We start from the raw sequence: 57550 nt of genomic DNA, 5'->3' as shown, positions 1-57550 counted from the left end.
CCACAGAGCGCGGAACTGACGTTTTTTCTGGCGACGGTCGCGGTAGGCGTATTGACCCGCCTTGATGACAGCCTGCTTGGCAACACGGAATACGCGCGAACGTGCACCGTAGTAGCCTTTAGCCAGTTTCAGGATTTTTTTGTGACGCTTGCGAGCGATGACGCCGCGCTTTACACGAGCCATGAGTAACTTCCTCTATCTTTAACCAGAATTAACGAACGCGCAGCATGCGCGCGACTTTTGCGACGTCAGACGGGTGCAGCATGCTGCTACCACGCAGTTGACGCTTACGCTTGGTCGACATTTTGGTCAGGATGTGGCTCTTGAAAGCGTGCTTGTGCTTGAAGCCGGTTGCCGTTTTCAGGAAACGCTTCGCAGCACCGCTCTTGGTTTTCATTTTTGGCATGTTGGAACTCCGCATTCGTTAAATTTACACATAATCATCAGGCCTGCCGTGCCCGGGAGATTACTTCTTTTTCTTGGGGGCGATGACCATCATAAGCTGGCGTCCTTCCATCTTAGGATGCTGCTCAACGGTGCCGTATTCGGCGAGGTCAGCTTCAACCCGCTTCAACAGCGCCATGCCCAGCTCCTGGTGGGCCATCTCACGACCACGGAATCTCAGAGAGATCTTGGCCTTGTCCCCGTCTTCAAGGAAACGTACCAGGTTGCGTAGTTTTACCTGGTAATCCCCATCCTCCGTCCCTGGACGAAACTTGATTTCTTTGATCTGGATGATCTTCTGGTTCTTCTTCGCCGCAGCCTGCTGCTTCTTCTTCTCGAACAGGCTTTTGCCGTAGTCCAAGACCTTGCACACAGGGGGTACAGCATCAGCAGAAATTTCTACCAGATCCAGCTTCGCTTCTTCAGCGATACGAAGCGCTTCGTGGATCGAGACGATGCCCAGCTGTTCACCATCAGCACCGATTAACCGAACCTCTTGAGCCGAGATATTCTCGTTGATCGGGGCCTTCGGTGCAGCACGTTTATCGTTTCTCATTTCACGCTTAATAGTCATTACTCCGATTCTTGGCGACCACGCCGGGAAACCGCTTGCGAGAGTAGCTCCATGAACTGCGCGACAGGCATAGAGCCCAGGTCAGCACCTTCACGAGTGCGTACGGCAACGGTTTGCGTTTCGACTTCGCGGTCCCCTATAACCAAAAGGTACGGGACCTTGAGCAAAGTATGCTCGCGGATTTTAAAGCCGATCTTCTCATTTCTCAAGTCGGACTTGGCACGAATCCCGCCAGAGGCCAACATTTTTTCAACATCGAGGGCGAAATCGGCCTGTTTGTCGGTGATATTCATGATCACCGCCTGGGTCGGCGCCAGCCACGCCGGGAACACGCCAGCGTAATGCTCGATGAGCATACCGATGAAGCGCTCGAACGAACCGAGGATGGCACGGTGCAGCATGACCGGGCGCTTGCGCGCGTTATCTTCGGCAATGTAGCTGGCGTCCAGCCGCTCTGGCAGGTTCGGATCGTACTGCAGCGTGCCGCACTGCCAGTTACGACCCAGACAATCGCGCAGGGTGAACTCGATCTTGGGACCATAGAATGCGCCCTCCCCTGGCTGGTATTCCCACTCCAGGCCCGACTCGTTCAACGCGTCGGCCAGCGCGGTCTCGGCGCGATCCCACAGCTCTTCGGAGCCGACACGCTTGGCCGGACGGGTGGAAAGCTTCATGGCGATGTCGGTGAAGCCGAAGTCCTTGTAGACATCCAGCGTCAAGCGAATGAAGTCGGCCGCTTCTTTCTTCACCTGCTCTTCGGTGCAGAAAATGTGCGCATCGTCTTGGGTGAAACCGCGCACGCGCATAATGCCGTGCAGCGCACCCGAAGGCTCGTTGCGGTGGCAGGCACCGAATTCAGCCAGGCGTAGCGGCAAGTCGCGGTACGATTTCAAGCCTTGATTGAACACCTGCACGTGGCACGGGCAGTTCATCGGCTTGACGGCATAGTCACGGCTTTCCGACGAGGTGGTGAACATGTTCTCAGCGTAGTTGGACCAATGCCCTGACCGCTCCCAGAGAATACGATCCACGACTTGCGGGGTCTTGATCTCGAGGTAGCCGTTGATGCGCTGCACGGTACGCATGTACTGCTCAAGCACCTGGTACACAGTCCAGCCGTCAGGGTGCCAGAACACCATCCCCGGCGCTTCTTCCTGCAAGTGGAAGAGGTCAAGCTGCTTGCCGATCTTGCGGTGATCGCGCTTCTCGGCCTCTTCAATACGCTGCATGTAGGCAGCCAACTGCTTCTTGTCAGCCCAGGCGGTGCCGTAGACGCGCTGCAGCTGCTCGTTCTTGGCATCGCCGCGCCAGTAGGCGCCCGACAGCTTGGTCAGCTTGAACGCCTTGAGAAAACGCGTGTTCGGCACGTGCGGGCCACGGCACATGTCGACGTATTCTTCGTGATAGTACAGGCCCATGGCCTGCTCATTCGGCATGTCTTCGACCAGGCGCAGCTTGTATTCCTCACCGCGAGCGGTGAAGACGTCGATCACTTCGGCACGCGGCGTCATCTTCTTGATGACGTCGTAGTCTTTCTCGATCAGCTGATGCATGCGCTTTTCGATGGCGGCCATGTCGTCTGGCGTAAAGGGCCGCTCGTAGGCGATGTCGTAATAGAAGCCCTCATCGATGACCGGGCCGATGACCATGCGCGCGGTGGGATAGAGCTGTTTCACTGCGTGGCCGATCAAGTGGGCACACGAGTGACGAATGATCTCCAGTCCCTCTTCATCTTTAGGGGTGATGATCTGCAGCGTGACGTCGCGATCGATGAGCTCACAGGCGTCGACCAGCTTGCCGTCGACTTTGCCAGCGAGCGTGGCCTTGGCCAGACCTGCGCCGATGGACGCAGCAACGTCAGCTACGGTAACGGCGCTGTCGAATGAACGTTGGCTGCCGTCGGGAAGAGTAATGGTGGGCATGGCGCCTCCTCTCCTAGTGGTGACCCCTACCAAAGGTCACGTGGGTTGGGATGAGCCAGTACAAGATCCGTTGCGCCCTTCACGAGGTGAAGCCTGCCTCACAGTGGCAGAAGCCTTTTCGGCTTGATCGCAGACGAACCAGAGTGACTGGAAGGTAATAAAGAAGAATCGCAGCACGCCGCTGACGCGTTGCGAGCCGAGCATGCTAGCACGCGGGTTTGCGGCGATGCAGAAATATTTGGATCGTCCACAGCACCACTGAACTCTTGAGGGTCATTGCCAATCAGACCCCCTGAAGCATTCAGTTCTCGATCAAACCTACCCAAGGAGTGTCAGGTTATGCGACTTCAGTCTCTTCTGGCTTTCGCTGCCATTGGTGCGCTTTCACTGCCCTTCACTGCGACTGCCGGTGAGTGGCCTGCTGGCACGCAAGACATGTACATGACCCAGTGCGAGCAGGTGGCAACTGGCCAAGGCCTGGATGCCAAGGCAGCCCAAGCCCACTGTAAATGTGGCGCCCAAGCCATTGAGAAAAATTTCAGCACCGAGGAAATAAAGGCGCTGGATAGCAAGCACGGCGTCGATCCCAAGCTTGCCGAACGCGCGCGCACCGCGGTGACCAAAGCCTGCGCAGCGAAGGGTTGAGCCCCATTTCCGGCATTTCCATGACCTTTCGTTGAGCTCAATCAACATCTATTAAAGGTAATTGGCGCTAGATGCCGAGAAATGCACTATGATGTCCCTCGTGCTCCGTCGCCTTGGCTACATTGCACTACTGAAAAATTAAATGTCTGGAGATCCACCCATGTCCAATCGCCAAACCGGCACCGTTAAATGGTTCAATGATGAGAAAGGCTTCGGCTTCATCACCCCACAAGGCGGCGGCGACGACCTGTTCGTTCACTTCAAAGCCATTGAATCTGACGGCTTCAAGAGCCTGAAAGAAGGCCAGACTGTTTCCTTCGTTGCCGAAAAAGGCCAGAAGGGTATGCAGGCTGCACAGGTACGTCCGGAGTAATTCGGCCCGTCCCACAAAGAACCCGCCTTCTGGCGGGTTTTTTGTGTCTGCCGAGTGGCCAGATCGAACATCGCTTCAACCGCAATTGATGCGACGGATCACGCCTTGATCGTCGACATTCACGTTCAGGCGCTCTGAACGATAGTCCAGTGTTGCCATATCGCCCGGCTTGAGCACGCGAAGCGTACGCGCGCCACTGGCCTGACGCGCTTGCTCGATCAGAGCCTGCGTTCCTTGCCTGCCGATGGCGAAACCAGCGTCGACCGCCTGGCACGCCCCGGCATCAGCGGCGACACCGGCAGCCGATGTCTCATCGACGGCACTGGACGAGACGCCGCGACTGCAGCCTGCCAATGTGGCGACCATCAGTGCTGCAACCAGCAAAGCCTGTGTACGAATCATGAATCCTCCTGAGCGCTAGACAGACCTACCTGTCGGGACAGTCGTAGATCATTTTTGTGGCAAAGGGCGCAATTCTGCAGGATTTCTTCTGCATAGCCCGAAAGGTAATCGTGACTGAATTTTGCGCCACGTGATAACTTTGCCGCCGGATCACCCTAGCACCCACAGCGTCACAAGGGGCCAGGGCCTTCTCTTTTCGCGCTGCAACGAGATACCTACATGAGCAACATCACCATCGACGCCGACATCAAGGTCAAAATGGCGGGCGGCCACCGCGCCTACAGCCCCGCTTCGCCAGAAGAACTCATGCTGATCGCCGTCGATCTGCTGGTACGCGAATTGGGCAGCGACGCTGCGCGCACCTTCATGGGCCAGGTTATCGAGCGACACGCACCCTCTTCGGGCGTATCGGCTGCCACCGCCAAGCAGTACTGAGCCCTGGACGGGACTGCATACTGCGCTGACTCACACCCTCTTTCTACCGGCTGACCTCTGCCCAGCCCGCGCCCGTGCGCCTGGGCGGGGATGGCTGTTGGCGGTCGTAATCACGCTCTCAGCATCACGCCTTCAGCCTGTTGCATCACCTTCAGCACGCTCCCGACCGATGCAGTGAACCGCTCACGCTCATCCGGAAAACCGAATGCCAGCGTGGCCATCGTTCGGATATCCGTCTGTTTTTTGATGCGCGAGTCATTCGCCAGCACCCCATTTCCCTCCTATCCTTCGCCGTTGCGGGAGAAACCGCTCGCACATGAAGACTGGTACGAAACCTGCCTGAGCTTCGACGCGACACAGCGACTAACTTCTCAACGGAAAAGAGAGAGACAACAATAATGACTGCTGCACTGAAAACGTTCGTTCCTAGCGCACTGGCGCTGTTCCTCCTTCTGCCGGTCGGCGTTTCGGCCGAAGAGGCCAAGACCCAACAGAAGCTCGCCAACGTCGTCATCCTGGCCACCGGCGGCACCATCGCCGGCGCGGGCGCCAGCGCTGCCAACAGCGCCACGTACCAGGCCGCCAAGGTCGGTGTCGACAAACTGATCGCCGGAGTTCCCGAGCTGAAGGATCTGGCGAACGTGCGCGGCGAGCAGGTGATGCAGATCGCCTCGGAAAGCATCAGCAACGATGACCTGCTCAAACTCGCCAAACGCGTCTCCGAGCTGGCCGACAGCGCAGATGTCGACGGCATCGTCATCACCCACGGCACCGACACCCTCGAAGAAACGGCCTACTTCCTGAACCTGGTGGAAAAGACCGAGAAGCCTATTGTGGTGGTCGGTTCGATGCGCCCCGGTACAGCCATGTCGGCTGACGGCATGCTGAACCTGTACAACGCTGTCGCCGTGGCCAGCGATCAGCAGTCGCGCGGTAAAGGCGTGCTGGTGACCATGAACGATGAAATCCAGTCGGGTCGCGATGTCAGCAAGTCGATCAACATCAAGACTGAGGCCTTCAAGAGCGCCTGGGGCCCGATGGGCATGGTCGTAGAAGGCAAATCGTACTGGTTCCGCCTGCCGGCCAAGCGTCACACGATCAACTCCGAGTTCGACATCAAGCAGATCAGCAGCCTGCCAGCCGTGGACATCGCCTACAGCTACGGCAACGTCACCGACACCGCCTACAAGGCACTGGCTCAAAATGGTGCGAAAGCGCTGATCCATGCTGGGACCGGCAACGGTTCGGTGTCTTCGCGTGTGGTCCCGGCACTGCAGGAACTGCGCAAGAATGGCGTGCAGATCATCCGCTCGTCCCACGTCAACCAGGGCGGTTTCGTTCTGCGCAACGCCGAACAGCCTGACGACAAGAACGACTGGGTTGTCGCCCATGACCTCAATCCGCAAAAAGCGCGAATCCTGGCCATGGTCGCAATGACCAAGACCCAGGACAGCAAAGAGCTGCAGCGGATCTTCTGGGAATACTGATAGGTCAGCAGCGACGACCTTGAAGCACCCCGCCCGACCGGCCCACGCGCCGGTTGGGCACTGCGTCTTGCCAAACGCCTGCGTTGAGCCTGTGTGCAGTCGTGCTGCCGGCAGAACCCGTTACCCCCCGACCAGCAGCTGGCGGCATTCAACCCAATACTCGACACGGCCACAGCGCGCGCCCGCACATCCTGTTGGAGCTGCTCGAAACGCCCTGCTATCTCTGCGCACAGACCTGGCGCAACCGTCTTCGATGCGGTGCTGTCGGGCGTCCCGAGGCCTGGCATGAGCGGTGTGGAGCGGGCCCAGGCACCACTCGACGCTGCCGGTGGTCTTGACGCCTGGCGACAGCAAGCCAGTTGCCCAAGGCGGCATGCAGGCTTCACCTTCCTGATAACGCTCTAGCCTGCACAGCAGGCGTGCACGCGTTGGCCACGGTCCTGCACCGCTGAGGTGCGCGCAGGCCGTGACGACAGGGCTCAGGCTCGGTGGGGAGGGTCATCGTGCAAGGAGATACGCGAGGTTTCCGGCAGCGCCAGCCCGCCAATCAACGCAAGCAGCGCGATGGCAACCAGGTAGAACGCCGGCGCCAAGCTGCTACCGCTCTGCGTGATCAACCACGTAGCCACCAGCGGCGCCGTTCCTCCAAACAGGGTGTAGGCCACGTTGTAGGTGATGGCCGAGGCCGTGTAGCGGGAGCGCGTGGGAAAACTTTCCGAGAGCAGCGCAGCGGTGACTACGCCACTGGTCAAGGCACCCACCGCCAGCAGGATCACGCCCACCAGGGCGTAGGACAACGAACCGGAGCTGGCCAGCCAGTAGGCCGGGAAGACAAACACAATGACCCATGCACAGGTAAACACTACGGTGCGCCGCCGACCGATGCGGTCGGACAGCGCACCGGCCAGAGGGCAACCCACTGCAGCGAAGAGCAAGGCCACCGTGGTCACCAGCAACGACTGCGCGCGAGACAGGTTGCCGACCAGTTGCAAGTAGGTCGCAAAGTAGGTGGTGAACATGTAGAACGACAGCGCCGTCAGCGAGATGAACGCGCCGAGGTTGAGAATCGCTCGCCCGTGGTGGCGCAAGGTGTCCTTGAGCGGCGAGTGCGCGTGCGGCGTGCCTTGGGCCATCGCCGCGCGGAAGGCCGGGGTCTCTTCCATGCGCCAGCGCAGGTAAAGCCCCACAAGGCCCAGTGGCGCGGCGATCAGAAACGGTACCCGCCAGCCCCAGCTGTTCATCGCTTCTGCTGACAGATTGGCCTCCAGCGCATAGGCCAGGACCGCAGCGCAGGCGAACGCCGAAAACGTCGAAACCGGCACGAAGCTGCCGTAGAACGCACGCTTTTCGCGCGGCGCATGCTCCATCAGATAGGCGCAGGCCCCAGCATATTCACCGCCGGCCGAAAAGCCCTGAACGCAGCGCGCCAGCGTCAACAGCACCGGCGCCATCAGGCCGATGCTGGCATAGGTGGGCAACAGACCGATCACCGTGGTGGAAGCAGCCATCATCAGGATGGTCATCGACAGCACGCGCTTGCGCCCGAGGCGGTCACCCAGCCCACCAAAGAACACCCCGCCCAACGGCCGCAGAGCAAAAGCCACGGCAAACACGGCGAAGGTCTTGAGCAGGCCGACACTGGGGTCGGAGCTGGCGAAGAACTGGCTGGCAATCAGCGTGGCGAGAAAACCGTAGACCGCAAAGTCGAACCATTCGACAAAATTACCGACGGCCGAGGCGGCGATCACCCGGCGAAGGGTAGCGGGGGGAACCTCATGGGTTGTGGACATGCACGTGCTCTCCGATTTCCATAGGCAGCCTGGGGAATGCGCTGCGAATGGCAGCGTTATTGTTGTTTTGCCTACAGTAGACCGTCGTTGAGCGCCGCGGACTGTGGCGGGAGCGACACTGAGATGCCTGTTTCGACCTGGCGCCGTCAGCCAATGAAACGTTTTTTCTCCACACTCGGACTTTTCAGAAAATTTCTTCTCCATTTCCCAGGCAACCGACGGGATATCGAAAAACCTGTATCCGGATGTACCGTTAGCATGGCCAACTGACTCACGAACCTGCCCATCCGCACGGAGCAATCACCGCGATGCCACCTGCCAGCCCGCTGTATTTCGACTACGCCGCCACTACACCTGTCGATGACCGCGTCATCGAGATGATGCTGACCTGCCTGGGGCGTCACAGCCACTTCGGCAACCCTGCTTCCAGCGGCCATGGTTTTGGCCAGGCTGCCCGAAGCGCGGTAGAAACGGCGCGTCAGCAAGTTGCGCAACGGGTCGGGGCGCAGGCCGAGCAGGTGATCTGGACCTCCGGGGCAACCGAGTCGAACAATCTGGCGCTCAAAGGCATTGCGCAAGGGTTTGCCGAGCCGGGGCATCTGCTCACCAGCGCCATCGAGCACAAGGCCGTGCTGGATACTGCCAGCGAGCTCGAACGCCTGGGCTGGGCCGTGACGCGACTGCAACCGGCACGCGATGGCGTGATACGCGCCGAGCAGGTAGCCGATGCGCTGCGAGCGCAGACTCGCCTGGTGTCGCTGATGGCGGTGAACAATGAGCTGGGCACCGTCACTGACTTTGCCGCGATCGGTGAGCAGGTTCGTGCGCATGGTGCGTTGTTCCACGTCGACGCAGCGCAGGCGGTGGGCAAGGTGAAGCTCGATCTGGCGCAGCAGGCGGTCGACCTGATGTCGTTTTCAGCGCACAAGGTCTACGGGCCCAAAGGTATCGGGGCGCTGTATGTCGGCCCGCGCGCACTGCCGGTGCTGCGCGCTCAGATGCATGGCGGCGGGCACGAGCGCGGCATGCGCTCGGGAACGCTGCCCAGCCATCAGATCGTCGGTATGGGCTGCGCCTTCGCTCTGGCCGGGCAGCCGGGGGATGCCGAGTACGTGCGCCTGCAACGCCTCAGCCAGCGACTGCAAGACGGCCTGCTGGCCCTGCCGGGCGTGCGCCTCAACGGCAGCGCGAGCGAGCGAGTGCCACACACCTTGAACCTCTGCGTCGAGGCCAGCGGCTTCAACAGTGCGGCATTGGCCAGCGAGCTGGCAGTGTCTTCCACCTCGGCGTGCAATTCGGCCAGCAACGCCCCTTCCCATGTGTTGCTGGCGCTCGGTCTCGAGCCGCACGCTGCGCGCAACAGCGTACGCATCAGCCTCGGTCGCTACAGCAACGACAGTGAAGTGGACGCCGCCATCGCCGTCTTCACGCGGGCCATCAACGCTGCATCGGTAGCGCTGTGGTAGGCGGCTGCGCAAGCAGGCCGGCCGCCCCCTGCGGCGGGCGGTGAAAACCCGGTAGACTGTCAGGCCCGCGCGAACAGAGGCGGGCCTGACAGTCCAGCTGGAGCCATTTCCCGTCATGTACATCCTCCGCCGCCTCGACGGCGTCCCGCCCGAATCCTTCCAGAACCAGATCCGCCAGTTGGTGATCGAGCACGTCGGCGAACTGAGCAGCGTGGCGATCAGCCCAGACAATCCGCTGTATCCGCTGTATCAGTACGGCGTGGGCCTGGAGGTGCATCGGTACCTGGAGGCCCTCGACGGCAGTCGGGGCCTGGCCGTGGAGCTGACCCTGGCTCTGGACGCCGACGCGCCCGACCAACTGCTTGGCTTCGCGCTGGCGCTGCCGGCTCAGGACGATGCGCACGCCTGCGCACTGGCGTATCTGGCGGTCGTTGCCAGCCATCGCCGTCAAGGGGTGGCGCGCGGCCTGTTCAATGACCTGCATGGCCGTTACGCCTGCGTCGAGCTCAATGCCCTTCCCCATCAAGTTCCATGGTTTGAAGCGCTGGGCCTGCAGGTGGTCGCGGCCAGTGGCCCGCAGGTCGTGATGACCACCACCGGCGCGCCCAGTGACGCCTTGATCGGGCGGCTGGACATCGCGCCTATCTACCAGACCCTGGAAGTCGGCCAGATCCACACGTACCTGCTCAATCAGCAGGGCGAGGATGCGATGATCGATGCCGAAGCCCAGCGTGACGAGCGTATCGATGCGCTCACCGAAGCGGCAGCCGATTGCGTACGGGTACGCCGCCAACTGCATTGATGCAGGCCGAAGGGCCGCTAGTCGTAGAAATATTGAATGTCGCGCCGCGCTGCAGGCGGCACCTGGCCGAGCAGGTAGTCACGCAGCTTGTGCATCTGCTTGGCCTTGGGGCTGGCCTTGAGCCAGGTCATGTAATAGCCGTCGCCCGTGGCCACTGCCTGCTTGAAGGGCGTGACCAGGCGGCCGGCGTTGAGGTCGGCACTCACCAGCACCAGGTCGACCACGGAAATGCCCAAGCCTTGCTGAGCGGCTGAGATGCCCTGATCGAGGGTGTCGAATACCTGCCCCTGACCGACGCCGATGTGCAGCGCGCCCAGCCGCGCCAGCCAGCGTCGCCAGTCGCGCCGGTCGGGTGAAGGGTGCAACAGTTCGCAGCGGGTCAGCATGGCCAGCTCAGGCGAAGCGGTGTTCAGGTAGTCGGGATGGCACACCGGAATCAGCCACTCGTCGAACAGCTTGAGGCTCTCGACCTCGGCCGAGAAGCGGCCATTGCTCAGCAGGATGGCGCAGTCGAACGGCTCGGAGTAGAAGTCGACCGAATCGATGTCCATCCACACGCTGGAGAGCTGCACGCTGGCGCTGTCATCGATTTTCTTGAAACCGTCCAATGCGCGCAGCAGCCAGCGCACCGTCAGTGTGGACGGGGCCTTGAGGCGCAACGCATAGCGGTCGTTGCGCAGCAGCGCGCAGGCGTTTTCGATGATCTTGAACCCGACCTTCAGCTCCTGCGCCAGCAGGCGGCCGTGCTCGGTAAGCAGCAATTTCGGCCCGCGGCGCTCGAACAGGCTGCAGTCGAACAGGTCTTCGAGTGTTTTCACATGGTGGCTCACCGCACCCTGGGTCAAGGCCAGCTCTTTCGCTGCACGGGTGAAGGAGCCGTAGCGCGAGGCCACTTCAAAGGCACGCAAGGCGTGCAGTGCTTGAATCCGTTCAGACATCGCCGCAACCCTGAAGTATGAGTGAGACTAATAGTAGGTCACAGTTCCACCCGTTTTACAACGCACTAGGGTTTGCAGAAAATGCAGTAGTTGTCCACCACACCTCTGCTTTACGTCGCGTATTGACGCTTATGAACGTCTAGGGTTTGCACGAACTGTGTCCGCGCATCGGTCATGCTGCGTTGAAAACCGACTCGAACGAAAAACCGGTCGCTGCCGTCGCCCTCTTCGGGGTGATATGCGTGCGACGCTGTTGCTGTACTCGCGTCGTCGAATCGCCAAGCCCATGTGCGCCGTGCACACCCTAGCAACACCTGGGGAATTCATGTTTACGGGTTATGGAATCTGCTACCGCCTGGATGCGCTGGAGCTGGCCGCTGAACATGCCGATGACCACACGCAGTGGACCTGGACCGCGCTCGACCACTTCCGCGCACTCGTCTCCCACGCCGACTTCCCGTGCCTGTTCGGGCGCAAGGCAGTCGCCGCGCAAACCTGCCAACTGTTGTTTGCCCGCGCCGAGCATGGCGCAACCGATATTGCCCAGGGTCTGGCTGACTATGTCGATCAGTTACGTCCGATTGCCCGCAAGCAGCGCATTGGCAGCCCCTTGGTGGTGTTCCTGCAAACCGATGCCGGCACCACGCTTGCCGAGCAGCAGGCGCGCGCCTGGGCGGTGCTGCAGCGGGTCCACGCGCTGGACCCTCACCCCTGGCCGCAAGCGATGCCCCAGGATCCACACGATCCAGACTGGGCATTCTGCTTCAATGGCATGCCGCTGTTCATCAACATGAGCTTTCCGGGCCATCAACGCATGAAGAGCCGTCGCCTGGGCCCGCACACGGTGTTCGTCATCAATCCTCGGGAGAGCTTTGACGAGGTCGCCAGCGCGGCCACCGAGAGCGGGCAGCGCATTCGCGCCAGGATTCGTCAGCGCGTCGCCCACTACAACGATGGCGTGATGCCTGAAACGCTGGGCTTTTTCGGCCAGCCCGACAACTTCGAGTGGCAGCAGTATCAGCTTCAGGAGCCTGGCTCGCTCGATCCGCGCCGTTGCCCGTTCCACCCTGTTGCTGCCGCATCCTCAGACACCTTGAACGAGAACGAACCGTGAACACCGCGCTTACTGCCACTTACGCCCTCACCGTCCTGCTGCTGATCGCAACGCCTGGGCCGGTCGTGGCCCTGGTCGTCAACACCGCTGCCGCCTCAGGCTGGCGCAAGGCACTGTTTACCGCCCTGGGCACCAACTGGGCATCACTGGTTCTGATCGCGGCAGCGGCCTGGGTGATCATGACCAGCGCCGCCATCGACAAGGCCTGGCTCAGTGGCATGAGCCTGGTGGGGTGCCTGTTCATCGCTTACATCGCTTACGGCACGCTCAAGGATGCGCTGCACACGCCCGCCTCCAGCGACCCGGCCAGCGTGCCGATGCGCCGGGATCGTGGCGGCTTGTGGCAAGGCTTCATGGTCGGCATCTCCAACCCCAAGGACATCATCTTCTTCATCTCGTTCTTCCCCCAGTTCATCCAGATCACCGAGTCATTCGAGAAAAGCATGGTGGTGCTGTCACTGCTATGGATCGCCATCGATTTCGCCGTGCTCAGCTTGTACATCTTCGCCATCGGCAAGATCGCCTCGACGCGCAGCAATCGGATCATCACGCTGGTGTCGGGTGTGATGCTGTTGCTCATTGCCGTGGTCGGCATGGCCTACAACGTGCGCGGTTTGATGGCATGAACGCTTGAAGTGACACGCGTGCTGGGGGCGCCCGAGCCTGAGCGAAGGCGCCACAGGGCGTGAACGGGCCAGTGGTGTGAGTCAGCGACAGGCAAGCTCGTCCGATTCCGTCGCCTCGACCTATCGGCAAAGCGAAAAGCGTGACTAGAATACGCCGCAGATCCCGTACGGCTCGAGGCAACCGTTTGTCATCCATGAACTTCCCCACCGACGACGCTTCACCGCTCCAGCACGCCCTGCCACGCGCGCTCGGGGCGAGCCTGTGAGTCGCTGGCTGGCCGCCTCAACGCTGCTGATGATGTGTACCCCCTTTGCCGCCCAGGCGCAGGAGGTCACGATCGATCCGCATGCCGACCTGCTTTATCGTCAGGCCTTGCCGTTTCTCGAGCAGGCCGATGCCCGGGCCGATAACACCCCGATGCGCGCTGTGGCCAACAGCGACCCTGAGCTGAGCCGCCAGGGCCAGGCACTGGCGCACACCTTGCCCAGCGCAGTGGCCCTGCTGAAGAAGTCAGTTGCGCTCGGCCATCCGGTGGCCAAGTACCGCCTGGCGCTCTACTACATGACCTACCTGCCGGCCGCGCAGATTCCCGATGCGGCCTGCCCGCTGCTTGAAGAGAGCCTCAGCCAAGGCTTTGCGCCACCGGCGTCGGCCATTGCCACCTGGTGCCCGCCATACAACGCAAGCCCCGCCTACCGCGAAGCGCTTGACGCCCTGCCCAGCATGGCCACCCTGTACGCCGCCTATTATCCGCAACCCGCGGCGGTGCTGGCCTGCAGCCGCAGCCGCCCGCAAGGTCTGGAAATGCAGTGGGGCCGGCAGCGCGATTTCCAGGCCGAGGTGTACCGCCTGCTCGGCGACCTCGACCCCGAGCGGCGCCAGGCCTTGCTGCAAAAAGCCGTCGAGATCAATGGGTGCGCCAGCGCCCAGCAACGGCTGACCAGCCACCGTTGACCCACCGCTTGAGCAAGATCGTTCAAGCCACGGCATCGCCCATCGGGCATGCTGGGGCTCTTTGTCGACGGGTTGCCCTGATGTCCACCCTCCCCGCTGCACGCCATGCCTTTTTCCAGGGCGCTATCGCTATCGTGCCGCTGTCGTTGGCCGTTGCACCGTGGGGGCTGCTGGCCGGCTCCATGGCCATCGAAGCCCAGCTCAGCCCCTGGCAGAGCCAGGGTTTGTCGGCCATCGTGTTCGCCGGGGCTGCGCAACTGGTTGCGATCGGCATGCTCAAAGCCGGTGCAAGCCTGTTGTCGATTCTGCTCACGTGCCTGCTGCTGACCTCTCAGCACCTGCTCTATGGCCTGTCGATGCGCCCGCTGCTGGCCCCGCAACCGCTGCGCTGGCGGCTGGGACTGGGCTTTCTGCTGACCGACGAATTCTTCGCCCTGACCAGCCACCAGGACCTGCACAGCTTCAACCGCTGGTACGCCCTGGGCGTAGGGCTGACCTTCTACGTGGCATGGAACCTGTTCACCCTGGCCGGCATCGTGCTTGGCCAGAACATTCCACACCTTGATCAGCTAGGCCTGGATTTCTCCATTGTCGCCACCTTCGTGGCCCTGATTGCACCGCGGGTACGCACTGTGGCAACTGCCGTGTGCGTGGCCGTGTCGCTGTTCTGCTCGGTACTGTTCAGCGCCTGGCAGTGGGAAACCGCGCTGATTCTCGCGGGCCTTGCGGGGATGAGCGCAGGCTTTGTCTGGCAGAAACTGCAAGGTGGTTGCGCATGATCTGGCTGTTGATCGTGGCCATGGGCGTGGTGGTGTTCATCAATCGTTATGCCTTTCTCGAACCGCGGCTGCCGCTGCGCCTGAGCGCTAATGCGCGGCAGTTTCTTGGCTTTGCCGTGCCGGGCATGCTCACCGCGATTTGCGGGCCGATCATCTTCCTGCCCGAGCGTGAGCTGGACCTGAGCCTGCTCAACCCTTATCTGCTCGGCGCGCTGGCTGCTGTGGTGCTGATGCTGTGGACCCGGCGAGTGCTGCTGAGCATGCTGCTCAGCCTGGCGATCTTCTTCCTCCTGCGCAGCCTGCTGGCATGAACATGCCGCTGCGCGAGCAGACCCACCTGTGGCAGGCCCCAGCCCTGGGCGATGTTGAGATGCTGCACGCGCGCTATCTCCAGCAGCGCTTTGCGCCGCATGTGCACGAGGGCTACGTGTTCACGGTCATCGAGTCGGGCGCGCAGCGCTTCAATCATCGCGGCAGCGAGCACTTGGCGCCAGTGGGCAGCATGGTACTGATCAACCCGAATGAACTGCATACCGGCGCGACCGCCACCGAAGCGGGTTGGCGCTACCGAGGTTTCTACCCGGACAGCGCCGGCATCACCGGCGTGCTTGAAGAGCTGGAGCTGGGCCAGGGCATGCCGCTGTTCAAGGACAGCGTGATCCACGACTCCACCCTGGCAGGCGCCATGCGCTGCGTGCATCGGCTGTGCGAATCGGGCGCCAGCGCCCTGCAGCAACAGACAGCCTGGCGCGAGGCGGTGCTGATGCTGGTACAGCGCCACGGCAACGGCGCCACCCCCGCAGCCCCAGGCCGTGAGCCACTGGCGGTAGCGCGGGCGCGCGAGTTGCTGGACAGCCAACTGGCCGATCCGCCTTCGCTGGAGGCCTTGGCAGCGGCGGTGAACCTGTCGCCGTTCCACTTTGCCCGCGTATTTCGTCACTCAACCGGCCTGCCGCCCCATGCCTGGCTCAAGCAACGCCGTCTGGCCCGGGCGCGGGACCTGCTCAGGCAGGGGCTGGCGGCGCTGGACGTGGCCTGCATGCTTGGGTTTGCCGATCAGAGCCATTTGACGCGGCAGTTCAAGCAGGCGTATGGGATTACGCCAGGGGTGTATCGGCAGGCGTGTGGCACAGCCCTACCACTGCTCTGCAGGTGATAGCACCGCGCGGCTCGCCCGTCGGCGACAGCTGCGCTCTGGCCGCATCAGCAGGTGGTTCAACTACACAGGTCGGGGCCCGGCGCAGGGCTCGGCATGCCTGCCAGGGAAACCACCCGCTGCGCACTGTTCAATGCATGTGCGCGTGGTCATGCTCTGGCGCTTCGGCTGTCAGTGCCCTCACTGGCACCTCGACCTGTAGCGTCTGGGTCTGGCCTGCCGCAGTCTTGATCGTCAGCGTCAGAGGCACCTTCTCACCTTCCTTGACCTGCTGCTTCAAGCCCATCAGCATCACGTGGTAACCGTTCGGATCGAGTGCAACCGACTTGCCGGCGGGCAAGGCCAGATCCTTGACCTGCTTCATGCCCATCACATCGCCGTCCATGGTCATGGCATGGATCTGGACGGTCTTGGCAATGGGCGAGGCCACGTCGATCAGGGCGCTGTCGGTATCGGCGGTCAGGACCATGAAGGCGCCGGTGGATTGTTGCTGCGCGACGCTGGCGCGAGCCCAGGGTTCAGTGACCGTGGTCTGGGCCAGGGCCGAGGCGGACAGGCCAAGCAGCGCCAGGGCGGCCAGGCTGCGGGTGATCGAGTGCGGCATTGCCATTAGCAGATCTCCATCAGGGTGAGCAGGTCTTCGGTACACTCCTTGGCATTGAGCGAATGGCCCAGGCTCAGGCGCAGCGTGCCGCGGGAATCGTAGACATAGCTGGTGGACGTGTGGGAAATGGTGTACGTGTCGCCGGTCGGAACCTTCTCGTAAAACACCTTGAATTCGCGGGCCACCTGGTCGATTTCTTCCGGGGTGCCGGTGAGCGCGGTGAACGAGGGATCGAACGCCTTGACGTAGGCGTCGAGCACTTCGGGCGTATCGCGTTCGGGGTCCAGCGTGATGAACACCACTTGCAGGAACCCGGCATCGCGGCCCATCAGCTTCTTGATCTGCGCCGCGCGGGCAAGCGCCGTGGGGCACACCGCGGGGCACTGAGTAAAGCCGAAGAAGATCATCGGCATCGTGCCGTAGAAGCTCGACAAGGTGCGTACGTTGCCTTGCGGGTCTTTCAGGCGGAAGGAGCGACCGAGAATCTCGTTGCTCATGTTCTTGCCGTACTTGAATTCAAGCCCGCGCGCGGGGTTGCAGCCAGCCAGCAGGCCCAGCCCCAATACGCCCATCCCGGCCACGACGGCGCGCCGGGTCAACAGATCAGTCATGGAACCATCCTTTACAGGGAAGGTGCCGACCCCTTAGCGGGCCGGCCAGAAAACCGGGGCATTCTTGCATGACGCCTGGGAGACGACCACCCAGAGCGCACTTTGCGGGGCGCAAAGCCCGTGGATTCGGGCCGCGACCTGATGTCGCAGGGCTTGAAACAGTTACAGTTTGTTGCTAAGGCCAGGCAAAAAAAGACCGAAGCGGATGGTGGCCACCGGCTTCGGTCTTTTTCAAGCGGTCAGTAGTATGCGTTTTCTTTCTGCGTGTGGTCAGTCACATCGCGCACGCCCTTCAGCTCCGGGACGCGTTCGAGCAAGGTGCGCTCGATGCCGTCCTTGAGCGTGACGTCGGCTTGGCCACAGCCCTGGCAACCACCGCCAAACTGCAGCACGGCGATGCCGTCTTCGACCACATCGATCAGGCTCACCTGACCGCCATGGCTGGCAAGGCCTGGGTTGATCTCGGTCTGCAGGTAATAGTTGATGCGCTCGTTGAGCGGACTGTCGTCGTTGACCGTCGGCACCTTGGCGTTCGGCGCCTTGATGGTCAGCTGGCCGCCCATGCGGTCGGTGGCGTAATCGACCAGCGCGTCATCGAGGAAAGGCTCGCTCACGGCGTCGATGTACGCAGTGAAGCTCTTCAGGCCCAGGGCAGTGTCCTCGGGCTTCTCTTCACCCGGCTTGCAGTAGGCAATGCACGTCTCTGCGTACTGGGTGCCTGGCTGGGTAATGAAAACGCGGATGCCAATGCCGGGCGTGTTCTGCTTGGAGAGCAGATCGGCCAGGTAGTCATGGGCGGCGTCGGTAATGGTTATAGCGCTCATGTAAGTTCCTCACAGACTTGTCGGCAAGTGTACGCCAACCCGCTCGGCGAACAAAGTCCTAGCATTTAAGTCAGGAAAGTAAGGGCCACTCAGGAAAGGGCCGGGGCTTGCTCATGCTGGGACCGCGCCTCCAGCCAAGCCCTGCCGCGCCGGTACAGGCCACGCTCAAGCCACTGATAGCTGCCCCACGAAGCCAGTGCAATCACCGGCACGCACACTGCAAACACCGCATAGGCATTGAGCTGCAAGCGCTGGGTCAGCAGCCAGCCCGCCCACAACACCAGCACGTGAATGAGGTACACCGAATAGGAGCAGTCACCGAGCATCTTCAGCACCCGATTGCCACTGAAGTACGGCTCCAGGGCAATGAACGACAGCACGATCAACGCGCTGGGCAAGCCCCAGTGCAGCAGGCGGCTGGAGGCATCCATCTGATAGATGGCATAGCCCGCCGCCGCCAGCACCGCCAGCGGCAGCCACAGGCCTTCGCGCACCAGGCCGCGGCGGTACAACACGCCAATGCCAATGCCCAGGAGGAATTCATAGATGATGTCGTTGTTGTAGAAATGGCTGAGCACCCCCAGGCGACCCAACACTTCACTGGCCAGCAGCAACGCCAGCGTGATCAGCACCAGCTGGTGCCGTTGGCGGACGAAGAACGCCAGGGCGAACAAGGCATAGAAAAACATTTCGAAATTCAGCGTCCAGCCCACGCTCAAGGTCGGGTACAGGCCAAATCCGCCCGGATTTTCTGCCGGCACGAACACCAGCGATAACAGCATGTGCCGCCACTCGAACTCCTGGTGCGGCATCCAGCGGCTGGCCACGAGCAGCAACAGCGCCATGAGCAGCGTGTAGAACCAGTAAGCCGGAACGATGCGCAGCAAGCGCTGCAGGAGGAACTGCCGTGGAGCGATGGCCTTGTCGCGGGTGGAGAGGTAGATCACCAGCCCGCTGATGACGAAGAAGATGTCCACGCCCACCGCGCCGCGGTCGGTGAACAGATGGCCCAAGGGGCTGGAGGCATGGAAATCGAAAAAGATCTGCATGAAGTGGTGGCAGACCACCACCCAGGCGGCGAACGCCCGCAGTGCTTGAAGTGAATACAGCATGCGTGTTCCTGCATCGTTGGTGCATTTCAGCCCTGGCCGGGCGGCTGCAACAGCCAACCCGGCAGAACGATTCATGCGTACGACCGCAGTGAACCCGGAAAGGTCATCGCACCTTTGTGGTGCGTGCTCAGAGGTTCTCGTAGCGATTCATGTCCAGCACGCCCGCCTCGACCGGCTGCGTTTCTTCGATATAGCGGCTCAGATCATGGAAATAGTCCCAGAATTGCGGGTGCGAACGACGGATGCCCCAACGCTGGACGATCCGCTCGAACGCGTCCTTGTCGTCGCGCGCCGCTTGCAGAGCATCGACGAACTCCGGCACTTCGCCGGCCGCGACGTTGAACATGAAGTTCGGGTAGCTGGTGAGCACCCCCGGATACAGCGTCAGGGTGTCCAGCCCCGGCTGATAGCGGTAGGCCTCGCCGAGCAGGAAGGCCACGTTGCTGTGCGCGCGGTTGCGCAACAGGCTGTAGACCTCGCGATGGCCGTCGGGCGCCTGGATGCGCAGCAGGGTCGCTTCGGGTAACTGGTTGATCACCTTCAGCCCTGCGGCCGGGCGCGACACCAGGCGGCTCAAGGACTGCTCGGCATTGCGCAATGCCTCGGGATGGTCCGCACGTGAGCAGAACGCGCCGGTGCAGCGGTTGATCGGATCGGGCGCGGCATTCAGGCGGGCCGTGCGCTGCACCAGTTGCAGGCCGAAGTCACGGGTGGCGTGGTGCTCATCGAGCTTCACAGCGCTCGGGGTGCTGGTGTCGATGTCGTCGTAGTCCAGCCACATCTTGATCTTGCCGCCGTCCTGGTACCAGTCGCTGAGGATGGCGCCGCGCGTGTCGGCCGGCATCAGGCGCAGGAAGTTGACCTCCGCGCCATTGCGGATCAGGTCGAAGTACAGGCGGGTCTGCAACTGGTGCGACACGTTGCCGAACACATCGAAGTTGACCGCCAGCTGGTAATAGGTGCGTTCAAGCAGCGGGTAGTCGAACAACCAGCTGGTCAGCGGTACGTCGCCGATCAGGCCCTTGTTCACCGAGGCGCTGTCGAAGTGGCGGAAAATGCTCAGCAGCGCGTTGTCGTTGCCGGTCCATAACGTGTCCCACCCCGGCGGCGGCGCATCGGCATAGGCATCGCGGCGCAGGGTTTCATAGTCGTTGCGCTTGTCACGGTAGGCGCGCCACAGGCTCAGGACACTGCCCACATCATCGATCTGACCGGGCATGGCCAGCAGCGGAGTGGCCTGGCCCCGGTAGCGGGCGTCGGTGACGTAGAGGTCGTGCTCGGGATCCTGGAACAGCGCCCAAAAGTTGTCGCGGATCACGTCGGTGGCGATCTGCCCGCGGCAGACCGGGCCGCGAATGAAGGTGCGCACGAAGTACTCGGCGTTGTCGAGCATGAACTGATAGCGGGCGCGGGCCGGGATCGCCTCGAAAGTCTCGAAGGGGTTGGCGCGGCGCTGCGGGCCATAGCCCGGCAGTGCGGTCACCTGCCAGTCACCGGCATAGAACAGCGCCTTGACCCGGGCCAGCTTCTGCGGGCTCATCGGGTAGGTGATGTGAGTCTTGTGCACGATCACGCCCTTGACCGGCACCAGGCGGTAATAGAACGAGGTGCCTGGCGGGTCGTTTGGCCGGCGGCTGGCGATGATGTCAACCGGCTGCCCGGACGGTGTGCGTGAGCGCACCCACTGGAAGAAGTGGCCTGCCTGCCCGCCCTCGAAATGCACATGGGCCAGGAACAGGTGCTCGTACAGCCAACGCCCGGCCAACGCCTCGCTGGCGCCCGGGCGGTTGAGCAAGGCTTCCCAGTCGGCGATCTGCTGCGCTTCAACGGCGGTGGGCTGTAATGCGGCGGCGTCCACTGGCGCGCCGGCAGCCAGCCACCGCTGCAGGGTCTGGTACTGCTGATCGCTCAGCCCGGTCACCGCCAACGGCATGCCCTCTTTCGGATGAGCGCCGGCATAGGCTGGGAACTCCTCAGGCGCAGGACACATGTTGGTGCGGTTCAGGCCCAACACGATGTCGTCCGGCACTTTGGCATTGGGCGTGAGCGGGGTCTTGTGGCCCAGTTCCAGCATCTGCGCCATCAGCGCGGCCTGGCTGCCCTGGTTGTCGAGTACCGAATAGAAGCCCTTCTTGCGCCAGCCGTCTTCGTCGATGGCGTCGTAGAACAGCCGAGTGGTGGGTACGGCAGTGCTGCGCTCGCCCTGGTACACCGGCATCTTGGAGCCGCCGCGCTGAACGCCCTCGGCGCTGCCCAGGTTGAGCTGGCAGGCAGCATCGTTGCAGGCGTGGCAGGCCACACACTTGTCGGTGAAGATGGGTTGGATATCCCGCGTGTAGGAAATCGACGGGCTGGCCGCAGGGCTCTGGGCCAGCGCCGGGTTGCCAAGCAGAAGCGCGAACGCGCAGGCCACAAGCCCGGCAAAGGAACGGTGGATCATGTAGGGAAAGTCCTGGTCTCGAAGGCCATCAGGTAGTGACGGTAGAACGGTGAAGTGACGTGGGTGCAGCAACATGAGCGTAATTCATGCAAAAGGGCTGGCCGTCTAAAAAGCATGCAACTTTGCTATCATCGCGCACCTTCTGATATCGCCCGACCAGGTAGTTTGCCATGTCCGACCGCATCGCTCGTCTTCACGCTCTCCAGCAGGCACTCAAAGAGCGCATTCTGATTCTCGACGGCGGCATGGGCACCATGATCCAGAGCTACCGCCTGGAAGAAGACGACTATCGTGGCACGCGCTTCGCCGATTGGCCAAGCGATGTAAAGGGAAACAACGATCTGTTGCTGCTGACCCAGCCCGACATCATCGCCGCCATCGAGAAAGCCTACCTCGACGCCGGCGCCGACATCCTCGAAACCAACACCTTCAACGCCACGCAGATTTCCCAGGCCGACTACGGCATGGAGCGACTGGTCTACGAGTTGAACGTCGAAGGCGCGCGCATCGCCCGCCAGGTGGCCGATGCCAAAACCCTGGAAACACCTGATCGCCCGCGCTTCGTCGCCGGCGTGCTCGGCCCGACCAGCCGCACCTGCTCGATCTCCCCGGACGTCAACGACCCAGGTTTTCGTAACGTCACCTTCGACGCCTTGGTCGAGAACTATATAGAAGCGACCCGCGGCCTGATCGAAGGTGGCGCCGACCTGATCCTGATCGAAACCATCTTCGACACCCTCAATGCCAAGGCGGCGATCTTCGCCGTGCAGCAGGTGTTCGAAGACGACGGCCTGCAACTGCCGATCATGATCTCCGGCACCATCACCGACGCCTCTGGCCGCACGCTGTCCGGGCAGACCACCGAAGCCTTCTGGAACTCCGTACGCCACGCCAAGCCGATTTCGGTGGGCCTGAACTGCGCACTCGGCGCCAAAGACCTGCGCCCCTACCTCGAAGAGCTGTCGACCAAGGCCGACACGTTCGTCTCGGCCCACCCCAACGCCGGCCTGCCCAACGCCTTCGGCGAGTACGACGAAACACCAGAAGAAATGGCCAGCGTGGTGGAAGAGTTCGCCGCCAGCGGGTTCCTCAACATCATCGGCGGCTGCTGCGGCACCACGCCAGGCCACATCCAGGCGATTGCCGAGGCCGTGGCCAAGTACCCGCCGCGCGAGATTCCAGAAATCGCCAAGGCTTGCCGCCTGTCGGGCCTGGAGCCGTTCACCATCGATCGCAGCTCGCTGTTCGTCAACGTCGGCGAGCGCACCAATATCACCGGTTCCGCCAAGTTCGCCCGGCTGATCCGTGAAGAGAACTACACCGAGGCCCTGGAAGTCGCCCTGCAGCAAGTCGAAGCCGGTGCCCAGGTGATCGACATCAACATGGACGAAGGGATGCTCGACTCCCAGGCCGCCATGGTCCGCTTCCTCAACATGATCGCTGGCGAGCCAGACATTTCCCGCGTGCCGATCATGATCGACTCCTCCAAGTGGGAAGTCATCGAGGCGGGCCTCAAATGCATTCAAGGCAAGGGCATCGTCAACTCGATCTCCATGAAGGAAGGCGTCGAGCAGTTCAAGCACCATGCACGCCTGTGCAAGCGCTATGGCGCGGCCGTGGTGGTGATGGCCTTCGACGAGGCCGGCCAGGCCGACACTGCAGCGCGCAAGCGCGAGATCTGCCAGCGCAGCTACGACATTCTGGTCAAGGACGTGGGCTTCCCGCCCGAAGACATCATCTTCGACCCGAACATCTTCGCCGTCGCCACCGGTATCGAAGAGCACAACAACTATGCCGTCGACTTCATCGAGGCCTGCGCCTACATCCGCGACCACCTGCCGTACGCCTTGACCTCGGGCGGGGTGTCCAACGTGTCGTTCTCCTTCCGCGGTAACAACCCGGTGCGCGAGGCGATCCATTCGGTGTTCCTGTTCCACGCCATCCAGAACGGCCTGACCATGGGCATCGTCAACGCCGGCCAGCTGGAGATCTACGACGAGATTCCCGCCGAGCTGCGCGAGAAGGTCGAAGACGTGGTGCTCAACCGCACCCCCGAAGGCACCGACGCACTGCTGGCCATCGCCGATGACTACAAAGGCGGCGGCGCAGTCAAGGAAGTGGAAAACGAAGCCTGGCGCTCGCTGCCGGTCGGCAAACGCCTGGAGCATGCGCTGGTCAAGGGCATCACCGCGTTCATCGTCGAAGACACCGAGGAATGTCGGCAGCAAGCCACGCGCCCCATCGAGGTCATCGAAGGGCCACTGATGAGCGGCATGAACGTGGTCGGTGATCTGTTCGGCGCGGGCAAGATGTTCCTGCCCCAGGTGGTGAAGTCGGCGCGGGTGATGAAGCAGGCGGTTGCGCACCTGATTCCGTTCATCGAGGCCGAAAAAGGTGACAAGCCCGAGGCCAAGGGCAAGATCCTCATGGCCACGGTGAAAGGCGATGTGCATGACATCGGCAAGAATATCGTCGGCGTGGTGCTGGGCTGTAATGGCTACGACATCGTCGACTTGGGTGTCATGGTGCCGGCCGAGAAGATCCTGCAGACCGCCCGCGAACAGAAATGCGACATCATCGGCTTGTCGGGCCTGATCACCCCCTCGCTGGACGAAATGGTGCATGTGGCCCGCGAGATGCAGCGCCAGAACTTCACCCTGCCCTTGATGATCGGCGGCGCGACCACCTCCAAGGCCCACACCGCGGTGAAGATCGAACCCAAGTACCAGAACGATGCCGTGATCTACGTCACCGATGCCTCGCGCGCGGTGGGCGTGGCCACGCAGCTGCTGTCCAAGGAATTGAAGCCGGGCTTTGTTGAAAGAACCCGCCAGGACTACGTCGAAGTCCGCGAGCGCACCGCCAACCGCAGTGCCCGCACCGAGCGCCTGAGCTACGCCCAGGCCATCGCCGCCAAGCCGAAATACGAGTGGGCCGAGTACCAGCCGACCGCGCCATCCTTCACCGGCGTGAAGGTGCTCGAAGACATCGACCTGCGCACCCTGGCTGAATACATCGACTGGACGCCGTTCTTCATTTCCTGGGACCTGGCCGGCAAATTCCCACGCATCCTCACCGACGACGTCGTCGGTGAAGCCGCCACCGCGCTGTACGACGATGCCCGCGAGATGCTCGACAAGCTGATCGACGAACGCCTGATCAGCGCCCGGGCGGTGTTCGGCTTCTGGCCCGCCAATCAGGTGCAGGACGACGACATCGAGGTCTATGGCGACGACGGCCAGCCTCTGGCCATCCTGCACCACCTGCGCCAGCAGACGATCAAGCCCGACGGCAAGCCGAACTGGTCGCTGGCCGACTTCGTCGCACCCAAATCCAGCGGCGTGACCGACTATGTGGGCGGGTTCATTACCACCGCCGGCATCGGCGCCGAAGAAGTGGCCAAGGCCTATCAGGACAAGGGCGACGACTACAACTCGATCATGGTCAAAGCCCTGGCCGACCGCCTGGCCGAAGCCTGCGCCGAATGGCTGCACGAGCAGGTGCGTAAAGAGCATTGGGGGTATGCCCGCGACGAGCACCTGAGCAACGAGGCGCTGATCAAGGAGCAATACCGTGGCATCCGCCCCGCTCCAGGCTACCCGGCCTGCCCCGACCACACGGAAAAGGAAACCCTGTTCCGCCTGCTCGACGGCACGGCAATCGGCGAAACCGGAGCGAGCGGCGTGTTCCTCACCGAACATTTCGCCATGTTCCCGGCGGCGGCGGTAAGCGGCTGGTACTTCGCCCATCCACACGCGCAGTATTTTGCCGTGGGCAAGGTCGACAAAGACCAGATCGACAGCTACAGCGTGCGCAAGGGCCAGGCGGTGAGCCTCAGCGAACGCTGGCTGGCGCCAAACCTGGGTTACGACCACTGAGCCAACCCCTCCCTCGCTGCGCAGGTGCTGGGGCTACCTTGGGCGGCCCTGCACCGGGCAGGGCACTGAGCGTGCAGCCCACACGGTGAAAAGCCCGGACGCCTTGGCGCCCGGGCTTTTTCGTGGCTGAATCACGGCTGGGGTTCGGCCTATTGATGGCTGACCCAATACACCGCAGTGACCACCACCAGTACGATCAGGCAGAGAATCGCCCAGGTATCGACACTGCCGTCGGGCTTGCGGACCTTGGTTGGATTACCCATTGCTTGGCCTCTTGTTAGCGGATGTGGATATCCGTCGCCCCCTGAGTTAAGACGAGCAAAGCCCTTCGCTCAAGCAGGGTCTTTCGCCGAACGTCCGAAATCCGCACACCGGTCAGCCATTGGCCAACCCCACATCTCGCGCAACGGCGTCGCTCAGCACCAACAAGAAACCTTGGGTGAAGTTTTCCATGACGAACACGCGCAGGCCCAGTTCGAGAAAGACCCGTTCTTTATAAGGTGAGTAAGCATTGGTGATGATCACCCGGCCACGGTTACGCACGAAAGGCATGACGTACTCGCGCACGCTTTCCATGAAGGTCACCTCATCGACATACACGTCACTGAAATGACCACTGATGATGGCCAGGTCACCCAGGTTGCTCTGGCCGTCCACCACCTGCAGCAGGTGCCAGCCGTCACCTGTGCTGAACAGGGTCTGGCCACGCTCTGGGCGATGCAGATAGCTCAGAAATGGCAAGCCGCCGAGGTTGGCCAAACCGTTGGGCAGCAAGTTGACGCTGCGCGGGCCGTCCCTGACGATGATCGACACCGGCAAATCGAGGCGGCCAGCATCGTTGATCTTCACCGGAGCACTGTTGCGGACACTGTTGTTCTGGACGATGTAAAACGCCGCCGCGATGAAGGCCCTGGCCTGCGCCTCGCCATTGACCGGGTCTTGCAGGAAAGAAGAGTGCGCAGAGATCTGGATGTCGCCGTTGATCAGGGTGTACTGGCTCTCGACGGTGGAATAGAAATAACGGCGCAGGTCCTCGCGAAAATGCTTGGCTTGCGTCGAGTTGACGAACGCTGTGGCAGCCGCGGTATCCGGGAACATCATGCGCAATGTCTGCGGATCGAACACCTCCGTATGGCGGGCCTGCCAGAACTCCACCAAGTCCTGCTTGATGCCTTCGATATGCTGGCGAACCGCATCGGGCTGCCGGACGATCTCGCGTTGCGTCAGCGTCACCAGAGGGTTGCGGTCATTGAGAAGGATTTCCCCACGAAAACCACAGAATCTGACGAAATTGCTGTACAACCCTGATCCGGACATCGGCTCGATAATCCGGGAAATGACCGGTTCACCGGCGATCCGGGCGTTGGCGAGGTAGGCGATCAACGCACCGTTGACGTTTCTCAGCTCCGAGGTCACCTCCCCTGGCATGCGAAAGAACGGCAACGCGGTGAGGTCGACAGGCAGAGCCCATTGGTGGTGGAACAGATCGACCTTGGCCGCAATGTTGGCGCTGTCGGTCTGCGCCCGCATGGCCTCGGGAGCAGCCGCCAGCAGACGCTTGAACTCGGTGTCACGACGATGAGGCCGCACGAAGGGGTAAAACTTGTTGGCCGCCTTGTGGGTACCGCTGCTGACATTGATGATCTGCTCGTGGGTCGAGCCGATCAGGCCCAGTGCCTGAGGAACCGGCTGCCGGCCAGGTCGCGTCCAAGGCCGCCATGGCTCGAGCTCGTTCCCCTCGTCCATTCCTCCGGGCAGCGTTCGCGCGACCTGCCATAGCCCATCCTCACCCTGGCGCAACCACACACCACCACCGGTGCCGCCAGGGCGCACCACTTCCACCTCGAGCGCGCCGGGCTCGGCTGGCTGAATGCGATAGAAAGCAGTGGGCTGCCCACGCAGCGCAATGTAGCTGGCGCCACCGGCACCGGGCGTGCTGGCAGCCACCGCGTCGTGATAGATCCGCGCCGCAGGGTCCAGATGGTAAAGCGCGCTCAGACGCGCGAGCAGCGCACGCTCTTTGACCGGCCCCTGTCGCCGTGCCTGAAGCCCCGGCAGGAGCGGTTGCACACGGCGCCATTCGCCGTACTGGCGCCGCAGAAGCGGACCAGGCCCAGTGCCGAGCGCCTGCGCGCGCCAGGCCAAGCCCTCAGGCTGCACGGCGATGGCACCGGCCGCGAAGGGCAACCAATGCTGACCCTGTTGCTCAACCAGGCCATTCGCCTCGGGCTCGCTGTGCAGGGTGATGGCCTGGACACACGCCATCACCTGAGCATCCGCCTTCAACGGCACGCCGAGCAGGTCACCCTCTGCCAGTGGCGGTGTCGCAGACGACGTGATGCGCTGCATCACCACCTGGTTGAGCCGAGGCGCATCGCCCAGCTCGATACCCAATGCCTGGCGTGAGCGATCATCCAGCAAACGCAACATCAGGTCGCTGAGCGGCACATCGCTGCCTGGGGCCGGCGCGAGTTCATCGCGCCCGGCCAACTCACCCCTGTAGGTATAGGCCTGGGCCTGCCCGCTTCGCTTGAGCAGCAACACCTGGGGCGCATCGGGGTGGCCCCACACACTGACCGTGCGACCTTCGGCCCTGATCCTGATGGCCACTGCCTCGCCCAGCCCGTGCGCGCCGAGCACGCCCATCAACCCGGCACAGTAGAGCGACTGCGCTTGCTGGGTGAGGGTTTGCCGTCCGGCACGGCCGTGCCCCCCTGCCAGCGCGGCGAGGTCAGCCTGATACCGAGCCTTGGCCAGATTGGCCAAGCTATCTGCGGCCGGCACACGCTGTTCGCAATCCTGGCTGACGGTGCGGGCATCGGCGCCTTGCAACCGCCCGGGCGGCAGCTGTGCAGTTCCCGCCACCGTCACCGCCAGCAAGCGCCCTTCCCCGTCCAGAACGCTGGCGCGCGGACGACTGCCGTGATGCAGCGCGCGGGCCAGCAGATAAGGCCCCTGTCCTGAGCGCAACTGTTCGGCGATGCGCAGCCTCAACGCACGCGCCCTTGCCCGCTGATCGCCTGGCACCGCACCACTCTGGGCGCCTGGCTGTGCATGGAAAAACAATGAGTCGACGGTCACCTGCTCTGCGTCCGGCTTGTGCCCGACGTACTGCCAGTGGCCCAGCCGGATCAGGTCGACGCTGGCCATGGCGGCCTGCGCATCGAAGCTGCGCAACGCGGCACCTGCCGGGTCGGTGACCGTGATCTGTACATTCAACGTGGCCGAGAGGCAGGCCACCACTGCCCACTCCACCGCTTCTGGCAAGCGGGTGTACTCATCGCTCGACAGCAGATTCGGCGTCTGGTCGACCCAATGGCGGATGCGCGTCTCGCTCACTGCCGCGACCAAGGCCATGTCCATGCGGGCCTTGCCTTGATGCATGGCAGTCAGCGTTCTGGCATCGGTACCTGCATTGCGCAGCAGGTCGAGCAGCGCTGCGTCGCTGAGGCCGCGCAAAGGCGCCGGCATCATGCTACGAAGCTGCAAGTGCGCCTGCGCCAGCGCCGCAGGCGCCGGACGCTCACCCAGGAAGGTCTCGGACAGCGTGTCGATCCGCGCTCTGACCAACGTGCCCGCTTTGCGCAGCGCTTGCATCTCGACGACGGTTTCAAGAAAGTCGACGAGGATTTCGCCCGCTTCCTCCCAGCGCGCCTGTACCAGGCTCAAAGGCAGGTCGAGCGCCAGCTGCCGGGTGAACAGGGCTTTGAACAGCAGTGCGCGGCCAGGAAATCGGACTTTGCCAGGGACAGCGATGAGGATGACGTCGAGCGCGGTGGTCAGCCACTCGGCGCCGATGCGTTGCGCATGGGCCAGGCTGGTGTCCTGGTTAGGCGTGAACCGTTCCTTGACCCGGCGCACCAGAAGCGTGACATGGGCCTGCGCCCAGGCGTGGGCGACAGAGCGCCGGACCAGTGGGAACGGCGCCGTCAGCCGCACCTCGGTTGCCCTGCGCTCATAATCGGCGCGGCTGCTGTACGCACCATCGCCGGCCACCCAATACGCTGTGGCCGGATACCGCTGCGCACTCGGTAATGGCTGTGGCAGACGGCCGATGACGGCTTGCTGGGCGGTGGGCGACAGCAGTTGCCAGGACCAGCCATCGCGCTGAGCGCGGCTATTCCACAGATCGTCGCGAAACGCAGTGCCGAAGCGCTGCATCGCACTGACATCGTGTGGGCTGTCGGCCACGAACAGGCGCGCCTCAGGGTAGGTGTCGGCGATCACATACACCTGACCCTCGACCTTGAGCGCCAGTACGGGGAGCGCATGCCCCTCGATCCGCAACAGGAAGTGCCCCAGCGTCTCATCGCGCTGCTGTCGTACACCCACACTGAGGGCCGCAGGTAACGACAGCCCGGCAGCGTCGCTGAGCCTCACGTACTCAGCCGAGGTGATCTGCCCTGCCTTCACGCCATTGAGCAACGCCAGCTCGAGGCGTGCGTCGGCTTCGCGCCGGGTAGCTGCGACCACCTGACTGTGCGCTGCCCAGTCATCGCATTGCCGGGCGATGCTGCTACCGATGTCGAGTGTGCGCCCCAGCGCAATGATGTCGTCGAGGGTCACCGGGCGCGTGTCCGGTTTGATCAACGGCTGGCCGGCGAGGGTCAGCCAACTGTTGTCGACGAACGCGTTGGCATCCTGGGTCAAGCGCGGCGCTGCCAGCTGCACAGGTGTGCCACGCGCCAACCAGTTCCAGAGCGGCTCACTGACGGCACCTGCCTGGGCGCGGGCGGTGTGAATGTGCACCTCGTCCAGCGCGATTTGGCGCCCGGCCAGCTCGGCAAGCCTTGCGCCGACCTGCGCGCGTGCGTGCTGGACGATGGCATTGAGCGCATCGACGCCCAGCGCAGGCGTTTCGTAGAGCCGCGCCAGCCGCGCGCGCTGGGCGGGATCGAGGTCACCGTAGAAGTGTTTCAACGCTGCCAGCGCCGCCTGCACCAACTGAGCGGCCTGCTGCTCGTCGGCGGTCATCAGCAACGGTTCGAGGCCTTCGAGGTACAAGTCTACGACGGCGTCGCTGGCAGGCGCAGAGGGGGACGTGACGGGTGCGGTGATCGACTGAGACATGGACAGCTCCTGATAGGAAGAGCGTCTATGCAAACAACTTTCCTCAGCCCACTGGCCCTACTTAACGCTTGAAGCGCGGCCTGTGCCGGGGTGTGATCATTGCGCGCTGCGCGTATGCCGCTCAGGCTCCAGAAACGGATAGCGATAGCGGGTCGGACGCCCCACCGCGCTCAGCCCGAGCAGGTCCAGACCGAGGTCATCACGTTGCAGGTGGGTCAACCACTGGCGTGCCTCGTCAGGCTCGATCAGGTGCAGCGCTGGCACGCTGTGCTCGCGAGCGCCGTCACGATCGACCGGCACGCCCAGCGCGTCATCATGCAGCATGACCAGCGCCCAGCCGCCCAGCGTGAACTGGCCACCGACCAGCGCGCTCAGGCGCCCCTCGATGCGCGCCTGCAGGGCGTGCGGGGAGGCATTGACCGCGCTGAACAGCACATCGCGCCCCGGCACCCGCCCGGCCTCCTCGAACGCCTGCATGGCGCCGAAGGCCATTTCATCGCTGGCCGTCCACACCAGGCGCACCTGCGGATACCGTTGCAGCAGCACCTGAGCCTGTTCATAGGCCCGCTGACGGTTCCAGTTGCCGTACACCACCTGGCGCAGGCGCACTTGCGGGAAATCGGCCAAGGCACGGCGCATGCCTTCTTCGCGCAACTGTGAGGCGGGCGTGTTTTTCACCGCAGAAAATGCCACCAGGTCGATCGGACCGTCGCTGCTCGGCAGTTGCTTGAGCAGGGCGTGGAGCATCTGAAAGCCCGCCTGCTCATCGTTCACCGTGAGGGTGCCGAGCACGGGGGCATAAGTGTCGGGCTGGTTCTCGATGCTACGCAACTGCGCGGGTGTCAGGGCATTGTTGACCACGAACAGCTTGACCCCACTGCCCAGCGCCATGCGCAGGATCTGCGGGGCTATGTATTGTTCATTGACCACCACCAGGTAATCGGGTTTGTCATTGCCCTCGAGCACGCGCCGCGCCTGATCGAGGGTGCGCGACGGCTGGCGCCGGCCATATTCGATGCGCAGTTGCAGGCCCAGGTCATCGGCGGCCGCCTGCATGAACGATGAGTAACGCGCCCAGAAGTCTTCCTTGCTGTAACCGGGATTGAGAAACACCACGGACGTGGCCTGTACCGCACACGGCAGCAACACGCCAAGACACAGGCCAAGGGCCTTGAGCATTCGGATAGATTCCCACTGGGCAAATCGGCGAGTATAGACAGGTGCGCCCTATACATAAACGAACCCAGAGTCTGTTAGGCCAAGTGGTTATTTGTATATGCAAAAACATCACTTTAGCGCATAAACGCAACCTGCTATCTTCCCCCGGCTCCGAAACGGAGTGCGCGGCCGTGCGCGCGAATAGCTGCCTGCAGCCTGAGACAGGACTTATATGTACGTATATGACGAATACGATCAGCGAATCATCGAGGACCGCGTCAAGCAGTTCCGTGATCAGACCCGCCGTTACCTGGCCGGTGACCTGAGCGAAGAAGAATTCCGCCCTCTGCGCCTGCAGAACGGCCTGTACATTCAACGTTTCGCGCCGATGCTGCGCGTCGCTGTGCCCTACGGCCAGCTGAACGCCGGTCAGGTTCGCACCCTGGCCAAGATCGCCCGCGACTACGACAAGGGCTACGCCCACATCAGTACCCGCCAGAACGTGCAGTTCAACTGGCCGGCACTCGAAGACATCCCCGACATCCTCGCCGAGCTGGCCACCGTGCAGATGCACGCGATCCAGACCAGCGGCAACTGCCTGCGCAACACCACCACCGACCAGTTCGCCGGTGTGGCTGCAGACGAGCTGGTAGACCCGCGCCCGTGGTGCGAGATCGTCCGCCAATGGACCACCTTCCACCCCGAGTTCGCTTTCCTGCCGCGCAAGTTCAAGATCGCCATCAACGGCTCGAAAGATGACCGCGCCGCCATCGAAGTGCACGACATCGGCCTGGAGCCGGTGCGCAACGAGGCCGGCGAGCTGGGCTTCCGCGTGCTGGTCGGCGGTGGCCTGGGCCGTACCCCGGTGGTCGGCTCGTTCATCAACCAGTTCCTGCCCTGGCAAGACCTGATCAGCTACCTCGACGCCATTCTGCGCGTGTACAACCGTTACGGTCGCCGTGACAACAAGTACAAGGCGCGGATCAAGATCCTGGTCAAGGCACTGACCCCCGAGGTGTTCGCCGAGAAGGTCGAGGCCGAGATGGTCCACCTGCGCGGTGGTAGCAGCACCTTGACCGAGGCTGAGGTCGAGCGCGTCTCGCGCCACTTCGTCGACCCGGCGTACCAGGCGCTGGAAAACGTCGACTACACCGCCCTCGACCAGGATTTCCCAGGTTTTGCCCGCTGGCGTTCGCGCAACACCCGCGCGCACAAGCGTCCGGGCTACGTGGCCGTGACCCTGTCGCTCAAGCCTACCGGCATTGCCCCAGGCGACTTGACCGACAAGCAGCTCGACGCCGTGGCGGATCTGGCCGAGCGTTACAGCTTCGGCTTCCTGCGCACCTCCCACGAGCAGAACATCATTCTTGCCGACGTCGAGCAGCGCCAGCTGCACGCGCTGTGGGAAGAACTGCGCCAGGGTGGCTTTGCCACACCGAACATCGGCCTGCTGACCGACATCATCTGCTGCCCGGGCGGCGACTACTGCTCGCTGGCCAACGCCAAGTCGATCCCGATTGCAGAATCCATCCAGCGCCGCTTCGATGATCTGGACTACCTGTTCGACATCGGCGAGCTGGACCTGAACATCTCCGGCTGCATGAACGCGTGCGGTCACCACCATGTCGGCCATATCGGCATTCTGGGCGTCGACAAAAAGGGCGAAGAGTTCTACCAGGTCTCGCTCGGCGGCAACGCCTCACGCGATGCCAGCCTGGGCAAGATCCTCGGCCCTTCCTTCGCCCAGGACCAGATGGCCGAGGTGATCGGCAAGCTGATTGACGTGTACGTGGAAAAACGTACCGAAGACGAGCGCTTCATCGATACCTACCAGCGGATCGGCATCGACCCATTCAAGGAGCGCGTCTATGCAGCGAATCATTAAGAACGGCCAGATCATCGACGAGACCTGGCACCTGCTGCCCAAGGACACCTCGTTCGACGAGCTGACCAACTGCGACGATTACATCGTGCCGTTGCAGATGTGGCGCGACCACGCCCACGCCCTCAAAGCCCGCGACGGCGGCCTGGGCGTGTGGCTGGATGCCGACGAGCAAGCCGAGGAAATCGGTGAAGACGTGGCGCAGTTCCAGGTCATCGCCCTGAACTTCCCGGCCTTCACCGACGGGCGCAACTATTCCAACGCACGCCTGCTGCGTGACCGCTACCAGTTCAAGGGCGAATTGCGCGCCATTGGCGACGTCCTGCGCGACCAGCTGTTCTACATGGCGCGTTGCGGTTTCGATGCGTTCGCTGTGCGTGCCGACAAGGACCCGGTCGATGCACTCGAAGGCCTCAAGGACTTCTCCGTGACCTACCAGGGCGCCACCGACGAGCCGCTACCACTGTTCCGTCGTCGCTGAACCCTACTGGCTGAGCGGCAACCCTGAAGGCCCCGATGACAGTGCAGTCATCGGGGCCTTTTCGTTGACCGTCATCGAGCCCGTCGTTGTGGCGGCTGTACGGCGTGCAGCCGCGCGTCAGAACACGTCGATGGGGTATTCGACGATCATGCGTATCTGGTCCGCCGAGCCACTGGACTTGCCATTGCCGATGCGGTGGGTGGCCTGGCGCAGCTTGAGCGAAAGGTCCTTGGCCGGCCCGCTCTGAACCACGTAGCGCACGGTCAGGTCGCGCTCCCAGTGGTCCTCGCTGTCGGCGTAGTAGTCATACACACTGCCCGCGCTGACCTTGCTGCCGTCGACACCCGTGCCGCGGATGTAACGGGCCTCGAAGGTAAGCCCCGGCACGCCGTAGAAGGCCATGTCGAGGTCGTAGAAGGCACCCCACGAACGCTCGTTCGGGCCGTTGAAGTCGACCAGTTGCGAGGAGTTGGCCAGGTAGATCGAGTCATGGTAGGTGCCCGGCCCCATGCCCAGGTAATCGAACGGCTGGTCGCCGTCGATGCGCTGGTGGGTCAGCTTGAAGGTGTGCGCGCCCTGGGTGTAGGCCACGGCCATCGACCAGGCGGTGACATCGATCTTGCCGGCACGTGCGCGCCCTTCGTCATCGGTGCGGTACAGGTTGAAATCGAAGCTCAGGCTCTGGGTGTCGCTCAGTGGCAGCGCGTACAGCGAATTGACATAGGTCTGACGCCAGATGTCCTTGTAGCGCGAGGTGTACAGACTGAGGTTCAAGCGGTCGCTGAGGGCGTAGGTGCCGCCCAGGAAGTCGACCGTGTCACTCGGGACGCCGGCGTAAGCGGCATAGAAATCGTCATCGCTGTTGGTGCTGTTGAAGTCCTTGGAGGCAGTCAGGTGCGCCGCTTCCAGATCCAGGCCTTTCAGCTCGGCACTGGTCAACCAGAAACCTGTGGCGGTCGCGGGCAGCAGACGCGTATCGGCTGGGGCGAATACCGGGTTGTACGGGCGCAGGTTGTTGCCATAGCGCAGCTCGGTGGCCGATACGCGCAGCTTGACGGCCCCGCCGCCAGAGCCGGCAGCGTCCTTGGCGCCGTCGCCGTCTGGTACCAGCACACCCGCACCGGCCCGACCGCGACCACCCTCGAGCTTGAATGCCGAGTAGCCACTGACGTCCAGCCCCAGGCCGACGGTGCCTTGGGTGAAGCCTGAGGTGTAGTCAAAGCGCAAGCCCTGCCCCCACTCGCGCTGATCGCCATCGCTGCCTTTGGTGTTGTGATCCCAGTACAGATTACGGGCCAGTACCTTCAGGTGACTGTCTTCGATGAAACCCTGTTCTTGCGACTCCTGAGCCACGGCCCATGGTGCGGCGGTCACAGTGACCAGCGCCATCAGGCTCCTTGCTGTCATCAACATTTTTCAACTCTCGGTATTCGTGTGTCTGCAACTAAACAGAAGGTGGACGTAGCCGCTTAGCTTACGGAACGCGTCTAGCTAGCGCCAGGCAAGTGATCGACAGCGCGTGAAAACGCACCGCCCCCCTGCTAGCGAAGTGCCTGGCCCCGGCCCCTTGCCGCACCCACGATCGCTGCACAGCGACCACGGATCGGGGTGGGTCCAGCCCTGCCCGCCAATCGCCGTGGCGCAACGTACACCCAGGCTCGCGGTTGGCATCCGGCAACGAGTGGCTGCGACACTGGAGCGTGGTTGCGGCGGGCGCAACGCCAGGCGCCTGGCGTTGGCTCGAATGCGGCAGAGGCTGTGGTCAGCGCCGGTCAGCCTGGCCCTGACCGGCGTTGCCCAAACGATGAGCGCTTGTCTGCAAGCGGCCGTTCTGGCCCAAGTCATCATACGACTTCAGCTCAAGCACTGACAGTGCTAGAGCTCAGCCCACGGGCACCACCAGGCGTGCTCGACAAAAAACGCTCAAAAATTCTCGGAAAACGCCTAGCCATCGACTAGGTTGTACGATAACTTACCTTCCACAAAAAGCGACACCTTCACCCAAGCGCCACAGGATGCTCACAACAATGAACCCACAAGAACTGAAATCCATCCTCTCCCACGGCCTGCTGTCTTTCCCGGTCACCGACTTCACCGCCCAGGGCGACTTCCATCAGGCCGGCTACATCAAGCGTCTGGAATGGCTCGCCCCGTACGGCGCCAGCGCCCTGTTCGCCGCCGGTGGCACCGGTGAGTTCTTCTCCCTCGCCGCGAGCGAGTACAGCCAGGTGATCAAGACCGCGGTCGACACCTGCGCCACCTCGGTACCGATCCTCGCCGGGGTCGGCGGCGCCACCCGCCAGGCCATCGAGTATGCCCAGGAAGCCGAACGCCTGGGCGCCAAGGGTCTGTTGCTGCTGCCCCACTACCTGACAGAAGCCAGCCAGGACGGTGTGGCCGCCCACGTCGAAGCCGTGTGCAAATCGGTGAAGATCGGTGTGGTGGTGTACAACCGCAATGTCTGCCGCCTGAACGCAGACCTGCTGGAACGGCTGGCCGAGCGCTGCCCCAACCTGATCGGTTACAAGGACGGCCTGGGTGATATCGAGCTGATGGTGTCGATTCGCCGTCGCCTGGGCGATCGCTTCAGCTACCTGGGCGGTTTGCCGACCGCCGAAGTCTACGCGGCCGCCTACAAAGCGCTGGGCGTACCGGTGTACTCCTCGGCGGTGTTCAACTTCGTGCCTAAAACGGCCATGGACTTCTATAACGCCGTCGCCCGTGACGACCATGCCACTGTGGGCAAGCTGATCGACGACTTCTTCCTGCCCTACCTGGACATCCGCAACCGCAAAGCCGGCTACGCCGTGAGCATCGTCAAGGCTGGCGCCAGAATTGCCGGTTACGACGCAGGCCCGGTGCGCACCCCACTTACCGACCTCAGCCGCGAAGAGTACGAAATGCTCGCTGCACTGATGGACAAGATGGGACCGCAGTAAGCACAGTCTGCGGCCTGCCAGAGGCCGCACCCGGAGTGGGCCTGTCACACTCCGGCTACAGCTCATAAGCCCGCACAACAATAATTAGTGGGAGTACAACCAGCATGCAAGCGAGCAAAAAGACGCATGTGCGCTACATGATCCTGTTCATGCTGTTCCTGGTGACCACGATCAACTACGCCGACCGCGCCACCATCGCCATCGCCGGCTCCAGCCTGCAGAAAGACCTCGGCATCGACGCCGTGACCCTCGGTTACATCTTCTCCGCGTTCGGCTGGGCTTATGTGGCTGGGCAGATTCCTGGGGGCTGGCTGCTCGATCGTTTTGGCTCCAAGAACGTCTACGCCTTCAGTATCTTCACCTGGTCACTGTTCACCCTGTTGCAGGGCTTTGTCGGTGGCATGCCAGTGGCCTGGGCGGTGGTGACCCTGTTCACCCTGCGTTTTCTGGTTGGTTTCGCCGAAGCCCCGTCGTTCCCGGGCAATGCGCGCATCGTCGCGGCCTGGTTCCCGACCCAGGAGCGCGGCACTGCGTCGGCCATCTTCAACTCGGCGCAGTACTTCGCCACCGCCTTGTTCGCCCCGCTCATGGGCTGGATCGTGTTCAGCTACGGCTGGGAGCATGTGTTCGTGGTGATGGGCGCGCTGGGCATCGTGTTCTCGGGCGTGTGGCTGAAAACCATCTACAACCCCAAGCAGCATCCGCGCATCAGCCCGGCCGAGCTCGATCACATCGAACGCAACGGCGGGCTGGTCGACATGGATCAGAAGCGCGGCAATGACGGTCCGAAATGGGGCTACATCAAGCAGCTGCTGACCAGCCGCATGCTGCTGGGCGTGTACCTGGGCCAGTACTGCATCAACGCCATTACCTACTTTTTCCTCACCTGGTTTCCGGTGTACCTGGTGCAGGAACGCGGCATGACCATTCTCAAGGCCGGCTTCATCGCCTCCTTGCCGGCGATCTGCGGTTTCATCGGCGGTGTGCTGGGTGGGGTGATTTCGGACTGGCTGCTGCGCCGGGGCAACTCGCTGACCTTCTCGCGCAAACTGCCGATCGTCTGCGGGCTGATGCTGTCGACCAGCATGGTGTTCTGCAACTACGTCGACGCCGAGTGGATGGTGGTCGGATTCATGACCCTGGCCTTCTTCGGCAAAGGCATCGGTGCGCTGGGCTGGGCGGTGGTGGCAGACACCTCGCCGAAACAGATCGCCGGGCTGTCGGGCGGTTTGTTCAACACCTTCGGCAACATCGCCTCGATCACCACGCCGATCGTCATCGGTTACATCATCAGTGCCACCGGCTCGTTCAAGTGGGCACTGGTCTATGTGGGTGCCAACGCGCTGGTGGCGGTGTTCAGCTACCTGGTGATCGTCGGCCCGATCAAGCGTATCGAGCTGCGCGAAGAGGCCCCCACGTCCCAGCCTGAAGCGGCCGAAGGCGGCGATCTGGCAAGCTCGCGTCCCTGAGTGAACATGCCCGCGCCGGAGCATCTGGTGCGGGCGGATGTACAAGAAAAAGCCTGAGAACCTGACAAGTAGGGCCCACCATGCAGTTGATCGAACATTCCGACTCGCCACACTACGTGCGCCTGCACGACGCCGATAACGTCGTGGTCGTCGTCAACGACGGCGGCCTGGGCGAAGGCGCTCGGTTCGCCGACGGCCTGACCCTGGTCGAAGCGGTGCCGCAAAGCCACAAGGTCGCCACGGTGGCGATCGCCAAGGGCGAAGCGGTACGCCGCTACGGGCAGATCATTGGCCACGCGCTGGAAGACCTGCGCCAAGGCAGTTGGGTCCAGGAGAGCCAGCTCGCCATGCCGGCCGCCCCGGCACTCGACAGCCTGCCGCGCTGCGATGCCGTCCCGCCACCGCTGCCGCCGCTGGAGGGGTTCACGTTCGACGGCTACCGCAACGCGGACGGCACCGTCGGCACGCGCAACATCCTCGGCATCACCACCACCGTGCAGTGCGTGACCGGCGTGCTGGAGCATGCGGTCAAGCGCATTCGCAGCGAACTGCTGCCCAAGTATCCCCATGTCGATGACGTGGTCGCCATCACGCACAGCTACGGGTGTGGCGTGGCCATCAACGCCCGCGACGCCTATATCCCGATCCGCACCGTGCGCAATCTGGCGCGCAATCCCAACCTGGGGGGTGAAGCCCTGGTGATCAGCCTGGGCTGTGAAAAGCTCCAGGCCGGCCAGGTCATGCACGACAACGACCCCTCGGTAGACCTCAGCGACCCGTGGCTGTATCGCTTGCAAGACGCCAGCCTGGGTTTTGTGGAAATGATCGAACAGATCATGGCACTGGCCGAAACGCGCCTGAAGAAGCTCGACCAGCGCCGACGCGAAGCCGTGCCAGCCAGCGAGCTGATCCTCGGCATGCAGTGCGGTGGCAGTGATGCCTTTTCCGGCATCACCGCCAACCCGGCGCTCGGCTATGCCGCCGACCTGCTGGTGCGTGCTGGCGCCACCGTGCTGTTCTCGGAAGTGACCGAAGTGCGCGACGCCATCTACATGCTCACCTCGCGCGCCGAAAACCAGCAGGTTGCCGATGCCCTGGTGCGTGAGATGGACTGGTACGACCGTTACCTGGAGCAAGGCGCCGCGGACCGCAGCGCCAACACCACGCCGGGCAACAAGAAAGGTGGCCTGTCGAACATTGTGGAGAAATCCCTCGGCTCCATCGTCAAGTCCGGCAGCGGCGCCATCCAGGGCGTGCTCGGCCCGGGCGAACGTGTGACCGGCAAGGGCCTGACCTTCTGCGCGACACCTGCCAGCGACTTCGTCTGCGGCACGCTGCAGCTGGCCGCCGGCATGAACCTGCATGTATTCACCACCGGCCGTGGCACGCCGTATGGCCTGGCCATGGCGCCGGTGGTCAAGGTCTGCACGCGGACCGAACTGGCCCAGCGCTGGCCAGACCTGATCGACATCGATGCCGGGCGCATCGCCAGCGGCCGCGCGAGCATCGAAGCGCTGGGTTGGGAGCTGTTCCACTACTACCTGGACGTCGCCAGCGGTCGCAAACAGCCCTGGGCCGAACAGCACCGCCTGCACAACGACATCACCTTGTTCAATCCGGCACCGATTACCTGATGCCTCGATGACAGCCCCTTAGGAGCCCCACATGCCAGAGATCCTCGGCCACAACTTCATCGCCGGCCAGCGCAGCGCCGCTGGCACACAACGCCTGCAGAGCCTGGACGCCACCAGCGGCGAGGCCCTGCCCTACCGTTTTGCCCAGGCCACTGACGCCGAAGTCGATCAGGCCGCCAGGGCAGCGGCGGCCGCCTTCGTCGAATTCCGCACCCTGAAACCGGCCCGCCGCGCCGAATTCCTCGACGCCATTGCAGCCGAGCTGGACGCACTCGATGACGCCTTCGTCGCCATCGTCTGCCGCGAGACGGCCCTGCCGGCTGGCCGTATCCAAGGCGAGCGGGGCCGTACCAGTGGCCAGATGCGCTTGTTCGCCGATGTGCTGCGCCGTGGCGATTTCCTCGGCGCCCGCATCGACCTGGCCCTGCCCGAGCGCCAGCCGCTGCCACGCGTGGACCTGCGCCAGATGCGCATTGGCGTCGGCCCCGTTGCCGTGTTCGGCGCCAGCAACTTCCCCCTGGCCTTCTCCACCGCCGGTGGCGACACGGCCGCAGCGCTGGCCGCCGGTTGCCCGGTGGTGTTCAAAGCGCACAGCGGCCATATGGCCACCGCCGACCTGGTCGGCTGCGCCATTCAGCGCGCCGCCGAGCGCACCGGCATGCCCCAGGGTGTGTTCAACATGGTGTACGGCGCAGGCGTCGGTGAGCCCTTGGTCAAGCACCCGGCCATCCAGGCGGTCGGCTTTACCGGATCGCTCAAGGGCGGCGACGCCTTGTGCCGCATGGCCGCCGAGCGTGCGCAGCCGATCCCGGTGTTCGCCGAGATGTCCAGCATCAACCCGGTGATCGTGCTACCCGGCGCCCTGGCCAAGCGGGGTGAGGCCATCGCCCGTGAGTTGGCCGGCTCCGTGTGCCTGGGTGCCGGCCAGTTCTGCACTAACCCTGGCTTGCTGATTGGCCTGCAATCGGCCGAATACAGCCGGTTGCTCACCGACCTTGGCCAGCACCTGGACCAGCAGGCCGGGCAGACCCTGCTCAATGCCGGTGGCCTGCGCAGCTATGTCGGCGGCCTGGAGCACCTGCACGCCCACCCGGGTATCGAGCACTTGGCCGGCCAGGCCCAGGAAGGCAGCCAGGCCCGGGCTCAGCTGTTCAAGGCCGATGCACAACTGTTGGTGGAGGCCGCCCCGCTGCTGCAGGAAGAAGTCTTCGGCCCTGCCACCGTGGCAGTCGAGGTCACGGACCACGCGCAACTGCGCGATGCGCTGCTGGGCCTGCGCGGCCAACTGACCGCGACGCTGATTGGCGAGCCGCAAGACTTCGAGACGTTTGCCTGGCTGGTGCCGCTGCTGGAGGACAAAGTCGGCCGCATTCTGGTCAACGGCTACCCGACCGGCGTGGAAGTGTGCGACGCGATGGTCCATGGCGGGCCGTACCCGGCCACGTCGGATGCGCGCGGCACCTCGGTCGGTACGCTGGCCATCGACCGTTTCCTGCGCCCGGTGTGCTACCAGAACTACCCGCAGACGCTGCTGCCCGAGGCATTGCGTGACGGCAACCCGCTCGGCCTGCGTCGCCTCGTCAACGGCCAGTGGAGCGAAGGCGCACTCTAAACAACCTGGAAACCTCGGAGCCCCGCACGTGCGGTCGTCCTGTCCGGTTGGGCTGAGTTGATATCGCTTGGGCTGCGCTGCAGCCCATCGCGGCTGACCGAAATGCCGGACCGGCCGCTCCTCCCGGAACGTGTGAAGTTCAGCTAATACGCCAGTCGTGTAGGAACGGCTACTGCCGCGATGGGCGGCAAAGCCGACCCAAGGCTGCCACCGCGATCCACCGTCATCGCGCAACACCCGAGTCAGGCCGGCTGCGCCGGCCATCGCGGCAATAGGCGCTCCTACAGACCGGGCTTGCCTGAACGCTCATGCTGGCGCACACACGTGGCGTGGGTAGGGCTTCAAATGTCGCTCACGCCTTCTGCGCTTCGGCCTGTTCATGGACCTGACGCAAGCGCTCACGGCTGTTGCTCAGGTGCATGCGCATGGCCATCTTTGCCCCTTCGCTATCCTGCCGGGCAATGGCTTCGTAGATCGCTTCATGCTCGTGCCTGAGCCGCCCCATGTAGTGGGCTTGGTCATCGTGCGCCAGGCGCGCCGAATTCACGCGGGTTCGCGGAATGATGCTGGTGCCCAAGTGGTCGATGATGTCGGCGAAATAGTGATTGCCGCTGGCCTGGGCAATGCGCAGGTGGAACTGGAAGTCTGCCGACACCGCGTCGGTAGCATGCGCGGCACCTTCGTTGAGCTCATCGAGCGCTGCGCGCATGCCGGCTAGCTCATCATCGCTGCGCCGTTGCGCTGCCAGGCCCGCCGACTCGACTTCCAGGGCAATGCGCAGCTCCAGTACCGCCAGCACCTCGCGCAAGGTCACCACCGTCGCGGGGTCGATGCGCAACCCCCCGGTCGGCGATGCCGTGAGCACGAACGTGCCGATGCCATGGCGCGTCTCGACCTGCCCCGCCGCCTGCAGCCGAGAGATCGCCTCACGCACCACTGTGCGACTGACGCCCTCCTCGACCATGATCTGCGATTCGGTCGGCAGCTTGTCGCCGCGCTTCAGCTGGCCGCTGCGAATGCGCTCAGTCAGCACCGTGACCAGTTCCTGAGCCAGACTGCGTGGCTTGCGCCGGGCCCTCGGCTGTACCTGCTGCTCTGTCATGGCCTGTTTTTTCACCTCGAAAAATAGGCGTCATCATAACCCAAGCAGTTGTACGATCACATGTGCTGGACGCGATCCTTCACGCCTTCTTGCCCGGCAGCACGCTGCTCAGAATCTGCTTGGCGGTCTGCTTGATCACACCGACTTCGTTCGGATCGCCCTTGAGCAGGAAGGAGGTGAATTTCTTCGCCTGCTCCAGCTTGATGTGCGGCGGCAGTGGCGCCACGTCAGGGTCGGTCTTGAACTCGATCAGCACCGGCACATCGCTCGCCAGGGCCTTTTCCCAGGCGCCGGCGACGTCTTCCTCGCGGTCGACGAAGATGCCCTTCAGGCCGATGGAAATGGCGAACAGGTGATACGGCACATCCGGGATGTCCTGGGACGCCGAGAATTTCGGATCGCCCTCCATGACGCGCTGCTCCCATGTCACCTGGTTGAGGTCTTCATTGTTGAACACCGCGCAGATCCAGCGACCGTTACCCCATTGCTTCCAGTACTTGGCCACCGTGATCAACTCGGCGAGGTTGTTCATCTGCATGGCGCCATCGCCCACCAGCGCGATAACCGGCCGCTCAGGATGGGCGAACTTGGCGGCGATGGCGTAGGGCACCGCGGCGCCCATCGAGGCCAGGCCACCCGACAGCGAGCACATCATGCCTTCACGGATCTTCAGGTCGCGCGCGAACCAGTTGGCGCACGAGCCCGAATCGCTGGTGATGATCGAGGCGTCGGGCAACTGCGCCGACAGCTCGTGCACCACGCGCTGCGGGTTGATCGGGTCGGCGCTGACCATCGCGCGCTTGTCCAGCTTGCGGTCCCAGGCTGCGCGCCAGCGTTCGATCTTCTGCTGCCACTTGCGCTCGCTCTTGCGTTCGAGCAGCGGAAGCAGCGCGGCCAGGGTGTCGGCTGAGTCACCGCTCAGGCACACCTCCATCGGGTAGCGCAGGCTGAGCATGCCGGGGCTGATGTCGATCTGCACGCCTCTGGCCTGGCCTTCCTTGGGCAGAAACTCGGCATAGGGGAAGCCTGAGCCGATCATCAGCAACGTGTCGCACTCCTCCATCATCTGGTAACTCGGCTCGGTGCCAAGCAGGCCGATGCTGCCAGTCACCCACGGGATGTCATCGGGCAGCACCGCCTTGCCCAGCAGCGCCTTGGCCACGCCGGCGCCGAGCTTCTCGGCAATGGCGCGCACCTGCTCGCTGGCGTGCAAGGCTCCGGCGCCGACCAGAATCGCGACCTTCTTGCCCTCATTGAGCACCTGGGCAGCGCGCTCCAGGTCCGCTTCATAAGGTACGGTCTTGGGCCGGCTGTAGCCGACGCCCGAATGCACCGTGCCGTGAGCCCGCGCCGGTTCTTCGTAGGGCAGGTCCTGCAGGTCGTTGGGCAGGATCAGCGCGGTCACCCGGCGCTCCCCTACGGCAATCCGCACGGCGCGGTCGACCAGGTGGCGCACCTGCGACACGTCAGCGGCCTGCTGCACGAAGGCACCGGCCACGTCCTTGAACATCGAGGTCAGGTCCAGCTCTTGCTGATAGTGCCCGCCCATGGCGGTACGCGCCTGCTGGCCGGCGATGGCCAGCACCGGCATATGGTCCATGCGCGCGTCGTACAGGCCGGTGAGCAAGTGCGAGGCCCCAGGGCCGGAGGTCGCGATACACACGCCCAGCTCGCCCGTGAACTTGGCGTGGGCGCTGGCCATGAACGCGGCCATCTCCTCGTGCCGGCACTGGATGAACTCGATCTTGCCCGGTGCCCGGCGCATCGCGCCGAACACACCGTTGATGCCGTCGCCGGGGTAGCCGAAGATGCGCGTCACCCCCCACTGGCTGAGCCGTTCGATCAGGAAGTCGCCTACCGTGATGGTCATTGTCCAAGTCCTCTGGGTTCGCGTGTGCAAGGGAGTACGTGAAGGGTGTGACCGGGCCGTGGGCGGGGGTGTTCAGAGAAATTCCAGGCGGCGATGACAACGGCCTGGTCCAGACCGGCGTGGCCGGGATGAAGGCCGGTGCCTGCGGGCAGGCCCAGTGCTTGCCCGCAGACCCGACCACCAGGGGTCAGGGATACACGTACTTCAGCACATACAGGCTCAACGCACGGAACACCTCGGCGGGCACCTTGGGCATCTGCGCCTGTGCCCGGGCAAGGCTCTTGCAGCAGCTTTGCACCATCTGCTCACGCTCGGCCGGCTCGATGATCCCGGCGTGAACCACCTGGGCGTACTGGGGATAGGCACAGGGCGAGTTGGCCTCCAAGGTGCGGCGGATTTCGAACGATGGATTGAGCTGCGGCAGGCGCACGAAAGGCTGGCCGCGGTAGTCCGCCTGGGGCTCGAGTTCCGAGGTTGCCAGACACTGGCTGTGGCACAGCGGGCGGCTTTGCAGGGCGGTATCGAAGCCGCGGTGATACAGCGTGATCTGCGACCCCGGCGCACGGGTGCAGGCCTCCTCGAACGCATCGAGGATGGCCTTGGCATTGAGCTGTGAGGCTTCGATCTTGGACAGCGGCACAAAACGCTCAAGCTCATCGTTCTGCAGACTTTTGACCCCGCGCTCCAGGGTCGCCCAATGGCTGAACTCCTTCTGGCAGGCAATCATGTGCACCTCGAACTGGTAGCCTTGCTCCACGGCCATGGGCGGGAAGCTGGCGAACTGCGGGCTGTCCAGGGCAGTTTCCATGATGATGTCGAATCGCTGTGCAAAGGCATGGCTGAACACCCGGCCACCCAGTGCCCAGACGAACGCCTCGGTGTGTTCGTACACATGCAAGGTGCCATGCACCTTCATCGCCGCGTACTGCGGGTGCAGCTTGCGAAAATCCGGCAGGTACAAACGAACGAAGTTGTCATAGCGGCCACTGGGCACCAGGGTGTTATCCAGGAGGTAGGTTTTGCCCGAGCCCTGGGCACCCGCGATGATCAGCATGCTCGGGGTGGGTGCACACGTGGCGCAGGGCGCAGTGCGAGTGGTGTTGAAGAGGGTTTCGCTGAGGGTGGCGAACGCGTGATCGACATCAGCGCTGGTGAACGAATACAGGGTGCTCATGGTGGGTGATTCCTGAGTCTGGGCCGAAAGTGGCGGCACCACTCTAGGCGTCCCGGGCGCAGGCTCAGTGGTAGCTAATAGCGACCGGGGGGCGACCTATACCGGTTAGGGCACCCTCCCTCGCCGGCACTGGACGTCGACTGGCGGGCTCAGGCAAATCGCGCGAAATCGTACGGCGCCGGATCGATGATCGGCGCGCTACCGCAGACCAGATCCGCTGCCAGCTGCCCGGCCGCCGGCGAGGTGCCGAAGCCATGACCGGAAAAACCGGTGGCCACGGTCAGGCCGGGAATCTTCGCCACGGCGCTGATGACCGGGTTTGAATCGGGGGTGATGTCGATGGTGCCCGCCCAAGCCTGTTCGACCTTGGCCTGTTCGAACACCGGCCACGCCGCGCGCAGGTTGCGCAGCGCCTCCTCGTTGAGCTTGGGGTTGGCTTGCGGGTCCCTGACGCGCATGCGCTCGAAGGGTGTCACATCACTAGGCTTCCAGCGCCGCGCCATGGCCAGGTCGGTGAACAGGTCGCGGCCCACGTTGACCCGCAGGAAGCTGCGCTGAGCGCGCAGGGCCGGCAGGTACTGGCGCGCCAGCAGGAAATGATCGAGGGTCAGCGAGGCATCCAGCGCGCCACGCTGGGTAATGATGAAGCCGCCATTGATGTGTTTGCGGAAGGAAAAGTCTGGCGCGCCCACGGCGATGTCGGTCGGCCCCTCCATGGGTGCGGTGCGCAGCACCGAACAGATCAGTGGCAGGGTCGGCAACGACACGCCCTCGTTGCCGAGGAAACGCCGCGACCACATGCCCCCGGCCAGCAGCACCTGGCTACAGCGCACCTCGCCCGCTTCGGTCAGCACACCGCTGACCCGCCCGGCCGATTTCACCAGCCCACGCACCGCGCAGCCCTCGATGATCACCGCGCCCTTGGCGATGGCCGCCGTGGCGATGGCGCTGGAAGCCAGGGTCGGCTCGGCACGCCCATCGGAGCCGGTGTAGATGGCCCCCGTCCACGGCTCGCGACCGCCCGGTACACGTTGCTCGATCTCGGCGCGGCTGAGCAGCCGCGAATCCAGGTTCAGCCCCTCCACGCTCTGCATCCAGCCTTCGTGCATGGCCATCTGCGCCTCATTGCGCGCCAGGAACATGATGCCGGCCTGGCGGTAGCCAACGTCAGCGCCGACCCGCTCGGCCATGCCGGCCCACAGCCGGTCGGCGGCCTGGGCCAGGGGAATGTCGTGGCCATGGCGGTTGGTCTTGCGTACCCAGCCGAGGTTGCGCGACGACTGCTCGCCGGCAATGCGGCCTTTTTCCAGCACCACCACAGGGATGTTGCGCTCGCTCAAGGCCAACGCCGCTGTAAGGCCGATGATACCGCCGCCGATGATCACCACCTGGGTCTCGTGGGGCAGTTGTTGCGCAGTGCGCACGGGCGCAATGGTCGGGGCCATGTCGGGACACTCGATGAAGAAAAGAAAAGGCGATGCGTTGGGCCTACTGACCCAGGTCGATCCGCGTGACCTGCGCACGGGAAGCACCGCGGTAGGCGGTCACCTCAAGCTCGACCTTGTACACCGTCGAACCCAGCGGCGGGCAGGTCACCGTGGTGGCCGGGTCGATACCGCGAAATTTCTCGCCTACCACACCCATCACCTGCGCCACATCGGCCGGGTTCTGAATGAATACCCGCGAGCACACCGCATCGGCCAAGGTGGCCTCGACGGCGGCCAGCGCCGCTTCGATGTTGGCGAATACCTGATGGGTCTGCTCGATCAGGTCGTCGGAGATTTCCTTGGTCTGCGGATGACGGCCGGCCGTATTGGAGACATGGATCCAGTCGTCCACGGCCACCAGCCGCGAGTAACTGCCCATTTCTTCATACTTGGAACCGGTTTTGACTTTGACGACATGGGTCACGGGGCAACTCCTTATTATTGATGAAAGTGCTTCAGCTCAAGACCGGCACATCCCACAAGTTCAACTTCACACCAATGTTTCGCGCCACTGCATTGCGATACACCACGGTGCCCCAGGCGACGTCTTCGACCGGCATGCCGCCGACGGACAGCACGATGATTTCTTCCTCATTGGTGCGCGCAGGCGCATCGCCGGCAATGATCTTGCCCAGGTCTTCGATCTGTTCGGACTTCAACAATCCTTCATCGACCATGTCGAGAAAGCGCACACCCAGCAGTGGCACATGCCGGTGACCGGGCTTGGGCAGCTCTTCATGCCAGGCCTCGTACAGGCCGGTGTTGTCGACCACTTTGCGTATGTCGTCGCCTTCCATGCCACGGTCCAGGTTGCAGGCCGCGGGCATGGCCAGGAATGCGCCGGGCTTGACCCACGCGCGCTCGACCACCGGGTAGGCACTGACGTCGCCGGTAGCACAGGAGTTGCAGAAGGTCACCAAGTCAGAGTCGCGCACCAGCGCTTCGACGCTGTCGACCACGATCACCTTGAGCTGCGGGTAGGTTGCGCCCGCCCACTCGATGAAGGTGCTCAGGCTTTTCTCGCCGCGGCCCTTGATTTTCAAGGTGTCCAGCTGCGGGCACACGGCCATGAACGCGGCCACGGTGGTCTTGCCCATCACCCCCGGGCCAAGCAGGCCAATGACCTTGGAATCCTTGCGCGCCAGGTGGCGCGCGCCCACGCCAGGAATGGCCCCGGTACGGTAGGCCGACAGCAGGTTGGCCGACATGTGCGCCAGTGGCGCGCCAGTGTCCGGATCGTTCAGGGTGAACATCAGGATCGAGCGCGGCAGACCCTTTTCGCGGTTGGCGATGTTCGAGCCGTACCACTTGACTCCGGCAGTACAGAAGTTGCCACCCAGGTACGCCGGCATGGCCATCATGCGGCGGTCGGCAGTGGGTTTGGGCATGTTCGGAAAGGGTGAGTCGGCTGGGAAGATCACCATGGCGCCGTGGGAATCATTGTTGGGCCCGGCCATGCGGTAGTCGCCGCTATATAACAGGCCGAACATCTCTTCCATGGTATTGACGCAACCGAGCATGTCGGTAACACCGGCGCGGATCATGTCCTGTTCGGACAAGTAGATAAAATCGATCTTAGTATTGTTATTCATGCTCAGCCAGGCTCCGAACGTCGGACATTAAACGGGCCTGTTACAACAATGGCCCCTTCGGCGATACGCAGTGTCGACAGGTCGCGTAAACACACTTATCGACTTACTGCGTCCGATCATAGGGAGGGGTGTATTACCCAGCTATCCCGAATTGGCAGTGATGGCGGGCGAGGTGGATGCGCATCGGTTGCAGCGGCCTTGACCCCGCGGGCATCAGCGGTTGCGATGGCGCGGGCGCGGTGCTGAACGGGCCCGCGATGCGGGCTCAGGTGCGTGGGGGAGCTAGGAACATGCGCCCAGGGTCTGCGAGGGTCGCTCGCCGAACAACTTCTTGTAGTGCACGGCAAAGTGGCTGAGGTGGCTGAAGCCCAGGTCATTGGCCACCCGCGACACGGTGGTCGACGGCTCGCTGGCGTGGCGCAGGCGCCGCCGCGCTTCGTTGAGGCGCACCGCGCGCAGGTATTCCACCGGGCGCATGCCGGTGGAATCGTGGAAGGCGCTCTGCAAGGTGCGCCGGCTGACTTTGAGCTGTTCACACAGTTGCAGAATGCCCAGCGGCTCCTCGGTCCATTCCAGCACCAATTCCTGGCAGCGGCGCACCAGATAGGCGCCCACCGCCTTGTTGCCGCTGCGGCTGCGCGTCACGTCTTCGGACTGCCCCAACACCTCCAGCACCGCTTCCAGCACCTGCTGTTCGAGCCAGGCTTCGGCGGCGCCTGGGTCGGGATGTGCAAGCACCTGCAAGAGCCGTTGGCGCGCGCGCTGCAGGCGGGCAGCAGGCACGTGCAGGCGGCTGCTGTGGGACAACCGGCGCAATTGCTCATCGGTCAGCTCATAGGCCGCCAGCTTGGCAAAGCGCGCCACGTCGACGGTGATTGCCAGCAGGCGCATGCCCTGTTCGGCCTGGACGAAAAAGTCTTCGTCACTGCGCAGCAACGACACCTGTTCGCCCCCCAGCGCCTGGCCCTGAAACAGCCCACTGACCTCGCTGCCCAGCGACATGGCCAGGCACAAGCGCCCATGCGGTGCCTTGCCACGCTGCACCACACGCGTGTCGAGGGCTTCCTGGAACACCTGAAAGCGCTCGCCCGTGACATGACGCAGAAACGTGTGCGGATGCCCCTCGCTGAGCTGGTCGTAGGTTTGCTGCCAACCCTGAATCGCACCGGCATGCAGATGGACATCGTCGAAATGTGCGGTGGCGGTGTACATGGCGCGGCGTCCGTGTGTATGAAAATATTTCAGGATGTGTAAGCGAGTTTCATGCCAGTTGGGCGGCCGGCACAGGCTGCGCTCGTGCGCGAATCGGATTGACGACGCCAGAGGCCTTGGCCAGCACCTTGCCATCAGTGTGTACGCCGCCTTGCTCAGGGCATGAAGCTGCGACGCCGCGGGGGACGGCGCTGCGCCGAGGCGCCCTGAGCGTTACCGCACGGTTCAGGTGTTTCCTATGGCCCCGTAAGGGCACCCGTACCGCCCAAGGCCATTCAATGGCGCGCGCCGCGATAGTCCCGCGGGCTCAGCCCGGTGTGCTTTTTGAACGCCTTGGAGAAATGCGCCGAATCGGCAAAGCACCAGGCGGCGCCGATGTCGGTGATCGAGCGGTGCGCGCAGGCTGGGTTGCGCAGGTCTTGCGCAGCCTTGGCCAGGCGCTCACGCAGGATGTAACGGCACACGCTGTCGCCACGGGCCTCGAACAACCGGTACAGCTGGCGGCTGGAAATGCCCAGTTCCTCTGCCAGGCCGGCCGGGGTCAGGCGCACGGAATCGAGCCGTTGCTGAATCAACGCGTGCACCTCATGCAGGAGCAGGCCCGCGCCGTGGTCACCGGCGCGGTATTGCAGCACCGGAGCGAGCAGCGCCAGCAACGCCTCCTGCAAGCCCTCGCCGTCTTCGGCGCAGGCCCACTGGCTCAGCTCGCCGGCCGCCACTTGGCGCACCAGGGTACTGAGCAACTGGCCGCAAGCCCCGGCGGTGGACAATTTGCCGAAACGCTCAGGCCCCAGGCCCGCCAGGCGTACTTTGGGCAAGTGGATTGAAACGTGGCTGAACAAGCCCCTGGGCACCATCTTCAGCGCCGCCTCACCGTCGAGCAGGGCCAGGTCGCCTTCGCGCAGGTGCACCACGCGATCACCCAGCTCCACCTGCATCTCGCCGTGCTGCTGTAACACCAGGAAACAGTGCGGGTCGGGGTAGGCCTGGCTGGCACGCGTGGAACGCGTGATCTCCTGAGCATTGCTGCGGATGTAAGCCACTTCGGTGGCGCCCAGCACGGTGTGCTGCAGCTCACCGATGAACAGGCTCTGGCAGTGCTCATAGCGGGTCTCGAAACGTCCGCACACGCTGTGCACGCGGGCGTTCCAAGTAGCGAGGGCCTGACCATTCATGGCGCATCTCCGGCAAGCATGCGCCCCAGAATAGTGCGCATTTCACGTGATTTTGGGTAACAAAACCCTGTCACATGAAGCCTCAAGCAGGGACCGGGCCAACTCGCTGCACGCGCAGCGCAAGCGGACGATCCGGGGTTGGCATAACGCCAGCGATCCACCTGCGCGGTCCCTGACCGCAACACCAGGCAAGCGCTGCTGGGCCCTGCCCGGGCAGATAACTACAGCCGCGACAGCACCAGGCCGCCGGCATCCTGCTCACGCCGCAGCAACTGCTGCGAACGCAGCACCGCCGCGCCGTAGGCGATCAACGCCAGCACCGAGCAAGCGCCGGAGAAGATGAACGCCGCCGTGTAGCCGAACTGCTCGATCAGCAGGCCACTGATCGCCGGCCCGAACGCCGCACCCGCTGACAAGCACAGCGCGCCCAGGGCGACCAGTTTTCCCGACACGTCGAACTCGGCCATGATCCCGAAGGTGTAGGCCAGTACGAAGTTGATCGAGAACAGAAACAGCACGGCGCCGATCACATAGGTGGCGAACGAGCCGAACTGGGCCAGCAGCACCAGGCCCGCCAGCTGGGCCAGGATGATGACCGCCAGCGGCACGAAGCGCCCGGCTTTCAAGCCGATGGATGAGGCCATGAAGCCGCCGCCGGCATTGATGATGAAGCCCACCGCCAGCACCGCGCCGATGGTGTCACCCGACAGGCCGGTCTTCTTGCCGATCAGTTCGAGAAACGCCCACACCGCCATGATGCCGGTGAGGAACACCAGGCTGGCCACCAGGCTCAGCCAGACGATCGGCCGGCGCGCGGCACTGGCCTGGCCCGACGCACGGCTGGCCTCGACCACGCGCGCGCTGCGCGCAGGTACCCACAGCAGCGGCGCAATACCGGTCAGCAGCATGGCCAGGGCGATGGTCAGCAGCATGCCGTGAAAGCCCCATACCGGCATCACCGCCACTGGAAGCAGCACCAGCAATGTGGCCCCAGGCACCGTTTCCAGGCCGAGCTTGAAGCCGAACGCGCGCTCGGGCTGGGCGCTGTCGCCGAAGATGGTCATTGCCAGCGCGTACAGCGCGCCGGTGCCCGCACCGGCCAGGGCCATGATCACGAACAGCGACTCGAAGGTCGGCTCGCTGACCACGTACAACACCATGGCGATCACCAGCAGCGACGACAGCGCCGCAATCAACCGCCAGCTGACTCGCCGCACCCACAGCAGAGAGGCCAAACCGAGCAGGCCAAAGCCCAGGTTCATCGCCAGGGCCAGGTTGCCCAGCTGGTTCTCGCCCAGGCCGAACTTCTCCGCCAAGGCGCCGAACAGCAGTGGCAACACGTTCAACAGCAGCGCACCTGCGCCAGACACCAGGCCGGCGGCGACATACACCGAGACCTTGTCGATTGGATTCGCCTTGCTCGAGCTCATACCCAGACCCTTGTTGTTTTTGTCGTGGTTCATTCAGGCAACGGCCCGGTCTGCTGCACGCAAGCGGGCCATCTCCAGGCGATGACCGCGCGGCGGCGGTCATCATCACCGCCTCAGTGTGCGGCGATTGGCCAGCGCTGACATGTGTCTGCTTGCCCGACACTTGGCCACCGCTGCCAAGCGCGACCGTCTGGCGGTGCCTGGCTGCCACTGCCGCTGAGCGACGCAGGCACTGCCCACGCCACCCCAGGCAGTGGCGCCCGCTCAGCGCTGTCCGGGGACCGGCAGCGGCGCCTGGTCGTTCCAGGCGCTGGTCGGCCGGCTGAAGAGGTTTTCCGTCTGGAAATGCGCCATGCGCCAGTGGCCATCGTGCTTGGCAAAGGTGATGTCCAGGCGCGCGGCGTTCAGGTGCGAGCCCCCGTCGGCGAAGGTGCTGGTCTGCAGCATCAGCCAGCGGCCCTGGGCGCGCTCGGCCGAAACCACGTCGATGACTTCACTGGTGAGAAAGTGCACGTTCAAGGCGAAGTGCGCCGGGGTGCGCATGTACGTGGCGAACATCGCGCGGATCGCGTCGCGACCCACATAGCCACCAAAGCTTTCGGCGTAGCGCGCGCCCTTGCCTTCCCAGCGTGCGTCTTCGGTGAACAGCCCAGCCAGCTCATCGAGTGGCGAGTCCGCGTCCAGCGCGTCGCACAGCGCCATGTAACGGTTGATGCACACGCCAATCGCCTGCTGGTCCTCGAACGCCTGCACGCGCGCTTGCAGTTCGGCCAGTTCGCTCATGCCGCACCCCCGGCCTGCAGCGGCGTTGAACAGAGGTTGAGCAACAGCCGTTCAGCCACTGCCAGCAGCTGTGCATCGGCGCCCTTGGCCGCGACCAGTTGCAGCCCCACCGGCAAGCCTTCGGGGCTGCCCAGCGGCAGGCTCACGGCCGGGTGGCCGGAAAGGTTGAACGGGCGCACCAGCGCGGTCATCCCGAGCACGGCGCGGGTGTCGGCCGCGTCTTCCAGGCGCAACGGGAAGTCCGGCATGGTCGGCAGGGCCAGCACGTCGACGCGGGTCAGCGCCTCGTCGACTGCGGCGCTGAAGCGCTGGCGGACCGCTTCTGCCTCGGCCAGGGCCTGGTCGGACGTGGTGCCGGCGGCCTCCAGGCGAGCGGCGATGTCGACACCGACCTTGCCGCTGGCCAGCAGCGGGCTGCAGGCAGCGAAGGTTTCCCGGTTGATCACCACCATGCCGGCGGCGTATGCCTCGTCGAAATGCGCCAGTTCCACTGCCGACAGGCTCAGGCCGCTGGCCTGCAAGGCGCTGTCGATGACCCGCTGCACCGCAGGCGCGGCACTCACCGCCAGCACCCCGACGCGCGCCGTGTCCGGCAGCGGCGCGGCGATGAAGGTCGGATCGATCATGCCCATGGCGCGAATCAGCATCGGCAGGCTGGCCGCCAGCGGGCCCACGCAGTCCAGGCTGCTCTGGCTCGGCATCACCCCTTCGCGGCTGACCCGGCCAAAGCTCGGCTTGAAACCGAACACGCCGCAGCAACAGGCCGGTATACGAATCGAGCCGCCGGTGTCGGTGCCCAGGCTGAAGTCGGCCAGCCCTGCCGCCACTGCCGCCGCCGAGCCGCTGGACGAGCCGCCGGGAATGCGCCCGGGAAAGCGCGGGTTGGTCGGGGTGCCGGTGTAGTGGTTGATGCCGGTGGTGCCAAAGGCCAGTTCGTGCAGGCTGACCTTGCCGGTGACCCGAGCGCCTGCCTCCAGCACGCGGCTGACCACCGCCGCGTGGTGCTCGGCCGGCGCTGCGTCTGCCAGCGCACGGCTCGATGCGCGGGTCGGCGTGCCGGCCACATCGAGGGTGTCCTTGATCACCACACGCGGGCCATCGCCGCCGAGTGCCAGGGTCTGGAGGAGGATTGTCATTGTTGTACACCTCATTGAAGGTTGGAAAGTGGCCTCGCGCCGCATGGGAAAGGTCGGCGAAGAAACGTGAAATGTCAATTGAATGATCCAGCGCATAAAAGGCGCGGACTGGGCCGGACAGGCACTGCCAACGTGCATTCAGACGATGTTCAACTTGCGTGAAACGTCTATCATGTCGCGACTATTTCCGCACAAGTAGTCCACCTCTGATGACCACCCCGAAAAGCAAGGCCCCCAGCCACCACGACCCAGCCAGCAGCGCCTTTCGCAAGGAAGATTTTCCTTTCTACTGGCTGGCCCGCACCCACGGCCGCTACACCCAGAACATGGAACGCCTGCTGAAGAAAGTCGACCTCGACGTGCCGCGCTGGCGGGTGCTGTGGATCCTCAACGAGAACGGCGAATCGAGCATCTCGGAAATCTCCACCCACGCCATCGCCAAGCTCTCGACCATCACCAAGATCGTCTACCGCATGAAGGACGACGGCCTGGTCGACACCGGCCAGAGCGCCGAGGACGGCCGGGTCACCCAGGTGCGCATCACCGACAAGGGGCTGGAGAACATCGCGCGTATGCAGGCGGTGACCCATGAACTGTTCCAGCGCAGCTTCAAGGGCCTCACCGACGCCCAGGTGCAACGCCTGAACCGCATGCTCGAGACGGTCTTCCACAACCTGGAAACCCTCTGAGCCTGCGGGCTCAGCAGGCTTTTGAGGTTTCGCAGAGGCGGTGGTAGGCGCGGTTGAAATACACCAGCCCGTCATCCGCGCTGCCCTGGCGAATCGCCTGGATCTCGCAATAGAAGATGCTGTGCGAGCCCACCTCATGCACCTGGGCGATGCGGCAGTCGAAGTTCACCAGGGCGTCGAGCATGGCAGGCGCGCCGGTGTCCAGGGTGGTCCAGTCAGTGCTGGCGAAGCGCTCATCCATGCTCAGCGCGCGGTTGGCGAAGGCCCCGGACAGCTCCTGGTGAGTGCCGGCCAGCACGTTCACGCACAACGCGCCGTTGGCCTTGAACTGCGCATTGGAGTGCGAGGCGCGGTTCATGCACACCAGCAAGGTGGGCGGTGAGTCAGTCACACTGCACACCGCCGAGGCGGTGAAGCCGCCGCGCCCGGCCTGACCCTCGGTGGTGATGACCGATACAGCGCCACCGAGCATGGCCATTGCGTTGCGAAAATGGGTGACATCAACCATGGTCATGCTCCTTAGATATCCAGAACCAGCTTGGGGGATTTGGACCGCGAACAACACACCAGCATCTGGTCGTTGGCGGCCTTTTCGTCATCGGTCAGGTACACGTCACGGTGGTCGGGCTCGCCTTCGAGCACATCGCACAGGCAGGTGCCACACACCCCCTGCTCACAGGAAATCTCGACAGTGATGCCCACCGTCGCCAACGCTTCGAGGATGCTCTGGCCCTCGGCGACCTGCACGGTCTTGTTGCTGCGCGCGGCCACCACCTCGAAGGCCCCGCCAGTGGCATCGACCTCGACCTGAAAGTATTCCTTGTGGATGTGGTCTTCGGCATAGCCCTGCTGGCGTGCGCCTTCGATCACCCAGTCCATGAAGCCGGCCGGGCCACAGGTATAGAGGTGCGTGCCGCGGGTACCGCGGCCGAGGACGTCGGGCAGGTTCAGCCGTTGGGCCAGGGCCTCATCGTCAAAGTGGGTGTGCACGCGGTCCGCGAAGGGCGCGCCGGCCAACTGCTCGAGAAAGGCGCTGCGGGCACGCGCACGGCCACAATAGTGCAGCTCGAAATGGGCGCCCTGACGATGCAACGCGTGGGCCATGGCGATCATCGGCGTGATGCCGATGCCGCCGCCCAGCAGCAGGCTGCGCTGGGCAGCACTGGCCAGGGGGAAGAGGTTGCGCGGTACGCTGATCTGCAGTTCACGGCCTTCGAGCAGGGCATCGTGGACGTGGCTCGAACCGCCGCGCGAGGCGGGGTCTTTCAGCACGCCAAGGCGGTACGACGAGGCATCGGCCGGGTCGCTGCACAGCGAGTACTGGCGCACCAGCCCGGGTGCCAGGTGCACATCGACATGGGCGCCGGCTTCGAACACCGGCAGCGATGCGCCGTCGGCTCGGGCCAGGTCGAGCACGACCACATCGTGCCCCTGGATTTCGCGCTTGCGCACGATGACGTTCAACAGTGTTTCTTGCATGGCGGGTGTCCCCTGGATCATCGCAGGCCGGCGCGCGGCCTGCGCAAATGGATCAACGCATGAACAGGCCGCCGTTCACGTCCCAGGTCGCCCCGGTGGTGAAGTAGGCCTCGGGCCGCGCCAGTTGCACGAGCAGGTCACCGAGAAAATCGGCGTCACCCAGGCGTTGCACGGGAATGTTTGCCAGCAGTCCTTGCAGGCGCTCGGCCGGCACCGCGGCACGCACCGCTGGCGAGTCGATCGGTCCAGGCGCCAGGGCATTGACCGTGACGCCGCGGCTGGCCAATTCCTTGGCGAAGACCTTGGTCAGCGTGATGATCGCGCCCTTGCTCGCGGCGTAATGCGCGCCGGTGGCGGTACCGCCGTTCTGCCCCGCCAGCGAGGCCAGGTTGATGATCCGCCCGTAGCCCGCTTCGGCCAGCTGTGCGCCGAGCACCTGGCAGCCGAGGAACACGCTGCGCAGATTCAGGCCGACCACGGCGTCGAATTCTTCCGGGCTGATCTGCATCAGCGGGGTGGTCTTGGTCACGGCGGCGTTGTTGACCACCACGTGCAGCGCGCCGAAGTGCGCCAGCACCTGGGCCAGGGCGTGTTGAAAATCGGCCTTGATGCCGACGTCGAGCTTGAGCGCCAGGGTGTTGCCGCCCTGCCCGTCCAGTTCACGGGCAGTGGCCTGGGCGGCGGCCAGGTCGCGGTCGGTGACGACCACATCGAAGCCTGCCGCCAGCAGGCGCTGGCAGAACCGCTGGCCAAGCCCCTGCGCGGCGCCGGTGACGAGTGCAATCTGTTTCATGATCAG

50 protein-coding genes (1 of these 50 cut by a window edge) are annotated in these 57550 nt (G+C 63.6%); 20 read left to right on the top strand and 30 right to left on the bottom strand.

The window, feature by feature from the left end:
- The 4 genes in view from rplT to thrS are tightly spaced (at most 60 nt apart) and all read right to left on the bottom strand, a layout consistent with a single transcriptional unit that may run on beyond the window.
- Positions 1–183: the 5' portion of a 50S ribosomal protein L20 gene (gene rplT / locus SJI00_RS07120; RefSeq protein ID WP_003250671.1), read on the bottom strand. Its footprint begins 174 nt before the window's first position; the window shows 183 of its 357 coding nt (coding positions 1–183); it begins with the start codon at positions 181–183; its stop codon lies beyond the left edge, outside the window.
- Positions 184–211: 28 nt separating this feature from the next.
- On the bottom strand, positions 212–406 hold the full coding sequence (gene rpmI, locus SJI00_RS07115; protein WP_028696462.1) for a 50S ribosomal protein L35: 195 nt from the start codon (positions 404–406) through the stop codon (positions 212–214).
- Positions 407–466: 60 nt separating this feature from the next.
- Positions 467–1018 (bottom strand): translation initiation factor IF-3, encoded by a 552-nt coding sequence (gene infC, locus SJI00_RS07110; RefSeq protein WP_296267683.1) that lies wholly within the window; start codon positions 1016–1018, stop codon positions 467–469.
- Positions 1018–2940: a threonine--tRNA ligase gene (gene thrS / locus SJI00_RS07105; RefSeq protein WP_322461034.1), complete on the bottom strand. Its 1923-nt coding sequence runs from the start codon at positions 2938–2940 to the stop codon at positions 1018–1020. Before thrS ends, infC begins: the two co-directional genes overlap by 1 nt.
- 339 nt (positions 2941–3279) lie before the next feature.
- Here thrS and SJI00_RS07100 point away from each other — a divergent pair, with 339 nt between their 5' ends.
- Positions 3280–3585, top strand: a complete 306-nt coding sequence (locus SJI00_RS07100) for a hypothetical protein (protein WP_322461033.1) — start codon at positions 3280–3282, stop codon at positions 3583–3585.
- Positions 3586–3745: 160 nt separating this feature from the next.
- Positions 3746–3958: a cold-shock protein gene (locus tag SJI00_RS07095; protein WP_003179963.1), complete on the top strand. Its 213-nt coding sequence runs from the start codon at positions 3746–3748 to the stop codon at positions 3956–3958.
- 75 nt (positions 3959–4033) lie between these two features.
- Here the strand turns inward: SJI00_RS07095 and SJI00_RS07090 are convergent, their stop codons facing one another.
- Positions 4034–4360, bottom strand: coding sequence for an I78 family peptidase inhibitor (locus SJI00_RS07090; protein WP_322461032.1), 327 nt, complete (start codon positions 4358–4360; stop codon positions 4034–4036).
- Positions 4361–4579: 219 nt separating this feature from the next.
- Between SJI00_RS07090 and SJI00_RS07085 the strand changes: the two genes are divergently transcribed.
- Positions 4580–4795, top strand: coding sequence for a hypothetical protein (locus tag SJI00_RS07085; protein ID WP_322461031.1), 216 nt, complete (start codon positions 4580–4582; stop codon positions 4793–4795).
- 110 nt (positions 4796–4905) lie between these two features.
- Here the strand turns inward: SJI00_RS07085 and SJI00_RS07080 are convergent, their stop codons facing one another.
- Complete coding sequence (locus SJI00_RS07080) at positions 4906–5064, bottom strand: hypothetical protein (protein ID WP_322461030.1); 159 nt, start codon at positions 5062–5064, stop codon at positions 4906–4908.
- 129 nt (positions 5065–5193) lie between these two features.
- Here SJI00_RS07080 and SJI00_RS07075 point away from each other — a divergent pair, with 129 nt between their 5' ends.
- A complete protein-coding gene (locus SJI00_RS07075; protein WP_322461029.1) occupies positions 5194–6282 on the top strand; it encodes an asparaginase in 1089 nt (362 codons plus the stop codon).
- 479 nt (positions 6283–6761) lie between these two features.
- On the opposite strand, the gene SJI00_RS07070 is transcribed toward SJI00_RS07075, so the two are convergent.
- On the bottom strand, positions 6762–8072 hold the full coding sequence (locus SJI00_RS07070; protein ID WP_322461028.1) for an MFS transporter: 1311 nt from the start codon (positions 8070–8072) through the stop codon (positions 6762–6764).
- 308 nt (positions 8073–8380) lie between these two features.
- Here SJI00_RS07070 and SJI00_RS07065 point away from each other — a divergent pair, with 308 nt between their 5' ends.
- Together SJI00_RS07065 and SJI00_RS07060 are read left to right on the top strand one after the other, a co-directional pair.
- Positions 8381–9538, top strand: a complete 1158-nt coding sequence (locus SJI00_RS07065; protein WP_322461027.1) for a cysteine desulfurase family protein — start codon at positions 8381–8383, stop codon at positions 9536–9538.
- A 115-nt stretch (positions 9539–9653) separates the two neighbouring features.
- Entirely contained in the window at positions 9654–10340 is a 687-nt protein-coding gene (locus tag SJI00_RS07060) for a GNAT family N-acetyltransferase (RefSeq protein ID WP_322461026.1), read from the top strand.
- Positions 10341–10357: 17 nt separating this feature from the next.
- Here the strand turns inward: SJI00_RS07060 and SJI00_RS07055 are convergent, their stop codons facing one another.
- Positions 10358–11278, bottom strand: a complete 921-nt coding sequence (locus SJI00_RS07055; protein ID WP_322461025.1) for a LysR substrate-binding domain-containing protein — start codon at positions 11276–11278, stop codon at positions 10358–10360.
- A 325-nt stretch (positions 11279–11603) separates the two neighbouring features.
- On the opposite strand from SJI00_RS07055, the gene SJI00_RS07050 reads away from it, so the two are divergent.
- The 6 genes from SJI00_RS07050 (at position 11604) to SJI00_RS07025 (ending at position 15908) form a co-directional block, all read left to right on the top strand.
- Positions 11604–12392, top strand: coding sequence for a YqcI/YcgG family protein (locus SJI00_RS07050; RefSeq protein ID WP_322461024.1), 789 nt, complete (start codon positions 11604–11606; stop codon positions 12390–12392).
- Positions 12389–13018, top strand: coding sequence for a LysE family translocator (locus SJI00_RS07045; RefSeq protein ID WP_322461023.1), 630 nt, complete (start codon positions 12389–12391; stop codon positions 13016–13018). The genes SJI00_RS07050 and SJI00_RS07045 overlap by 4 nt, the downstream gene beginning before the upstream one ends.
- Before the next feature lie 295 nt (positions 13019–13313).
- Entirely contained in the window at positions 13314–13973 is a 660-nt protein-coding gene (locus SJI00_RS07040; RefSeq protein ID WP_322461360.1) for a sel1 repeat family protein, read from the top strand.
- A gap of 80 nt (positions 13974–14053) precedes the next feature.
- The gene (locus tag SJI00_RS07035; RefSeq protein ID WP_322461022.1) at positions 14054–14752 is read left to right on the top strand and encodes an AzlC family ABC transporter permease; all 699 of its coding nucleotides are present in this window, start codon (positions 14054–14056) and stop codon (positions 14750–14752) included.
- The gene (locus tag SJI00_RS07030) at positions 14749–15063 is read left to right on the top strand and encodes an AzlD domain-containing protein (protein ID WP_322461021.1); all 315 of its coding nucleotides are present in this window, start codon (positions 14749–14751) and stop codon (positions 15061–15063) included. Before SJI00_RS07035 ends, SJI00_RS07030 begins: the two co-directional genes overlap by 4 nt.
- The gene (locus tag SJI00_RS07025) at positions 15060–15908 is read left to right on the top strand and encodes a helix-turn-helix transcriptional regulator (protein WP_322461020.1); all 849 of its coding nucleotides are present in this window, start codon (positions 15060–15062) and stop codon (positions 15906–15908) included. Before SJI00_RS07030 ends, SJI00_RS07025 begins: the two co-directional genes overlap by 4 nt.
- 130 nt (positions 15909–16038) lie before the next feature.
- Here the strand turns inward: SJI00_RS07025 and SJI00_RS07020 are convergent, their stop codons facing one another.
- From SJI00_RS07020 to SJI00_RS07000, 5 genes are all read right to left on the bottom strand, one after another.
- On the bottom strand, positions 16039–16512 hold the full coding sequence (locus SJI00_RS07020) for a copper chaperone PCu(A)C (protein WP_416221013.1): 474 nt from the start codon (positions 16510–16512) through the stop codon (positions 16039–16041).
- Positions 16513–16517: 5 nt separating this feature from the next.
- Positions 16518–17123 carry an SCO family protein gene (locus SJI00_RS07015; RefSeq protein WP_322461018.1) on the bottom strand — a complete coding sequence of 202 codons (606 nt, stop codon included), beginning with the start codon at positions 17121–17123 and terminating at the stop codon, positions 16518–16520.
- 239 nt (positions 17124–17362) lie between these two features.
- Positions 17363–17947 (bottom strand): Fe-S biogenesis protein NfuA, encoded by a 585-nt coding sequence (gene nfuA, locus SJI00_RS07010; protein WP_312932855.1) that lies wholly within the window; start codon positions 17945–17947, stop codon positions 17363–17365.
- Positions 17948–18036: 89 nt separating this feature from the next.
- Positions 18037–19059, bottom strand: coding sequence for an acyltransferase family protein (locus SJI00_RS07005; protein ID WP_322461017.1), 1023 nt, complete (start codon positions 19057–19059; stop codon positions 18037–18039).
- Positions 19060–19186: 127 nt separating this feature from the next.
- Positions 19187–21499 carry a fatty acid cis/trans isomerase gene (locus SJI00_RS07000; protein WP_322461016.1) on the bottom strand — a complete coding sequence of 771 codons (2313 nt, stop codon included), beginning with the start codon at positions 21497–21499 and terminating at the stop codon, positions 19187–19189.
- A 170-nt stretch (positions 21500–21669) separates the two neighbouring features.
- On the opposite strand from SJI00_RS07000, the gene metH reads away from it, so the two are divergent.
- Positions 21670–25377 carry a methionine synthase gene (gene metH, locus SJI00_RS06995; protein WP_322461015.1) on the top strand — a complete coding sequence of 1236 codons (3708 nt, stop codon included), beginning with the start codon at positions 21670–21672 and terminating at the stop codon, positions 25375–25377.
- A 375-nt stretch (positions 25378–25752) separates the two neighbouring features.
- Here the strand turns inward: metH and SJI00_RS06990 are convergent, their stop codons facing one another.
- Together SJI00_RS06990 and SJI00_RS06985 are read right to left on the bottom strand one after the other, a co-directional pair.
- A complete protein-coding gene (locus SJI00_RS06990) occupies positions 25753–30447 on the bottom strand; it encodes a hypothetical protein (RefSeq protein ID WP_322461014.1) in 4695 nt (1564 codons plus the stop codon).
- 96 nt (positions 30448–30543) lie between these two features.
- The gene (locus SJI00_RS06985) at positions 30544–31626 is read right to left on the bottom strand and encodes an ABC transporter substrate-binding protein (RefSeq protein ID WP_322461013.1); all 1083 of its coding nucleotides are present in this window, start codon (positions 31624–31626) and stop codon (positions 30544–30546) included.
- A gap of 211 nt (positions 31627–31837) precedes the next feature.
- On the opposite strand from SJI00_RS06985, the gene SJI00_RS06980 reads away from it, so the two are divergent.
- Both SJI00_RS06980 and SJI00_RS06975 read left to right on the top strand, forming a co-directional pair.
- On the top strand, positions 31838–33490 hold the full coding sequence (locus tag SJI00_RS06980; RefSeq protein WP_322461012.1) for a nitrite/sulfite reductase: 1653 nt from the start codon (positions 31838–31840) through the stop codon (positions 33488–33490).
- Positions 33474–33968: a DUF934 domain-containing protein gene (locus SJI00_RS06975; RefSeq protein ID WP_322461011.1), complete on the top strand. Its 495-nt coding sequence runs from the start codon at positions 33474–33476 to the stop codon at positions 33966–33968. Before SJI00_RS06980 ends, SJI00_RS06975 begins: the two co-directional genes overlap by 17 nt.
- A gap of 117 nt (positions 33969–34085) precedes the next feature.
- Here the strand turns inward: SJI00_RS06975 and SJI00_RS06970 are convergent, their stop codons facing one another.
- Positions 34086–35357, bottom strand: coding sequence for an OprD family porin (locus SJI00_RS06970; protein ID WP_322461010.1), 1272 nt, complete (start codon positions 35355–35357; stop codon positions 34086–34088).
- Positions 35358–35995: 638 nt separating this feature from the next.
- Between SJI00_RS06970 and kdgD the strand changes: the two genes are divergently transcribed.
- The 4 genes from kdgD to SJI00_RS06950 all read left to right on the top strand — a co-directional run bounded on the left by kdgD (position 35996) and on the right by SJI00_RS06950 (position 41622).
- Positions 35996–36907 carry a 5-dehydro-4-deoxyglucarate dehydratase gene (kdgD, locus tag SJI00_RS06965; protein ID WP_322461009.1) on the top strand — a complete coding sequence of 304 codons (912 nt, stop codon included), beginning with the start codon at positions 35996–35998 and terminating at the stop codon, positions 36905–36907.
- 104 nt (positions 36908–37011) lie between these two features.
- The gene (locus SJI00_RS06960; protein ID WP_322461008.1) at positions 37012–38376 is read left to right on the top strand and encodes an MFS transporter; all 1365 of its coding nucleotides are present in this window, start codon (positions 37012–37014) and stop codon (positions 38374–38376) included.
- Positions 38377–38456: 80 nt separating this feature from the next.
- Complete coding sequence (garD, locus tag SJI00_RS06955) at positions 38457–40010, top strand: galactarate dehydratase (RefSeq protein ID WP_322461007.1); 1554 nt, start codon at positions 38457–38459, stop codon at positions 40008–40010.
- Between the two features lie 31 nt (positions 40011–40041).
- Positions 40042–41622 (top strand): aldehyde dehydrogenase (NADP(+)), encoded by a 1581-nt coding sequence (locus tag SJI00_RS06950; protein ID WP_322461006.1) that lies wholly within the window; start codon positions 40042–40044, stop codon positions 41620–41622.
- 352 nt (positions 41623–41974) lie between these two features.
- On the opposite strand, the gene SJI00_RS06945 is transcribed toward SJI00_RS06950, so the two are convergent.
- The 11 genes from SJI00_RS06945 to SJI00_RS06895 form a co-directional block, all read right to left on the bottom strand.
- Positions 41975–42724, bottom strand: coding sequence for a FadR/GntR family transcriptional regulator (locus tag SJI00_RS06945; protein WP_322461005.1), 750 nt, complete (start codon positions 42722–42724; stop codon positions 41975–41977).
- Positions 42725–42803: 79 nt separating this feature from the next.
- Positions 42804–44594 carry a thiamine pyrophosphate-requiring protein gene (locus SJI00_RS06940; RefSeq protein WP_322461004.1) on the bottom strand — a complete coding sequence of 597 codons (1791 nt, stop codon included), beginning with the start codon at positions 44592–44594 and terminating at the stop codon, positions 42804–42806.
- A gap of 187 nt (positions 44595–44781) precedes the next feature.
- Positions 44782–45768 carry a zeta toxin family protein gene (locus SJI00_RS06935; protein ID WP_322461003.1) on the bottom strand — a complete coding sequence of 329 codons (987 nt, stop codon included), beginning with the start codon at positions 45766–45768 and terminating at the stop codon, positions 44782–44784.
- Positions 45769–45917: 149 nt separating this feature from the next.
- Complete coding sequence (locus SJI00_RS06930; protein WP_322461002.1) at positions 45918–47213, bottom strand: NAD(P)/FAD-dependent oxidoreductase; 1296 nt, start codon at positions 47211–47213, stop codon at positions 45918–45920.
- Positions 47214–47256: 43 nt separating this feature from the next.
- Positions 47257–47634 (bottom strand): Rid family hydrolase, encoded by a 378-nt coding sequence (locus SJI00_RS06925; protein WP_416221012.1) that lies wholly within the window; start codon positions 47632–47634, stop codon positions 47257–47259.
- A 76-nt stretch (positions 47635–47710) separates the two neighbouring features.
- The gene (locus tag SJI00_RS06920) at positions 47711–48847 is read right to left on the bottom strand and encodes an ornithine cyclodeaminase family protein (RefSeq protein ID WP_322461000.1); all 1137 of its coding nucleotides are present in this window, start codon (positions 48845–48847) and stop codon (positions 47711–47713) included.
- Between the two features lie 282 nt (positions 48848–49129).
- On the bottom strand, positions 49130–50059 hold the full coding sequence (locus SJI00_RS06915) for a helix-turn-helix domain-containing protein (protein WP_322460999.1): 930 nt from the start codon (positions 50057–50059) through the stop codon (positions 49130–49132).
- Positions 50060–50334: 275 nt separating this feature from the next.
- Complete coding sequence (feaR, locus tag SJI00_RS06910) at positions 50335–51234, bottom strand: transcriptional regulator FeaR (protein ID WP_322460998.1); 900 nt, start codon at positions 51232–51234, stop codon at positions 50335–50337.
- A 221-nt stretch (positions 51235–51455) separates the two neighbouring features.
- Complete coding sequence (locus tag SJI00_RS06905; protein ID WP_322460997.1) at positions 51456–52697, bottom strand: MFS transporter; 1242 nt, start codon at positions 52695–52697, stop codon at positions 51456–51458.
- 231 nt (positions 52698–52928) lie between these two features.
- On the bottom strand, positions 52929–53447 hold the full coding sequence (locus SJI00_RS06900; RefSeq protein WP_322460996.1) for a nuclear transport factor 2 family protein: 519 nt from the start codon (positions 53445–53447) through the stop codon (positions 52929–52931).
- Complete coding sequence (locus tag SJI00_RS06895; RefSeq protein ID WP_322460995.1) at positions 53444–54583, bottom strand: amidase; 1140 nt, start codon at positions 54581–54583, stop codon at positions 53444–53446. Before SJI00_RS06895 ends, SJI00_RS06900 begins: the two co-directional genes overlap by 4 nt.
- 209 nt (positions 54584–54792) lie before the next feature.
- Between SJI00_RS06895 and SJI00_RS06890 the strand changes: the two genes are divergently transcribed.
- Complete coding sequence (locus SJI00_RS06890) at positions 54793–55272, top strand: MarR family winged helix-turn-helix transcriptional regulator (protein ID WP_322460994.1); 480 nt, start codon at positions 54793–54795, stop codon at positions 55270–55272.
- Positions 55273–55282: 10 nt separating this feature from the next.
- On the opposite strand, the gene SJI00_RS06885 is transcribed toward SJI00_RS06890, so the two are convergent.
- From SJI00_RS06885 to SJI00_RS06875, 3 genes are read right to left on the bottom strand one after another with little or no spacing between them, the layout of a single operon-like run.
- Complete coding sequence (locus SJI00_RS06885) at positions 55283–55780, bottom strand: flavin reductase (RefSeq protein WP_322460993.1); 498 nt, start codon at positions 55778–55780, stop codon at positions 55283–55285.
- A gap of 11 nt (positions 55781–55791) precedes the next feature.
- A complete protein-coding gene (locus SJI00_RS06880) occupies positions 55792–56751 on the bottom strand; it encodes a PDR/VanB family oxidoreductase (protein ID WP_322460992.1) in 960 nt (319 codons plus the stop codon).
- 52 nt (positions 56752–56803) lie between these two features.
- Positions 56804–57544: an SDR family NAD(P)-dependent oxidoreductase gene (locus SJI00_RS06875; RefSeq protein ID WP_322461359.1), complete on the bottom strand. Its 741-nt coding sequence runs from the start codon at positions 57542–57544 to the stop codon at positions 56804–56806.
- Positions 57545–57550: the final 6 nt, after the last annotated feature.

It is taken from the genome of Pseudomonas gebzensis (assembly GCF_034427815.1).
GTDB lineage: Bacteria > Pseudomonadota > Gammaproteobacteria > Pseudomonadales > Pseudomonadaceae > Aquipseudomonas.
Note: the sequence above shows the minus strand (reverse complement) of the source record. Positions and strands in the feature narration are given on the sequence as shown.

Coding starts and splice junctions, on each gene's coding strand:
- SJI00_RS06990 (WP_322461014.1), bottom strand. CDS start 30,447: ATGTCTCAGTCGATCACCGCACCCGTCACGTCCCCCTCTGCGCCTGCC.
- SJI00_RS07035 (WP_322461022.1), top strand. CDS start 14,054: ATGTCCACCCTCCCCGCTGCACGCCATGCCTTTTTCCAGGGCGCTATC.
- SJI00_RS07060 (WP_322461026.1), top strand. CDS start 9,654: ATGTACATCCTCCGCCGCCTCGACGGCGTCCCGCCCGAATCCTTCCAG.
- SJI00_RS06925 (WP_416221012.1), bottom strand. CDS start 47,634: ATGGGCAGTTACTCGCGGCTGGTGGCCGTGGACGACTGGATCCATGTC.
- thrS (WP_322461034.1), bottom strand. CDS start 2,940: ATGCCCACCATTACTCTTCCCGACGGCAGCCAACGTTCATTCGACAGC.
- SJI00_RS06945 (WP_322461005.1), bottom strand. CDS start 42,724: ATGACAGAGCAGCAGGTACAGCCGAGGGCCCGGCGCAAGCCACGCAGT.
- feaR (WP_322460998.1), bottom strand. CDS start 51,234: ATGAATGGTCAGGCCCTCGCTACTTGGAACGCCCGCGTGCACAGCGTG.
- SJI00_RS06900 (WP_322460996.1), bottom strand. CDS start 53,447: ATGAGCGAACTGGCCGAACTGCAAGCGCGCGTGCAGGCGTTCGAGGAC.
- SJI00_RS07030 (WP_322461021.1), top strand. CDS start 14,749: ATGATCTGGCTGTTGATCGTGGCCATGGGCGTGGTGGTGTTCATCAAT.
- SJI00_RS07015 (WP_322461018.1), bottom strand. CDS start 17,123: ATGACTGATCTGTTGACCCGGCGCGCCGTCGTGGCCGGGATGGGCGTA.
- kdgD (WP_322461009.1), top strand. CDS start 35,996: ATGAACCCACAAGAACTGAAATCCATCCTCTCCCACGGCCTGCTGTCT.
- SJI00_RS06985 (WP_322461013.1), bottom strand. CDS start 31,626: ATGCTCAAGGCCCTTGGCCTGTGTCTTGGCGTGTTGCTGCCGTGTGCG.
- SJI00_RS06930 (WP_322461002.1), bottom strand. CDS start 47,213: ATGGCCCCGACCATTGCGCCCGTGCGCACTGCGCAACAACTGCCCCAC.
- SJI00_RS07085 (WP_322461031.1), top strand. CDS start 4,580: ATGAGCAACATCACCATCGACGCCGACATCAAGGTCAAAATGGCGGGC.
- garD (WP_322461007.1), top strand. CDS start 38,457: ATGCAGTTGATCGAACATTCCGACTCGCCACACTACGTGCGCCTGCAC.
- SJI00_RS07075 (WP_322461029.1), top strand. CDS start 5,194: ATGACTGCTGCACTGAAAACGTTCGTTCCTAGCGCACTGGCGCTGTTC.
- SJI00_RS06960 (WP_322461008.1), top strand. CDS start 37,012: ATGCAAGCGAGCAAAAAGACGCATGTGCGCTACATGATCCTGTTCATG.
- SJI00_RS06970 (WP_322461010.1), bottom strand. CDS start 35,357: ATGGCGCTGGTCACTGTGACCGCCGCACCATGGGCCGTGGCTCAGGAG.
- infC (WP_296267683.1), bottom strand. CDS start 1,018: ATGACTATTAAGCGTGAAATGAGAAACGATAAACGTGCTGCACCGAAG.
- SJI00_RS06880 (WP_322460992.1), bottom strand. CDS start 56,751: ATGCAAGAAACACTGTTGAACGTCATCGTGCGCAAGCGCGAAATCCAG.
- SJI00_RS06885 (WP_322460993.1), bottom strand. CDS start 55,780: ATGGTTGATGTCACCCATTTTCGCAACGCAATGGCCATGCTCGGTGGC.
- rpmI (WP_028696462.1), bottom strand. CDS start 406: ATGCCAAAAATGAAAACCAAGAGCGGTGCTGCGAAGCGTTTCCTGAAA.
- SJI00_RS07065 (WP_322461027.1), top strand. CDS start 8,381: ATGCCACCTGCCAGCCCGCTGTATTTCGACTACGCCGCCACTACACCT.
- SJI00_RS06980 (WP_322461012.1), top strand. CDS start 31,838: ATGTACGTATATGACGAATACGATCAGCGAATCATCGAGGACCGCGTC.
- SJI00_RS07090 (WP_322461032.1), bottom strand. CDS start 4,360: ATGATTCGTACACAGGCTTTGCTGGTTGCAGCACTGATGGTCGCCACA.
- SJI00_RS07055 (WP_322461025.1), bottom strand. CDS start 11,278: ATGTCTGAACGGATTCAAGCACTGCACGCCTTGCGTGCCTTTGAAGTG.
- SJI00_RS07070 (WP_322461028.1), bottom strand. CDS start 8,072: ATGTCCACAACCCATGAGGTTCCCCCCGCTACCCTTCGCCGGGTGATC.
- SJI00_RS06875 (WP_322461359.1), bottom strand. CDS start 57,544: ATGAAACAGATTGCACTCGTCACCGGCGCCGCGCAGGGGCTTGGCCAG.
- SJI00_RS06920 (WP_322461000.1), bottom strand. CDS start 48,847: ATGAATAACAATACTAAGATCGATTTTATCTACTTGTCCGAACAGGAC.
- SJI00_RS07040 (WP_322461360.1), top strand. CDS start 13,314: ATGATGTGTACCCCCTTTGCCGCCCAGGCGCAGGAGGTCACGATCGAT.
- SJI00_RS06915 (WP_322460999.1), bottom strand. CDS start 50,059: ATGTACACCGCCACCGCACATTTCGACGATGTCCATCTGCATGCCGGT.
- SJI00_RS06905 (WP_322460997.1), bottom strand. CDS start 52,697: ATGAACCACGACAAAAACAACAAGGGTCTGGGTATGAGCTCGAGCAAG.
- SJI00_RS07050 (WP_322461024.1), top strand. CDS start 11,604: ATGTTTACGGGTTATGGAATCTGCTACCGCCTGGATGCGCTGGAGCTG.
- SJI00_RS07025 (WP_322461020.1), top strand. CDS start 15,060: ATGAACATGCCGCTGCGCGAGCAGACCCACCTGTGGCAGGCCCCAGCC.
- SJI00_RS06935 (WP_322461003.1), bottom strand. CDS start 45,768: ATGAGCACCCTGTATTCGTTCACCAGCGCTGATGTCGATCACGCGTTC.
- SJI00_RS07005 (WP_322461017.1), bottom strand. CDS start 19,059: ATGCTGTATTCACTTCAAGCACTGCGGGCGTTCGCCGCCTGGGTGGTG.
- SJI00_RS06975 (WP_322461011.1), top strand. CDS start 33,474: ATGCAGCGAATCATTAAGAACGGCCAGATCATCGACGAGACCTGGCAC.
- metH (WP_322461015.1), top strand. CDS start 21,670: ATGTCCGACCGCATCGCTCGTCTTCACGCTCTCCAGCAGGCACTCAAA.
- SJI00_RS06895 (WP_322460995.1), bottom strand. CDS start 54,583: ATGACAATCCTCCTCCAGACCCTGGCACTCGGCGGCGATGGCCCGCGT.
- SJI00_RS06890 (WP_322460994.1), top strand. CDS start 54,793: ATGACCACCCCGAAAAGCAAGGCCCCCAGCCACCACGACCCAGCCAGC.
- nfuA (WP_312932855.1), bottom strand. CDS start 17,947: ATGAGCGCTATAACCATTACCGACGCCGCCCATGACTACCTGGCCGAT.
- SJI00_RS06950 (WP_322461006.1), top strand. CDS start 40,042: ATGCCAGAGATCCTCGGCCACAACTTCATCGCCGGCCAGCGCAGCGCC.
- SJI00_RS07100 (WP_322461033.1), top strand. CDS start 3,280: ATGCGACTTCAGTCTCTTCTGGCTTTCGCTGCCATTGGTGCGCTTTCA.
- SJI00_RS06940 (WP_322461004.1), bottom strand. CDS start 44,594: ATGACCATCACGGTAGGCGACTTCCTGATCGAACGGCTCAGCCAGTGG.
- SJI00_RS07020 (WP_416221013.1), bottom strand. CDS start 16,512: ATGCCGCACTCGATCACCCGCAGCCTGGCCGCCCTGGCGCTGCTTGGC.
- SJI00_RS07095 (WP_003179963.1), top strand. CDS start 3,746: ATGTCCAATCGCCAAACCGGCACCGTTAAATGGTTCAATGATGAGAAA.
- SJI00_RS07000 (WP_322461016.1), bottom strand. CDS start 21,499: ATGATCCACCGTTCCTTTGCCGGGCTTGTGGCCTGCGCGTTCGCGCTT.